This is a genomic window from Pseudomonas sp. CAU 1711 (genome assembly GCF_039888625.1).
In the GTDB taxonomy this organism is placed as follows: Bacteria; Pseudomonadota; Gammaproteobacteria; order Pseudomonadales; family Pseudomonadaceae; genus Aquipseudomonas.
The window spans coordinates 57195-111950 of the sequence record NZ_JBDQQT010000004.1 but is presented as its reverse complement, the minus strand read 5'-3'; the positions used below and the strand labels follow the sequence as shown (position 1 = coordinate 111950).

The window sequence follows — 54756 nt, the reverse complement described above, 5'->3', positions numbered from 1 at the left end:
TCGCGGCACTTCCGTGGCTAATGTGAGGTTGTAGACGAGGCGCGAAGGGCGCCGTCAAGGAGAGAGACATGCAACGCATTCGAGTGATGAGTTCGGCCCTGCTGTTGAGTCTGGGGTTGCTGTGCCAGGCGCAGGCCGCCGAGAGAACCGCCGTTTCCACCCTGTCGGCGGTCAACGATGGCAGCATTCAGGTGCCCATCTACAAGTCGCGGGTGCTGAGCACCCGGGTACCGGTGAAACGGGTGTCGGTCGGCAATCCGGATATTGCCGACATCCTGATCACCAGCCCCACCCAGCTGTACCTGCTGGGGCGCTCGCTGGGCAGCACCAATGTGTTGCTGTGGGATGGCGGCAACCGCTTGATCGACAGCCTGGACCTGGAGGTGGTGCACGACCTGGGCGGGCTCAAGAGCAAGCTCTATCAGTTGCTGCCGAACGAGAAGATCGAGGTGTTCAGCGCCCAGGGCTCGCTGGTACTGCGCGGCCAGGTCAGCAGTGCGGCGGCCATGGACTCGGCGATGAAGATCGCCAAGAGCTATGCCGCGCAGAGCGTCAGCGTCGCCCAGGGCGAAGGTAAGGAGGCCAAGGCCAAGGCGAGCGACTCGCTGGAGGTGGTCAATCTGCTCACCGTCGGCGGTGGCCAGCAGGTGATGCTCGAGGTCAAGGTGGCCGAGATGCAGCGCAATCTGGTCAAGCGCCTGGGCGTCAACTTCCTGGCCATTGGCGATGCGGGCAACTGGAGCCTCGGTAGCTTCAACGGCGGCAACAGCACGCTCGATGGCGGCCTGATCCGTGACAGCAAGGGTTTCCTGGCGCAGTTCGCCTCCGGCAGCTTCCTCTTCAACACGGTGTTGGAGGCGGCCAAGGACAACGGCTCGGCCAAGGTGCTGGCCGAGCCGACCCTGGTCACCCTGACCGGCCAGCAGGCCGAGTTCATCTCCGGTGGCGAGTTTCCGGTGCCGATCACCGAAGAGGACGGCATCACCATCGTGTTCAAGGAGTTCGGCGTCGGCGTGCGCTTCCTGCCGGTGGTGCTGGATGGCGACCGCATCAACCTCAACCTGAACGTGGAGGTCAGCGAGCTCTCCAACGCCAACGCCCTGGTGCTGGATACCGGCCTCGACACGCCGCTGGGCGATGGCGTCGGCCAGGTCATCCCCTCGCTGACCAAGCGCAGCGCGCAGTCCACGGTGGAGCTGGGCAATGGCCAGACCATCGCCATCGCCGGCCTGATCAACGAGAACACGCGCGACCTGGTCAGCCGCTTTCCCGGCCTGGGCGACATCGCGGTGATCGGCCATCTGTTCCGCAGCCAGGAGTTCATCAAGGGCGAGACCGAACTGGTGATCCTGGTGACCCCGCATATCGCCAAACCGGTGGATGCCAACCTGGTGCGCCTGCCGACCGAGCGTTTCGTCGAGCCGAGCGACAGGGACTTCTATCTGCTCGGCAAGACCAAGGGCGAGGGGCCGGACCGTGCCGTCCCGGTCAGCCTCGGCGTGACCGGCAGCAGCTTCGGCCATGATCTCAAGTGATGGAGGTGGACTCATGAAAGCGCTGATTGCGTTGTTCTCCCTGACCCTGTCGCTGGTCGGCTGCATGACCTACGACGAAGGCCGGGTCGGCCATCTGGGGCAGAGCGTTTACGCCACGAACTACGAACAGATCGCCGACAAGGAGCGTGCCGCCAACCCGGGCAGCGCACCCGCGGCGACCGGCACCGACGGCCCGGTGATCGAGCGCGCGCTGGATGGCTATCGCGGCAAGACCGGCGATGCCAACCAGGTCGGCCAGCCGATCCAGATCAACATCAACTAGAGGAGGCACATCATGAGTCCCCGCAAGCCGCACCGCCGCCAAGCGCTGCCGCTCAGTCAGCGGGGCGCGGCGATAGTGCTGATCGTCATAGCCCTGGCCGCCATCCTGATGATGTCGGCCCTGGCGCTGGATGGCGGGCACATGCTGGTCAACAAGACCCGCTTGCAGAACGCGGTGGATGCGGCGGCACTCAGTGGGGCCAAGACCCTGCAGGAGCAGTTGGGCGCCGCCGATGCCGAGTTCAATGCCCGCCAGGATGCCTTGCAGGCGCTGCTGCTCAATGCCGCGGCCAGTGGCAACGCCGAGTTGGCCGACGCCATCGACAACGCGGTCGGCAATTTCGCGGTGGTCGAGTTTTCCGACAGCATCTATGGGCTGTTTTCCTACCCAGGGCCGGCCAATGCCCGCTACGTGCGAGTCACGGTGCCGGACTTCCCGCTGACCGGCTTCTTCTGGGGTTTCGTACAGGCCATGAGCGACGGCGGCGATATGGACAAGGCGGTGGCCGCCGTGGCGACTGCCGGCCCCAGCCCGACGGCGAATCCGTGTGATATCGCACCGCTCATGGTCTGCGGCGACCCTAATCAATATGACCCGGAGAATGGCGTTTTCTGGGGCTATCGCTTTGGTGAAGTTGTAGTGCTCAAACGCGGGGCGGGCGATACCTCATGCGTCGGCCCTGGGAACTTTCAAGTTATTCGTCTGGATGGGCCCGGTGCGAATATTGTGCGCGCCGCAGCCTGTGGCGGAATAAACCATTGTTCAATGGTTGGCGATACTGTCGAAACACAACCGGGCAATCTTACTGGCCCCTTGGCGCAGGGGCTGAATACTAGGCTCAATATTTATAATGGGCCTGTGGATAGGGCGGAGTGCCTGCCAGATAAGGTCGTCAGTTTTAGCACGCCAAACATGACATATAACGACACGGCATCGCCTCCAAGGGTCGAGTTCCGGGGGCGGCCAGTAATGTCAAATAATGGGAACTTATATACGTCTAGCGAGCAACTTCTCGATTATAACGATTGGTTGGACAGTGTCGCCGGGTGTCCGTCCGGGTGTGTGTCCAATGGTGTTTTTGAAAGGCGAATGCTGAAAGTGGTGGTAGGGCAAAGCAGTGGGCAGGCTAATGGGCAGAGCCCAATTCCCGTGCTTGGCTTCGGCTGCTTCTTCTTGTTGCAGTCCGTAAATCAGCAGGGGAATACGTCGCAGATATATGGGCAGTTTGTCCGGGAGTGTGAGGGTGATGGTGTTCCCGGTCCCAACCCGGTGGACGATGTCGGGCCGCAGATCATCCAGCTGTATAAGACCTATATCAATGGCATCGCCATCCCCAGTGTGGATTCCTAGGAGAGCGCCATGACCCCCAAGCCCGGCAAGCAAACGCAACGCGGTGTAGCAATGGTCGAATTCGCCATCGCCCTGCCATTGCTGTTGCTGTTGCTGCTGGGCGTTGCCGAGTTCGGCCGCATGCTGTTCCACTACAACGGCCTGTTGCAGGCCAGCCGCGATGCCGCCCGCTACGCCGCCGGGCAGGCCTGGAACGCCACATTGGGCAGAATGGACCTGAACGCGAACCTGCAGAGCGAGACCCGCAATGTGGCGGTCTACGGCGTGCCTTCCGCATCGGCCGGTTTCGGCCCCGTGGTGCCGGGTCTGAGCACCGCCCATGTGAGCGTGCAGCAGTCGGTGACCGACAATCGCTATGTGCAGGTCAGCATCGCCTACCCCTTCCAGCCGGTCATCGGCGTGTTGCCCGCCTTCTACGGCGACGATATTCCCCTGAGCGTCACCCTGAACGCCTCTGTCGTGATGAGGGCGCTGTGATGAACAGGCGCATGCGTGGCATCTACGTGGTCGAGTTCGCCATCATCGGCCTGCTGCTGTTCATCCTGCTGTTCGGCGTGATCGAGATGGGACGCCTGTACTTCACGGTCAACACGCTGAGCGAAACGGTGCGGCGTGGCGCGCGGCTGGCGGCGGTATGCGACATCAGCGATCCGGTGATCCTGCGTCGGGCCATCTTCAACGCGGCCAGCGACAGCGGCGGCAGCGACCTGATCGCCAATCTGGAGACCGCCGATCTGAGCCTGATCTATCTGGACGGCAACGGCGCCGTGGTCCCTGCGCCCGGCGATACCACCGGCCCCAACGGCTTCCGCGCCATCCGCTATGTGCAGCTGCGCGTGGACAACTTCGCCTTTGACCTATTGATTCCCGTGCTCGGCACCCAGCTGACCCTGCCCAGTTTCCGCGCGACCCTGCCGCGCGAAAGCCTTGGCCGTCACGCCGAGGAGGGCATCACCCCGGAGATCACGCCATGTTGACAGCATCCGACACCAGCCGGCACGGCCCGCGGCTGCTGATCAGCAGCCGCGACACCCGTGCGCTCCACCGCCTGCAGGAAATCAGCCAGCGCATCCCTGGCCTGCAGGTGAACACTCGCCTGGTCAGCAATGGCCACACCGACCCGCTCTACGGCCTGGACGAGCTGCCGGACTTTCTGCTGCTGTGGGTCAGTCACCTGTGGCGCGAGGAATTGGCCGCGCTGCTTCAGCGCCCGGCCAACGAACGCCCGCCCTTGCTGGTCTGCGGCCCCCTGGACGAGCGCGAAGGCATGCGCATGGCCATGCAGGCGGGGGCACGCGATTTCCTGGCCGACGCCGTGGTCGAGGCGGAGCTGCTCGGTGCCTTGCAGCGCATGCTGCGCGAGAGCCATGTCGGCTCCGTTAGCGGCGGCAAGCTGGTGGCCGTGATGAATGCCAAGGGCGGCTCGGGCGCGACCATGCTGGCCTGCAACCTGGCCCACCAGCTCAGCGCCACCGGTGCCAGCACCCTGCTGCTGGACCTGGACCTGCAGTTCGGCAGCGTGGCCCACAGCCTGGACATAGCGCCAACCCACAGCCACGTGGAGGTGATGCAGCAGGTGGAGGGGCTGGACAGCGTGGCGCTGCGCGGCTTCTGCAGCCACTTCAGCCCGACCCTGCATGTGCTGGGTGGGCGCTCGGGCGATCTGTGCCTGACCCAGGACGTGCGCCTGGAGCAGCTCGAGGCGCTGCTGCAACTCGCCCGCGCCAGCTACGACTGGGTGGTGGTGGACCTGCCACGGCAGATCGACCATCTGACCGGCGTCACCCTGGAACAGGCCGACCACTGCTACATCCTGCTGCAGCAGAGCCTGAGCCATCTGAAGGACGCCAGCCGCCTGCTGCAGATACTGCGCAACGATCTGGGGGTACAGAGCAATCGCTTGCACATAGTGGTCAACCGCTACAGCAAGACGGCCCCCATCACCCTGCAGGACATAGACGACGCGCTGCGTTGCCCCGATCTGCAGAGATTGCCCAACGACTTCGCCGCCGTCAGCGAAAGCCAGAACAGCGGCGTGCCGCTGGAGCTGCACGCGCCACGCGCGCCCATCACTCAGGCCTTGCGCAACTTGAAGCAGGAGCTAGCGGGCAGCCAGCCCGGCGAGCAAGGGCTGTTCAAGCGAACCTTCAGCCGTCTGTTCCGGGGGTGAAGCATGCTCAGCGATTTCCGTAACCGTCTGCGTCAACAACAGCCTGGCAAGGCCAAGGATGGCGCGACTCAGGCCGAGCCGGACAAGCCGGTCGCGATGAGCTGGGAGATTTCCACGCCCGCCGAGGTCTACGAGACCCGCACCCAGCTCAACCCGGTGGAAAGCGAGTGGCGCGAGAAGATCTACCAGTTGCTGCTCAAGGTCATGGACCTGTCGTTGCTGGACACACTGGAGCCCGCCGAGGCGGCGCGGCAGATACGCGACATCTGCCAGCGCCTGTTGGACGAGCACTCGGCGCCGGTGTCGACCGGCAGCCGCCAGCTGATCATCAAGCAGATCGGCGACGAGGTGCTCGGCCTCGGCCCGCTGGAGCCGCTGCTGGCCGACCACAGCGTGTCGGATATCCTGGTCAACGGCCACGCCTCGGTCTACGTCGAGCGTTTCGGCAAGCTGCAGCGCACCGATGTGCGTTTTCGTGACGACCATCATTTGCTCAACATCATCGACCGCATCGTCTCCAGCCTGGGGCGGCGTATCGACGAATCCTCGCCGCTGGTCGACGCGCGCTTGAAGGACGGCTCGCGGGTCAACGCCATCATCCCGCCGCTGGCCATCGACGGGCCGACTCTGTCCATCCGTCGCTTCGCCGTCGACCTGCTCAATGCCGAAAGCCTGATCCAGATGGGCACCATTACTCCGGGCATCGCCCTGATGCTCAAGGCCATAGTGCGCGGGCGCCTGAACGTACTGGTGTCCGGCGGCACCGGCACCGGCAAGACCACCATGCTCAACGTGCTGTCCAGTTTCATTCCGGACAACGAGCGGATCGTCACCATCGAGGATTCCGCCGAGTTGCAGCTGCAGCAACCGCATGTGGTGCGCCTGGAGACCCGGCCGCCAAACATCGAGGGACGCGGCGAGGTGAATCAGCGCGAGCTGGTGCGCAACAGCCTGCGCATGCGCCCCGATCGCATCGTCATCGGCGAGGTACGCGGCGCCGAGGCGCTGGACATGCTGACGGCGATGAACACCGGCCACGACGGCTCGCTCACCACCATCCACGCCAACACGCCGCGCGATGCCCTCGGGCGCATCGAGAACATGGTGTCTATGACCGGCGCGACCTTTCCGATCAAGGCAATGCGCCAGCAGATCGCCTCGGCCATCGACCTGGTGATCCAGTTGGAGCGCCAGGAGGACGGCAAGCGGCGCCTGGTCAGCGTGCAGGAGATCAACGGCATGGAGGGCGAGATTATCACCATGACCGAAATCTTCGCCTTCGAGCGGCGCGGCATCGGCGAGCATGGCGAGGTGCTCGGTGAATACCGGCCCACCGGCATGGTTCCGGCCTTTCGCGATGTGCTGGCCAAGCGCGGCATCGAGCTGCCGCTCAACCTGTTCCGCCCGGACTGGATGGAGGCCCTGCAGTCATGAGCCAGATTCCCAGCGAGATGATCCTGGCCTTCCTCGGCATGGTGTTCGCCGCCGTGTTCCTGCTCAGCCAGGGAGTGGTGGTGCCCGTGTTCGGTGAGGCGGGCCGCATGCGCAAGCGTATCCGCTCGCGCCTGCACCTGCTGGAGGTGGCCAACCACCTGCCGAACATGCAGACGGTGCTGCGCCGCAAATACCTCAAGCGCCTGTCGCCGCTGGAGGCGGCGCTGGAGCAGTTGCCCTGGTGCGAGCATCTGGCGCAGATGATCGAGCAGGCCGGGCACTCCTATCGGGCTTACCGCGTGGTGCTGCTGGCGCTGCTGATGGCTGGCGCCGCGGCGCTTGCCACCTGGGTGGCGCTCAAGCTGTGGTGGGCCGCCCTGGCGCTGGCCCTGCTGGCCGGCTGCGTGCCCTTCGTCAAGATCGCCAGCGACCGCGCCAAGCGCTTCACCCGCTTCGAGGAGGGCCTGCCCGACGCCCTGGACGCAATGTGCCGGGCCCTGCGCGCCGGCCACCCGTTCAGCGAGACCCTGCGCCTGGTGGCCGAGGAGCACAAGGGCCCGGTGGCCCATGAGTTCGGCCTGACCTTCGCCGACATCAACTATGGCAACGACGTGCGCCGAGCCATGCTCGGCCTGCTGGAGCGCATGCCGAGCATGACGGTGATGATGCTGGTGACCAGCATCCTGATTCACCGCGAGAGCGGTGGCAACCTGACCGAGGTGCTGGAGCGCATCGCCAGCCTGATCCGCGGGCGTTTCCGCTTCCAGCGCAAGGTCAAGACGCTGTCGGCCGAGGGGCGCATGTCGGCCTGGGTACTGGTGGCCATTCCCTTCGTGCTGGCCGCCGGCATTGCCGCCACCACACCGGAATACATGCCGTTGCTGGTCAAGGACGAATTCGGCCAGAAGCTGGTGATGACAGCCTTTGGCACCATGCTGCTGGGCATCTTCTGGATTCGCCGAATCATCCGACTCGATGTATAGGAGGGACCATGGACTACCTGCTGGCACTGATCAACCGCGCGGTGGGCGATGAGGAACTGGCCCGGATGTTGTTCGTCGGCGGTATTTCCCTCAGCGTGGTGTTACTGGTGGCGACCCTGGTGATGTTGCTGTTCGGCCTGCAGGATCCCGTGCAGCGGCGCCTGGGCATGATCAAGCGCGGCCATGGGCATGGCGCCGATAGCTATGTGGCGCCCAGCAATCTGCAGTTGTTGCTGGAGCAGGTAGGGCAGCGCTTCGCCAGCGATGACACGCGCAGCCTTTCACCGACTCGCCAGTTGCTGACCCACGCGGGATATCGTTCCGCCTCCGCTCCTCAGATCTACTGGGCTATTCGCCTGCTGCTGCCGGCATCGCTATTGATCGCCGCGCTGCTGGCTTTACCTCTGCTGCCCAAGATCTCCTTGAACGTCGGCATCATGCTGGTTGCGGCGGCTGTGGGTGTCGGCTGGCTGATACCGGCGATCTATGTCGACAAGCGCAAGGAGGGGCGCATGCACCGCCTGCGCGTGGCTTTTCCCGATGCGCTGGATCTGATGGTGGTCTGCGTCGAGTCAGGCCTGTCTCTGCCGCAGGCGATGGAGCGGGTTGCCGAGGAGATGCTGGTCAGCCACCCCGAATTGGCCGAGGAGCTGGCCATGGTCAATGCCGAGATCCGTGCCGGGGTACCCAACACCCAGGCGCTCAAGCATCTGGCCGAGCGCACCGGTTTGGACGATGTACAGGGACTGGTCAGCCTGCTGGCGCAGAGCATCCGTTTCGGCACCAGCGTCGCCGATACCCTGCGTGTCTACGCGGAGGAGTTTCGCGACCGCCGTACCCAGGCGGCGGAGGAGCAGGCGGCCAAGGTCGGGACTAAGCTGATCTTTCCCTTGGTGCTCTGTCTCTGGCCCAGTTTCTTCCTCGTTGCAATAGGCCCCGTGATAGTCGGGATTCTCAGAACCTTCGGGAAGCTATGACATGAATAGGAATCTTACGCTGCTCGCCCTGGCACTGGTTCTGGTCGGTTGCCAGAGCACGCCTGCAGGGCCCGACCGCTCCATCTTCAGCGGTCGCAACTCGGTGCTCTACCAGGTGCAGGAGCAGGCCAGTTCGCCGCAACAGGCCATGCGCATGGCGGCCATCGCCTATCAGGGCGGGGCCCTGGATCAGGCGCTGTATCAGTACCTGCGCGCCATCGAGCTGGATCCGAACGAGTACGAGGCCATGGTCTGGGTCGGGCGCATTCACCGCGAGAGAGGCAATAACCATCTGGCCGAGCTGGCCTATGCCGACGTGCTGCAAAACCAGCCCGACAACCTGTCGGCCTTGACCGAAATGGGCCTGCTGCAGCTGGCCATGCAGCGCCCGGCGAGCGCCCGGGAACTGCTGGGCAAGGCCTTGGCGGTCGACCAGCGGCGCCAGGGCGGAGCCGACGAGGGTGGGGCGCCGAGGGTCGACGGCGAGTCGCCGCTCAGGCTTTACAATGGCCTCGGCGTATTGGCCGACCTGGCCAATGACTTCGACAAGGCCGCCAGTTTCTACCGCCTGGCCCAGCAGATAGAACCACGCTCGCCCGTGGTGGCGAACAGCCAGGCCTACTCCCTGTACCTGGCGGGCAAGTGGAGTGAGGCCGAGGCCCAGTATCGTCGCGGGCTGAGCTTCGATGGACGCTATGAGCCGCTATGGCGCAACTACGGCCTGCTGCTGGCGCGCATGGGGCGCTACGAGGAGGCCCTGTCCAGTTTCGAGCAGGTGGAGAGCCGCGCCGCCGCGAGCAACGATGTCGGCTATGTCTGCCTGATCCAAGGCCGGCTGGATGCGGCCGAGCAGTTCTTCCAGAGCGCCATCGATCAGTCGCCGGCGCACTTCGCAATGGCCTGGGAAAACCTGCAGCGGGTCAAGCAGATTCGTCGCTTGCGCCAGCACGGCGGCGCCCGGGATGGCGCCGAGGAAGCCGAGTCCTTCGCGGTAATGCCGAAGGAGGCGCTCAAGGTCACACCCTGAACGCCATGTTCCGTTAGGCGCCGTTGAGGCCGTCCAGCAGGGCCTTGGCCGGCACCAGCTTGATCGTCTTCTTCGCGGCGATCTGGATCGCCTTGCCGGTGGCCGGGTTGCGCCCGGTGCGCGCCGGACGCTCGCCGACCTTGAGCTTGCCGACCCCGGGCAGGCTGATCTCGCCGTCGTTCTCCAGCGCATCCGCGACTATCTCGCCCAACTGGTCGAGCAGGGCGCGCACATCGTTCTTCTGCAGGTCGCAGGCTTCGGCGAGGTCGGTGATCAGTTGATCCTTGGTAATGGCCATCTCGGGCTCCATTCTGGCTAAGGGATGCCCGCGGCGCGGGCGATTCGGCAGGCAAACTAGCACAACTCGCGAGAGCTGATGCGCCAGGAGCAATCACCAGGTTTTGCGCAGGCCGCGCCGATGGATACCGGGATCTGTCCGCGGGCAGGCTCAAGGCCAGTGGCTATGCTTAATTGCACGATAACGGCAGCGCATCCGCGGGAGGCCATCATGTTGCGTCTATTCGCCGACCTTGGTTTTCGCTGGAAGATCGCTCTACCGATTCTGCTGCTCGCCGTCCTGCTGGTGCTCATCGGTGGCCTCGGCATGCTGGGCACCAACCAGGCCGTCGACTCCAGCGTGCGCTTGACCAATCGCTACCTGCCGGCCATCAGTCTGCTGCTAAATGCCGATCGCGACCTTTACCAGGCCTTCGTCGCCGAACGCAGCATGCTCGGCGAGGCGGCCGGCGACCATGCGCAAGCGCTGAGGGCGGCGCATGCCGAAAATATCCAGCAGGCCTACGATCGCGTGCACAAGTACGCCGATATGCAACCGGGTAGGGAGGCGGCAGCCCTGGTGGCGGCTTTCGACCGCGGTTTCGCCCAGTGGAAGGTTACCTCCAGCAGGGTTGTCGAGCTGAGCGCCAGCGATCCGGAGGCCGCCTCGGCGCTGAGTTACGGGGCCAGCGAGACGCAGTTCGAGGCCATGCGTGACGCCATCGACAAGCTGGGCGAGTTGGAGGACCGCGAGGCCAACGCCGAAGGCACGGCGGCCATCGCCCAGGGCGAGAAACGCAGTTGGCAGCAGGGCGCGTTCATCGTGATCGGCCTGCTGATCTGCGCCGTGCTGGTCCTGGGTTTCCCGCTGCTGGTGACTCGTCCCTTGCACAACCTGCTGCACCGCATCGAGCAGATCGCCGAGGGCGACGGCGACCTGCGGGTGCGCCTGGAGGTGCTGTCGCGCGACGAACTGGGCAAGCTCAGCGATGCCTTCAATCGCTTCCTCGACAAATTGCAGCCGCTGATTCGCGAGGTCGGGCGGGTCACCGGCGAGGTCGAAACCTCGGCCGCGACCCTGGCCAACATGGCGGCGGCCAACGACCGCCTGATCAGCAGCGAGCACGCGGCGGTCGACCAGGTCAGCACGGCCGCCACCGAGATGAGCGCCGCCGTGCATGAGGTGGCGCGCAATGCGCAGAGCGCCGCCGACGCCGCGCGCAGTGCCGAGGCGCAGTCGCGCGAGGGTGCCCAGGTGGTGGGTGCCACCATTCACGCCATCCGCCAGTTGGCGCAGGAGGTGGAAAGCGCCTCCGGCACCATCCAGACCCTGGAGCAGGAGACGGCCAATATCGGTGCGGTACTGGCGGTGATCAAGGGCATCGCCGAGCAGACCAACCTGCTGGCGCTCAATGCCGCCATCGAGGCGGCTCGTGCCGGCGAGCAGGGCAGGGGCTTCGCCGTGGTGGCGGACGAGGTGCGTGCCCTGGCCGCGCGCACCCAGGACTCGACCAAGGACATCCAGCAGATGATCGAGCGCCTGCAGAGCGGCGTGCAGAACGCGGTCAAGGCCATGCATGCGGGCAGCGAGAGGGCTCGCGACAGCGTCGAGCGCGCCGCCGGCGTCGACGGTGCGCTGTCCGCCACCGGCGATTCGGTGTCGCGGATCAACGACATGGCGGCGCAGATCGCCACCGCCTGCGAGCAGCAGAGCAGCGTCACCGAGCAGATCGCCCACAACATCAGCGATATCCGCGACCTGTCCACCGAGGCGGCACAGACATCCGAGCAGAGCACCCAGGCCAGCGCCAGGCTCTCCGAGCTGTCCCATGGCCTGGCCCAACTGGTCGGCCGCTTCCGTGTGTGATGCGTCTAAGTGTTTGAAGCGGTTGTAACTTCTCGGTTTACCAGTACAATGGCGCGGCCCGTCGCTCGACGGGCTTCGTTATGGTGGCCCCACCGGTCCCCCCGCAACGATTACCCGTTAACCTGGTCAGGTCCGGAAGGAAGCAGCCATAGCGGGAACATCGTGTGCCGGGGTGTGGCTGGTGGGGCCGCCTCCATTCTGCCCCAGCCATTTACTCCAACCGTTCTCGCCCAAGCGCTTGGGCAAGGCGTCTCCGTGCCTGGTTAGAGCGTTTCCAGGCGCTGCTGCCGCTGGCACCGCGGTCCGCCCGGCCTATCGCAGAGACGAGGTGCTGGCGCCCGTGACGCCGTAGTGGGCAGGCGCGGGCTCTGCTAGCGAGGTTGTCGGCCTGAGCCGCCTTGGCGACGGTGCGGCGGCATGCCAAGCAGCCGTTAATCGGCAATACTCGTGGCATATGGAGACCACAGTGCATACGCCGATGCGCGGGCTGATTGTCACCAGCCTGGGTTTGGCCATGCTCCGAGCTAGCGAGTTTCTGCGGGAACGAGGCTGTCGATGAACACCATCCTGATCACCGGGGCCGCCTCCGGTATTGGCGCTGCCACCGCGCGTCTGTTCCACGCCCGGGGCTGGACGGTGGGGCTGCTGGATATCGATCACAGCGCGCTCGCCACCCTGGCCGCCGAGCTGGGCGGGGTATGGCACGCCGAACTCGACGTCACCGACGTCGGCGCCGTGCGCGAGGCGCTGCAGGACTTCTGCGCCCAGCACGGCGGGGCCCTGCGCCTGCTGTTCAACTCCGCCGGCCTGCTGCGTTTCGGCCACTTCGAGGAGATCGCGATGGAGGAGCACGCGCGTATCCTGCAGGTCAACCTGCTCGGCCTGCTGCAGGTCACCCACGCGGCCTTTCCGTACCTCAAGGGCACGCCGGGGGCCCAGGTGATCAACATGGGCTCGGCCTCGGGGCTCTATGGCACGCCGCACATGGCCAGCTATTCGGCCTCCAAGTTCGCCGTGCGTGGCCTGACCGAGGCGCTGGAGCTTGAATGGCGGCGCCACGGCATTCGGGTCGGCGACCTGATGCCGCCGTTCGTCCGCACGCCCATGGTCGCCCGGCAGAGCTTCGAGCCGCCGGTGCTGCGCCGCCTGGGCCTGCGCCTGAGCGCCGAGGATATCGCCGAGCAGGTGTGGCGGCAGGCGCTTCGGCCCAGGGTGCATCGCCCCATCCACTGGCTGTTCCGCCTGATGTACGGCCTCGGGCAGGTCTCGCCACCCTGGCTCTCGCGCCTGTCGATGGCCTGGCTTAGCCGGGACTAGTGGCCTGTCTGGCGATTACCACACCAGCATCGCTGCCATTCCCGGGCATGGCTCGAATGCGCGAAACTGACTGCACGGGCCATTAGCCGCCCGTCGCCAAGGGGGCGAGGCGGCGGCAGGGCGTCGAGTCAGGCGCTACCCTCAAAAAGAAGCGGCACCGGCCGGCATTCGTCTGGCCAGCCGCTCGCGGGCTTGCGCCTGCACATGACAGACCGGGCAGTTCCTGCCTGGTGCTCGGGCGGCACCGCTTGGTGTCGCAGGGCCGCCTAGCGTTGGCGGCTGCGGTCAATCCATCGCCTGAAGGAGGTCGTTTCATGAGCACAGCCTTCCAAGATGATGTCAGCAGTAACGTTCTGCGCCGCATGAAAGAAGGGGGCTTCGATTTCGCCCGGGTTCACCCCATCGAGTTCTACGCCATCTTCCCCGACGAAGCGCGCGCCAGACAGGCCGCCAGGCAGTTCCGCGGGGAGTCGCTGAACGCCCAGGTGCAGATCGGCGACGACGGCGCCTGGCACTTGCAGGTGAGCAAGGTGATGTATGCCACCCATGCCGGAATAGGCGATTTCGAGCAGGATCTGGAGGCGCTGGTGGTGCCCCTGGGTGGAGTGCTGGATGGCTGGGGCGTGACCCAGGAGGTGCACCTCGCCCCCTCACGCCTCTGAGATCGCTGCGCCAGCGTTCATTCCGAGGTGCGCTGGTGCAGGGCCTCGAGGTAGGCGATCACATCCGGGGCGCCGGCCAGGCGCAGCCCCTCGCCCAGGGCATTGGCCTCCTGCGAGTCTTTCGGCAGCAGCAGGAACTCCGGCGCATCCGGGTAGCGCAGCAGCGACAGGCGCGCATAGGGCAGGCCGTGATCCAGCAGCAGGCTCATGAAGGCCGGCTCGCTCCAGGCCTGCACCGGCATGGCCAGCATATGGTAGCGCCGGCGCAGCTCGGCCAGGCCGTCGCCACTCAGGTGGTAGCGGATCAGCTCTCCCGGCAGGGTCACTTCCAGGCCGCGCAGGCGGGCGTAGGCGATGGCGCAGGCGAAGCTTTCACCGTGCTGTTCGCCGGCCCAGAACAGGCGCTCCCCGTGCCAGCTGGCCTGGCGCAGCTCCACTGGCTCGGCGGCCAGGAAGCGCGGCATGGCGTGGCTGACGGTCTTGAGAAAGTCCTTGTAGCTGATGATGCGGGCGCAGCGCCCGAGCGGGCTGGCGGCCAGTTCCTCGAAGCTGCCCAGGCTGTCGTCCAGGCTGGGGGGCGGGCTGCACAGGCCGTCGATCAGGCGCAGGTCGAAGTTGTCCAGGTGCAGCTGCTCGCGCTCGACCACCGCCATCAACACGCTGCGGGCGGCGGCCTTGTCCTCCTGCACCGGGCCGGACAGGGCATCGCGCGGTAGGTCGACCAGGCGCTGCAATGGCGGCCCGGCGGCCCACCAGATGCTCTCGGCCGGCTGCGGCAAGGCGCGAAACGGCAGGCGCAGGTGGCGGGCGCGCTCGAAGATCAGACGCGGCCCACGACCGCTCAGCCCGAGGCGTTGGGCGAGGGCGGAAAGGCGCGAGGCAATGGTGGTGGATTCGGACAAGCGCATGACCCGAGGAAGGTTGCCTGGTACTACTGTGCCAGTGTGGCAGAGCCATCGGTTCGGCGCACTATCCAGGCGCCGAGATAGTGCCATGGCAGCCGAGCGCGCGGCCTCGCCTGTGGCAGAATAGGGGTCGTCATTTCGAGGATGCCTCCATGCCCAGCCTGGTGCTGGATATCGCCTTGCCCGCCGAACGCTTCCTGGCCGTGTACCAGGGGCGTGCCAATCGAGTGCTGCTGTACAGTCGCGATGGCCGTAAAGTCAGTCTACCGGCCCATCACCTGCGTCCTTTCCTGCGCCACGACGGCATACATGGCGTATTCGAGCTGGAGTTCAGTATGGCCGGGGAACTGCTCGACCTGCGCCAGCTGCAATAGCTCTTATTACTCCCTTGCCTCGCCTGAGGCTAGTGTCGACGGCTATAATCGCGCCCTGCATCCCACTGTCACCCTATCCGAGCCGATCCCCCATGTACGACCTGGCCCGCGCGCTGCTGTTCCGTCTCGCCCCCGAAACCTCCCACGAACTGTCCATCGACCTGATCGGCGCAGGGGGGCGCCTGGGACTCAACGGCCTGCTGTGCAAGGCGCCGGTCAAGCTGCCGGTGCGGGTGATGGGGCTGGAGTTCCCCAACCCGGTGGGGCTGGCCGCCGGCCTGGACAAGAACGGCGACGCCATCGACGGCTTCGCCCAGCTCGGCTTCGGTTTCGTCGAGATCGGCACCGTCACCCCGCGCCCGCAGCCGGGCAACCCCAAGCCGCGCCTGTTCCGCCTGCCGCAGGCCAATGCCATCATCAATCGCATGGGCTTCAACAACCAGGGCGTCGAGCACCTGCTGGCGCGGGTCCAGGCGGCGAAATACAAGGGCGTGCTGGGCATCAACATCGGCAAGAACTTCGACACTCCGGTCGAGCGCGCGGTGGACGACTACCTGATCGGCCTGGACAAGGTCTATGCCCACGCCAGCTACATCACTGTCAACGTCAGCTCGCCGAACACCCCCGGCCTGCGCAGCCTGCAGTTCGGCGACCAGCTCAAGCAGCTGCTCGCAGCCCTGAGCCAGCGCCAGCAGGAGCTGGCCACCCAGCACGGCAAGCGCGTGCCACTGGCGATCAAGATCGCCCCGGACATGAGCGACGAGGAGACCGTGCAGGTGGCCCAGGCGCTGGTCGAGACCGGCATGGACGCGGTGATCGCCACCAACACCACCCTCGGTCGCGAAGGCGTGGAGGGGCTGCCGTTCGGCAACGAGGCCGGCGGTCTGTCCGGTGCGCCGGTGCGCGACAAGAGCACCCACACCGTGCGGGTGCTGGCCGGCGAGCTCAAGGGGCGCCTGCCGATCATCGCCGTGGGTGGCATCACCGAGGGCAGCCATGCGGCGGAGAAGATCGCCGCCGGCGCCAGCCTGGTGCAGATCTATTCCGGTTTCATCTACAGGGGGCCGGCATTGATCCGCGAGGCGGTGGACGCCATCGCGGCTCTGCCGAAAGGGCAATAAAAAGGGCCCCTGAGGGGCCCTGGGCTCTCGCCCTGCCGTCCGGATGGGACGGCTTGGTGAAGTCGGTCAACCGACAGCGTGAAGTTCGTTGAGTCTGTGGATACCGGCGGCGCCGGTCAGGCCGTCCCAGTTATCGCCACGGCCCTCGCGCCAGCCATTGATCCAGGCTTGACGGGTGGTCGGGTGGGTGAAAGGACACATATCGCGGGATTTGCCATGAATGCCGTGCTGATAACCGCGCAAGAAAGCTCGTTCCAACGGATCACGCTTAAGTCTTCTCATCGGGTGTTGCCCTCACTGTTGACTGTTATGTCCCGTTGGTCCCTTGGTGGGACCGGGCAGAAAACTATCTGCCAGCGGGGCCCGTTGCCGGCGTGACGGGCCACCTGCCAGCACCATTGCGGTGCCGGCCTTGAGTTGATTTCTAACCAATGCGTTTCGGCCTGTGAATGATCGTTTTGTCATAAGAGCGTAACGCGAGAATGATGGGAGCCATAAGCCGGGCTCCCGAGGGGGAGCGAATCGAGAGTGAGGGGCGCGTCGTTGGCGAGTCCCGACGGTGAGCAGAGGCGATTTGCCAGTGCGAACCGATCTCGTCTGGCTCCTTGGCTATTCCGACGAAGGGTCGCGGTGCGACCATCAGTCGCCTATGGTGGCCGGCAGGCCGCCACAACCATTGGATACTCCATGTCTGACCGCTACGAACTGATCCTGACCTGTCCCAAGAGCCTGGAAGGCCTGTTGCTCGAAGAAGCCAGTGGCCTGGGGCTGGAGGAGGCCCGCGAGCAGACCGCCGCCGTGCGCGGTTTTGCCGAAATCGAAGTGGGCTATCGCCTGTGCCTCTGGTCGCGCCTGGCCAACCGCGTGCTGCTGGTGCTGCGCCGCTTCCCGGTGAGCAACGCCGAAGACCTCTATCAGGGCGTGCTGGCGGTGGACTGGGCCGAGCACCTGGACCCGGCCGGCACCCTGGCGGTGGAGTTCAGCGGCCACGGCGCCGGCATCGACAACACCCACTTCGGCGCGCTCAAGGTCAAGGACGCCATAGTCGACAAGCTGCGTACCCCGGCCGGCATCCGCCCGTCGATCGACAAGGTCGACCCGCACCTGCGCGTGCACTTGCGCCTGGATCGTGGCGAGGCGGTGCTGTCGCTGGACCTTTCCGGGCACAGCCTGCATCAGCGTGGCTATCGTCTGCAGCAGGGCGCCGCGCCGCTCAAGGAGAACCTGGCGGCGGCCATCCTGCTGCGCGCCGGCTGGCCGCGCATCGCCGCAGAGGGCGGCGCCCTGGCCGACCCCATGTGCGGCGTCGGCACCTTCCTGGTCGAGGCGGCCATGATGGCCACCGACATGGCGCCCAACCTCAAGCGCGAGCGCTGGGGCTTCTCCAGTTGGCTGGGCCATGTGCCGGCGATCTGGAAGAAGCTGCATGCCGAGGCCGAGCAGCGTGCCGCCGCCGGCCTGGCCAGGCCGCCGTTGTGGATTCGCGGCTACGAGGCCGACCCGCGGCTAATCCAGCCGGCGCGCAACAATATCGAACGGGCCGGCCTGGGCGAGTGGGTCAAGCTGTACCAGGGCGAGCTGGCCACCTTCGAGCCGCGCCCGGACAAGAACCAGACCGGCCTGATCGTCAGCAACCCGCCCTACGGCGAGCGCCTGGGCGACGAGGCGAGTCTGCTCTATCTCTACCAGAACCTCGGCGAGCGCCTGCGCCAGAGCTGCCTGAACTGGGAGGCGGCGGTGTTCACCGGCGCGCCCGAGCTGGGCAAGCGCATGGGCCTGCGCAGCCACAAGCAGTACGCCTTCTGGAACGGCGCGCTGCCGTGCAAGCTGCTGCTGTTCAAGGTGCTGCCGGAACAGTTCGTCACCGGCGACCGCCGCCAGACGGGCGAGGTGGGCGGCGCCGCCCCCGCGGCCAGCGAGCCGGCGCGCCTGTCCGAGGGTGGGCAGATGTTCGCCAACCGCCTGCAGAAGAACCTCAAGAGCCTGGGCAAGTGGGCGAAGAAGGCCGGCATCGAGTGCTACCGCCTGTACGACGCCGACATGCCCGAGTACGCCCTGGCCGTGGACCTGTACCGCGACTGGGTGCATGTGCAGGAATACGCGCCGCCGCGCTCCATCGACCCGGACAAGGCCCAGGCGCGCCTGCTCGATGCTCTGGCGGCCATTCCGGTGGCCCTGGGCATCTCGCCCGATCAAGTGGTGATCAAGCGCCGCGAGCGGCAGAGCGGCACCCGGCAGTACGAGCGGCAGGCCAGCCAGGGGCAGTTCATGGAAGTGACCGAGGGCGGCGCGCGCCTGCTGGTCAACCTCACCGACTACCTGGACACCGGCCTGTTCCTCGACCACCGCCCGCTGCGCCTGCGCATCCAGAAAGAGGCGGCCGGCAAGCGCTTCCTCAACCTGTTCTGCTACACCGCCACCGCCACCGTGCACGCGGCCAAGGGCGGCGCGCGCAGTACCACCAGCGTCGACCTGTCGAAGACCTATCTGGACTGGGCGCGGCGCAACCTGGCGCTCAACGGCTTCTCCGACAAGCAGAAACTGGAGCAGGCCAACGTCATGGAATGGCTGGAGAAGGATCGCGGCGAGTACGACCTGATCTTCATCGATCCGCCGACCTTCTCCAACTCCAAGCGCATGGAGGGGGTGTTCGACGTGCAGCGCGACCAGGTGCGCCTGCTCGACCTGGCCATGGCCCGCCTGGCCAGGGGCGGGGTGCTGTACTTCTCCAACAACTTCCGCAAGTTCCAGCTCGATCCGAGCCTGGAGGAGCGTTATGCGGTGGAGGAAATCAGCGCGCAGACCCTCGATCAGGACTTCGCCCGCAACCCGAAGATCCACCGCGCCTGGCGCCTGACCATCAAGACCTGACTCGCGCGCCTGCGCTGCGTGGCCAGGCAGATTCCCTCTCCCCGCCGGGGAGAGGGGAGGCAGCGGCATTACGCCATCAGGCGAGCGTTCCCGGCGCGCACTCAGCGCCGGTAGATATCCACCAGTATCTGGTCGAGGATCGCCGAGGCGCCCCAGGGGCGTGGGTCGTTGAGGATGGCCACCACCACCCAGTTCTGCCCCTTGGCCGTGCGGGTGAAGCCGGCGATGGCGCGCACGTTGTTCAGCGTGCCGGTCTTGATATGGGCCTGCCCCTGCATGGCGGTGTTCTTCAGGCGCTTGCGCATGGTGCCGTCCATGCCCACCAGCGGCATGGAGGCGATGAACTCGGGCGCGTAGGGACTGTGCCAGGCGGCCTGCAGCATGCCGGCCAGCTCGCGGGCGCTGACCCGTTCGGCGCGTGACAGGCCCGAGCCGTTCTCGACCACCAGGTGCGGCGCGGTGATGCCCTTCTTCGCCAGCCAGGCGCGAATCACCCGCTGCGCCGCCTTGGCGTCGTCGGCGTCGACGCGGTCGCGGAATTTGGCGCCCAGGCTGAGGAACAGCTGCTGCGCCATGGTGTTGTTGCTGTACTTGTTGATGTCGCGAATGATCTCCACCAGGTCCGGGGAGAAGGTCCGCGCCAGCAGCCTGGCGCCTTTCGGCACATCACCGACGCGGTCCCTGCCGAGGATGCTGCCCCCCAGCTCCTGCCAGATGGCGCGCACGGCACCGGCGGCGTAGCCGGGGTGGTCGAGCAGGGCCAGGTAGCTCTGCGCGCTGCAGCCCTCGGCCAGTTTGCCGGTCACCACCAGGGTGGTGCCGTCGTACTGGGTCACCGGGTTGTAGCGCACGTCCGGCCAGGAGGGGCACTTGGCGGCGCCGAGCGCCTTGACCTGGTTGTCGATGCGCACGTTGGTCAACGGCGGCTCCATCATCACGCTGACCTTGCCGCCTGCGGTGCGGGTGATCATGCGCACGGCCTTGAGGTTGACCAGCAGCGAGTCGGGGCCGACCAGGAAGGGCTTGTTGGGGTCACCACCATCGTCGTTGAAGGTGGGCAGTGTCGGGTGGCGAAAGTGGTTGCGATCCAGCACCAGGTCGCCGGTGATGCGCTGTACGCCGTTGGCACGCAGGTCGCGCATCATCAGCCAGAGCTTCTCCATGTTCAGCTTGGGATCGCCGCCGCCCTTGAGATAGAGATTGCCGTTGAGCACGCCGTCCTTCAGCGGGCCGTCGCCATAGAACTCGGTTTGCCACTGGTAGGTCGGACCGAGCAGCTCCAGGGCCGCGTAGGTGGTGACCAGCTTCATGGTCGAGGCCGGGTTCACCGACACGTCGGCGTTGTAGAGGATGCCGGTGCCGACTCCGTCCAGCGGCAGGGCCACGACCGAGAGGCTGTTGGCGGAGATCTTGTTGGCCTTGAGCGACTGCTGCACCTTGCTCGGCAACACGCTGCTGGTTTGCACGGCGAACACGGGCAGGGCGAGTGACAACAGCAGCGGGGCGAGGGCGATGGAGCGCGGAATTCTGATCATGGGGCAAGGTGGACACGGCTGGATGGATGACATGCATTATGCCCGAAGCACCGTTGCGGCAAGCGTTCGGACGAGTTTTTTCTGAGCGGACGGGCAGTCGCTGCCGCACTCTGCTAGAGTGCCGCCCGTTGCAATCAATGAGTACCTAGGAGTGTATATGGCCACCAACCGTTCCCGCCGCCTGCGCAAGAAACTGTGCGTCGACGAGTTCCAGGAGCTGGGCTGCGAACTGACCCTGAACCTGCGCGAGGGCCTGAGCGAGGCCGAGATCGACGATTTCGTCGATGCCTTCCTGGTCGAGGGCATCGACGGCAATGGCCTGGGTTATGTCGGCGGCGAGGACTATGGTTTCGTCTGCCTGGCCAAGCGTGGCTCGGTCAGCGAAGAGCAGCGCAGCCAGCTGGAAGCCTGGCTGAAAGGGCGCAAGGAGTTGAACGATTTCACCCTGAGCCCGCTGCTGGACGTCTGGTACCCGGAAAACCCGGTCAGCCCGAAGGCCTGAAGCCTGAAAACGAAAAAGCCCGGCCAGTGCCGGGCTTTTTTCTGCGCGCCGTTCAGCCGATCAGGCTGAGGAACTCGCTGCGGGTGGCGGCGTTCTCGCGGAATTCGCCGAGCATCACCGAAGTGACCATGGACGAGTTCTGCTTCTCCACCCCGCGCATCATCATGCACATGTGCTGCGCCTCGATCACCACGGCCACGCCCAGGGCACCGGTGACTTGCTGGATGGCCTCGGCGATCTGCCGGCTGAGGTTCTCCTGGATCTGCAGGCGACGGGCATACATGTCGACGATGCGCGCCACCTTGGACAGGCCGAGCACCTTGCCGCTGGGAATGTAGGCCACGTGCGCCTTGCCGATGAAGGGCAGCATGTGGTGTTCGCACAGCGAGTACAGCTCGATGTTCTTCACCAGCACCATCTCGCTGTTGTCGGAGCTGAACAGGGCGCCGTTGGTGACTTCCTCGAGGGTCTGCTGGTAGCCGCGGCAGAGGTACTGCATGGCCTTGGCGGCGCGTTTCGGGGTGTCGCGCAGGCCCTCGCGGGATACGTCCTCGCCAAGCTGGCCGAGAATCGCGGTGTATTGCTGTTCCAGGGACATGGGTCTTCCTGTGGGGTTGATGCTCAGGGCCGCAGGGTAGGGCGCGGACCGGTCGCTGGCAAGGGCGAAGTGCGCCGTCGACCTCCGCCATGACTGGCGGCCGGCTCCAGTGTAGGCGAGACCCCGCGCTGCGTGCTGTGGCTCGGCCGCGAGCAGCCCGCTCGTTCAGTACTCGTCGCGGCCTTCGAGCATGGTGCGCTTGAGCAGCACGTACACCGCGCCGCTGCCGCCATGCTTGGCGATGCAGGAGGTGAAGCCCAGCACCTGCGGGTGCTGGCGCAGCCAGGTGTTGACGTGGCTCTTGATCATCGGCCGCTTGCCGTCCATGCGCACGGCCTTGCCATGGGTCACGCGCACGCAGCGTACCTCCATGCGCGCGGCCTCGGCGAAGAAGTCCCAGAGGATTTCGCGGGCCTTCTCCACGTTCATGCCGTGCAGGTCCAGGCTACCTTCGAAGGGCACCTGACCGGCCTTGAGCTTGCGCATCTGGCCGTCCTGCACGCCGTCGCGAGCCCAGTAGAGTTCGTCCTCGGCGCCCACGTCGATGACGAACTGGTCGGAGAGGCCGTCCACTTTGACCTGGTCGGTCTTCACCGTTGCGGCCTGGCGCAGGGTATGGATGCGCTGGCGGTCGGCCTTGGGCTTGCCGGTATCGGCGCGATCGTGGCGGATCGGCTTGACCCCGCGTACGGCGGATTGGAACAGGGAAAAATCGTCGTCTTGCATCGTGACCTCCACGGTAGAGGCCAGTTTACCGGCTTCAGCCACGCTTTTTCAGCAGATGCGGCGACAGGCTCAGCTCGTCGCCATGGCGTCGGCGCAGGCGCCGGCGGCAGCGGCGCCAGACATTGATGCCGCCCCACAGCAGGAACAGGCCGCAGAGCAGCAGGGTGAGGGCGGCACCGACACTGTCGTTGAGCGGGCCGAGCGCCGGTGGCCGGCCGAGCAGGGTGGCGGCGCCAGCCATGCCGAGCAGCACGCCGAAGGCGGCGAACAACGCGGCCAGTGCGGCGAGAAAGCGCCAGCGCCACAGCCCCGGCCCCCGTGGGCGCAGGCGGCGGGCATCGAATCCTTGTTCGGGCAGCTTCATTCCGATCTTCCTCTTGGATTATCGGCGCTAAGACCGGCGCCTGCCGCCAGGGTTCCGGTCAGATCAGGGCGCGTGCCTGTGGCACCACCATGGCGTAGTTGTCGGCCAGGGCGGCCAGGGTCATGCGGTGCAGGTCGCGCGCCGGAATCAGGTCGTCCTGGTAGGGCAGGTCGCGGGTGGCGCAGGCGGCGTCGATCAGGGTGCAGCGGTAACCGTAATCCTTGGCGGCGCGCACCGTGGTGCTGACGCTGGAGTGGGTCATGAAACCGCAAATGATCAGGTCCAGATGGCCCCGTGCCTGCAGGCGCTCATGCAGGTCGGTGCCGGCGAAGGCATTGGGCAGGCGCTTCTCCACCAGCGGTTCGTCGGTCTGCGGCTCCAGCCCCTCGATGAAACGGCCGCGCGGGCCCTGGGGATCGAGCAGGCCGCCGGGAATGCCCAGGTGGCGCACATGCACGACGGGCGTGCCGAGGTTGCGCGCGGCATGCAGCAGCGTGGTGATTTCCGCTATGGCCGGTTCGATGTCGGGCAGGCGCAGGGCACCGCTGCGGTACTCCTCCTGGGCGTCGATGATCAGCAGGGTGGCCTTGCCCAAAGAGGCCGGGGAGTAACCGCGTCCGAGCAGCTGGAACAGGGTTTTCGGTTCGGACATGGATAGGCTCCTTGGCGGCGATGCGTCTATTCTGTGCTCCCCGCCGCGATCTGTGAACCTTTTGCTAGAATCGCGCATCGCTTTTCGAGGTCCCGACCGTGTCTTCATCCCGCCTGCGCACCGTGCGCGACCATATCCGCTGGGCCGTCAGCCGTTTCCACGAGGCCGGCCTGTTCTTCGGCCACGGCACCGACAATGCCTGGGACGACGCCCGCCAACTGGTGCTGGGCGCCCTGCACCTGCCGTTCGAGATCGCCGACGCTTACCTGGACTGCCGCCTGGAGGAGGACGAGCAGCGGCAGCTGCTGGAGCTGATCCGCCGCCGCGTCGAGGAGCGCGTGCCGACCGCCTACCTGATCGGCGAGGCCTGGTTCTGTGGCCTGCCGTTTCTGGTCGACGAGCGCGTACTGGTGCCGCGTTCGCCGATCGCCGAGCTGATCGCGCAACGTTTCGCGCCCTGGCTGCCGGCCGCACCCGCGCGCATCCTCGATCTGTGCACCGGCTCCGGCTGCATCGGCATCGCTTGCGCCTACGCCTTCCCCGAAGCCGAGGTGGTGCTGGGCGATCTGTCCTTCGAGGCGCTGGAAGTGGCCAACCAGAACATCGAGCGGCATGAGCTGGAGGAACGGGTCTACACGGTGCAGGGCGATGGTTTCGCCGGCCTGCCGGGGCAGCGCTTCGACCTGATCGTGTCCAATCCGCCCTATGTCGACGCCGAGGACTTCGCCGACATGCCGGCCGAGTACCACCACGAGCCGGAGTTGGGCCTGGCCTGCGGCGACGACGGCCTGGACCTGGTCCGGCGCATGCTGGCCGAGGCCGCCGACCACCTGAGCGAGAAGGGCCTGCTGATCGTCGAGGTGGGCAACAGCCAAGTGCATGTCGAGGCGCTGTACCCGGAGGTCGACTTCACCTGGCTGGAATTCGAGCAGGGCGGCCACGGCGTGTTCCTACTGGCCGCGGCGCAGTGTCGCGAGCATCAGCAGCTGTTCCGCTCGCGCCTGAGAGCTTGAAGCTGTAGCCCGGATGCAATCCGGGGACGGGGTCGCCTGCTTTCCCGGATTGCATCCGGGCTGCGGGCTGGTGTCGTAGGAGTACACCGAGGGTGGTGGGCTGCTCGCGGAGCGAGCGAGGCCACCCTACAGCCGTTAATCCCGCCGCTCAACGGGTAGCGATCCAGATCAGCAGCCCGGCCTGGAACAGCGCCAACGCCACCAGGCAGGCGATGGTGAAGCGCAGGCCGTTGTCGTCGCGCTTGTACTGGTCGATGCGCCGCTCCAGCTTGGTGATCCTGACCTCTTGCTCGTGCAGCTTCTGGTCGGCCTGCTGCAGCATGGCGGCGCAGTCGAGCAGGTCGATCGCCTGCACCTTGTCCTGGTTCCACTCGGGATTGAGCACGTTGACCCGGCTGGCGCCATAGCTGGCCTTGACCTGCGCCAGGTCCTGGTAGGCCACCTCGAAGCCCTGCATGCGCAGGAAATGGTCACGGCGCAGGCGGGCGTCCTCGCTGAGCACGTCCTTCACCGCCAGGGCGCCGCCCTCGACCGCGTAGTTACCCCAGCGCTGGCGCGCCCAGGCGATGCCCTGGGCCAGCAGGAAACGCCCCAGGCCACGGTTGACCGGCTCGATCTGCAGTCCCTGGTCCGCGCCGAAGCGTAGCTCGCGGCTGCGATGGTCGGCCCACACTTCGAGACGATTCTGCTCGCGGCGCAGGCGCTGGCCCGAAAGTTCCACGCTGAGCAGCAGCAGGCTCTGCTCGGTGCTGTGGCGTTCGGCGCGGCCGAGGCGGGCGAAACGTAGCGGACGCAGGCCGCTGCTGCGGTCGGCTGGCAGCGGTGCCAGGCGCAGCAGCTGGAAATGCTCGGCCTCCAACCCTTCCCAGGGGGGGGCTGTGGGGCCTGTTCTTCGGGTCGTTGGGCGTCGGTATCGCTCATTCGCGGCGTCCTTGGGCGTGCATACCGGCATTATCGGCAACTTTCCTCGCCACTGCAGGCTGGCCAACGGCCGCTTGCGCAGGGCTGCGTCCGTTTCGCAGGTGAACTGACCGGGCGCCGGGGGTATACTCGCCGACCTTCGTTCGAGGCAGAAAACGCGGAGCGCCCTGCATGTCCGGCAACACCTACGGCAAGCTGTTCACCGTCACCACCGCCGGCGAGAGCCATGGCCCGGCCCTGGTCGCCATAGTCGACGGTTGCCCGCCGGGCATCGAGCTGTCCCTGGAGGACCTGCAGCGCGACCTCGACCGTCGCAAGCCGGGCACCAGCCGCCACACCACCCAACGCCAGGAGGCCGACGAGGTCGAAATCCTCTCCGGGGTATTCGAGGGCAAGACCACCGGCTGTCCGATCGGCCTGCTGATCCGCAATACCGACCAGAAGTCCAAGGACTACTCGGCGATCAAGGACCTGTTCCGCCCGGCCCACGCCGACTACACCTACCACCACAAGTACGGCATCCGCGACTACCGTGGCGGCGGCCGCAGCTCGGCGCGCGAGACCGCCATGCGCGTGGCCGCCGGCGCCATCGCCAAGAAGGTGCTGGCCGCCCAGGGCATCGTCATCCGCGGCTATATGAGTCAGCTCGGTCCCATCGAGATTCCGTTCAAGACCTGGGACAGCGTCGAGCAGAACGCCTTCTTCAGCCCCGATCCCGACAAGGTGCCGGAGCTGGAGGCTTACATGGACCAGCTGCGCCGCGACCAGGATTCGGTGGGCGCCAAGATCACCGTGGTTGCCGAAGGTGTGATGCCGGGTCTGGGCGAGCCGATCTTCGACCGCCTGGATGCCGACCTGGCCCACGCGTTGATGAGCATCAACGCGGTCAAGGGCGTGGAGATCGGCGCCGGTTTCGCCAGCGTCGCCCAGCGCGGCACCGAGCACCGCGACGAGCTGACCCCGGAGGGCTTCCTCAGCAACAACGCAGGCGGCATCCTCGGCGGCATCTCCAGCGGCCAGCCGATCGTCGCCCATCTGGCGCTCAAGCCGACCTCCAGCATCACCACCCCGGGGCGCTCCATCGATGTCGCCGGTAATCCGGTGGAGGTCATCACCAAGGGTCGCCACGACCCCTGCGTCGGCATCCGCGCCACGCCCATCGCCGAGGCGATGATGGCCATAGTGCTGCTCGATCACCTGCTGCGCCACCGCGCGCAGAACGCCGATGTGCGCGTGGCAACGCCGGTGCTGGATCAGCTTTGAGCGACAGGCGACAAGCCACGAGCCGGAAGTGGGTATGCCGATGCTCGTGCTTGCCGCTTGAAGCTTGCCACTCATGACTGCATCTCTGCCGTACTGGCGGCTGTCCGCGTTCTATTTCTTCTACTTCGCCATGCTGGGCGCCACGGCGCCCTTCCTGCCGCTGTACTTCCAGCATCTGGGCTTCTCGCCGGCGCGCATCGGCGAGCTGGTGGCCATCCCCATGCTGATGCGCTGCCTGGCTCCCAACCTGTGGGGCTGGCTGGGCGATCGCAGCGGCCAGCGCCTGCGCATCGTGCGTTTCGGCGCGGTCTGCACCCTGGCCAGCTTCTGTCTGATCTTCGTCGACCAGAGCTACGCCTGGCTGGCTCTGGTGATGGCGCTGCATGCCTTCTTCTGGCACGCGGTGCTGCCGCAGTTCGAGGTGATCACCCTGGCCCATCTGCGGGAGCAGAGTGCGCGCTACTCGCAGCTGCGCCTGTGGGGCTCGATCGGTTTCATCGTCGCGGTGATCGGCCTGGGCGAGCTATTCCAGCGCCTCGGTCCCGGGCTGTTCCCGCTCGCCACGGCGCTGATCCTCGCCGGCATCCTCGCCGGCAGCCTGTGGGTGCCCAACGCGCTGCCGCAGGCGCGGGCCGGGCAGGGCGAGGAGGGCGGCTTCCTGGCTCAGCTGCGGCGGCCCGGCGTACCGGCCTTCTTCCTCTGCGTGTGCCTGATGCAGCTGTCGCATGGGCCTTACTACACCTTCCTCACCCTGCACCTGGAGGGCCTCGGTTACGCGCGCGGCTTCATCGGCCAGATGTGGGCGCTGGGCGTGGTGGCGGAGATCGTCCTGTTCCTGTTCATGGCCCGCGTGCTGGTGCGCTTCTCGCTGCGCCGGGTGCTGGCCGCCAGTTTCCTGCTGGCGGCGCTGCGTTGGTTGCTGCTGGGCAATCTGGCCGACAACCTGATGGTGCTGCTGTTCGCCCAGCTGTTGCACGCGGCCACCTTCGGCAGCTTCCATGCCGCCGCCATTCACTTCGTCCAGCGCAGCTTCGGCCCGGGCCAGCAGGGTCAGGGCCAGGCCCTGTACGCGGCCCTAGCCGGCACCGGAGGCGCCCTGGGCGCCCTGTATGCCGGCTATAGCTGGGCCGGTCTCGGTCCGGCCTGGACCTTCGCCATCGCCAGCTTGGTCGCCCTGCTGGCGGCCTTTATCATTGCCAGCCGCCTACCCGAAGAGCGGTAGCCCAGGAGAAGTCGATGAGCAGCCTGACCGTCTACCACCAGTCCAGCCCGCAAGTACCGGACAAGATGCTGACCCATGCGCAGGATATCGCCGCCACGCTGGCCGAGGTCGGCGCCGGGTTCGAGCGCTGGCCGGTCGATGCGTCGATCCAGCCGGGCCAGGACCGGAGCGAGGTGCTCGACGCCTTGCGCCCGCAGCTGGACGAGCTGATGAGCGGGCGTGGCTATAGCAGCGTCGAGCTGCTCAGCCAGAGCCGGGCGCGCTATCGGGACGAGCCGTCGACCGAAGGGCCCGAGGAGATGCGCAGCACCGCTGCGCAAGGGTATCTGCTGCTTGCCGGGCGTGGCTTGCTCAACCTGCATATCGGCGAGCGGGTATTTGCCGTGCTGTGCGAGAAGGGCGACCTGCTGTCGATCCCGGCCGGCACTCGCTATTGGTTCGATAGCGGCGAGTTTCCACATCTGCTCGCCCTGCAGATGGCCACGCGAGCGGCCGAGCCCACTGGCGATGAGATTGCCGGGCGCTTTCCGCGCCTGGATTGCTGAGTTCTGGGGCTACCGGCCTATGCCACCGAGCGCCGCTCGTTATCTGCTATGGCTCGACTGCGGAGCTGCAGCCTTGGCGGGCACTGCCGTCTTGCTGCTCGGCTCCTGGCTGAGCGAGCTCTATCGCGTGGCGCATGAGCTGCTGATGTTTGTCGGTGTAGTGAACCTGCTGTATGCCTGCTACTCCTTCTCGCTCGCCGTACGCGACAAGCGGCCGCGATCCCTGCTGTATGGGCTCGTCGGCGGCAACGCCCTGTGGGCGGTTATCTGCATGGCGATGGCTCTGCGGCTCTCGAACTCGGCATCGCTGTTCGCCCAAGCCTACCTCATGGGCGAGGCCTTGTTTGTTGGGGCCTTGGCTATGTGTGAGTGGCGCTGGCGTGAGCTGATACTCGTGCGTATCTGATCTCTGAAAGACCAGGCCGCCACTGTTCACTTGGCAACATCGCGCTCGGCCGACGGCACCGTGGCTGTTGTGCTCCCTCTCCCTCTGGGAGAGGGTCGGGGTGAGGGCCAGGCAATGAGTAGGCGATAGTCCCTCACCCCCAGCCCCTCTCCCGGCGGGAGAGGGGAGCGCGACATCGCTGCTGGCCAAGCCAGAAAAACGCCGCGACTCTGTAAAGAAATCGCGGCGTTATCTTAAGCGAACAGCAGGCGGCCTTTTCGTCAGTGCGCCTGCGGCGCGTCGTTGCGCTGGTGGCGGTAGACGCTGACGGCCTCGTACACCGCCTTGCGCAGGCGGTTGATGCCGCCGATCGGGCGGTGCTCGGGCAGGGCGTGCCAGGGGTTGAAGGACAGGTTGTCGCAGAACAGGTTCTGCTCGCGGCTATCGAAGTCCTGGGCCGGCACCTTGACGGTGGCCACGGTCACGAAGGGCGAGATGGCCTCGCTCCACTCCACGCTGGTGTCCTCGATGGGCATGTAGTGCTGCGGGTTCTGCCGCTGCACCTGCAGGGCGAAGCAGGCCGGCACCCGGTCCAGCGACAGCTGCTGGTAGAGGGCATTGCGCAGGAAGTTGGGCAGCTTGGTGTTCTGCTCCGGTAGCTGGTAGGGCGGGCAGCTCAGCGGGTCCGGCACCACCCGGTACTTGATGTTGTGCGGGCCGAGCTTGAACGGCGCGATGGAGTTGTAGGTGGCGGACACCGGGCTGTCCGGTGCCGGCGCCAGGGTCTTGAGGGCGATGAACAGGTGGCGGATCTCCCAGCTGCGCGGGTCCCAACTGGGGAAGAAGGCCAGCACCTTGTGGCCATCGGCCTGGGCGGCGAAGTTCTGCTTGTACTCGGCCACGTCGCGCACGAAGAACACCGAGTTGTTGAACATCACGAAGTCCTGGTCGCCGGCCGTGGCCTTGCTGCTGAGCAGCTTGTCGCCGGGCACGTCGAGCAGCTTGATGGCCATGCCGCGGGCGTCGCGGGCGCTGTCGAACTGCGGATAGGCGTTGCCGTTGGACAGGCGCATCCAGGCCTGCCAGCTCTTGCCCGGCTCGGCCAGCACGCCGTGGCGCAGTTCCGGGCTCAGATCAGGCAGCACCGTCATCTCCGCCTTCACGCAGCCATGGGCCTTGGCGTGGGCATCGCGCAGCACGCGGGTATTGTCGCGATGCTGTTCGACGATGCGGATGGCGTCCTCGATGATGGTCTGGGTCAGGGCCGCCTCGTCGGCGGGAATCTGCTCCTCGGCGGAGACCGGGCCGGAGAATTTCCAGGCGTAGTAGGCCTCGCCCGTGCCCCAGCCAACCAGGCCGACGAGCAGCAGAATCAGCAGCAGTTTGCCGAGCAGGCGGCCCAGCCAGAGCCAGAAGCGTTTGAGCATGGGGACTGTTCCTTAGTAGTTGTTCTGGCAGCTGGGGCCCGGGGTCCAGGGCCGGCTCTTGGTAGGCTTGAGCTGTTTCTCGAGGCGCTCGTCGCCCATGACCTTGAGATACTCGATCAGCGCGTAGCGCTCCTGGGGTTCCAGGTAGCGGCCGATCACCCCCTCGCTGCGACAGCCATCGCGGAACTCGTGGCCACGGTTGCCGTTGCCGGTGATCGAGGTGTCGTAGAGGAAGCCGCCCTCGAACTCCTCGGTGAGGAAGCCGGCGCGCTTGGGGTCGTACTCGAAGTTGCCGACCCAGAAGCGGGTGTCACGCTCGACCACCGGTGAGAGCAGCTGGAACAGGTTGGGCACCGAGCCGTTGTGCAGGAAGGGCGGGGTGGCCCAGATGCCGTGCAGCGGGCGGGCCTTGTAGCCACGCTTCTCCTGCACGCCGATGGCCAGGCCGTAGCCATCCATGCGCCAGCGCTCGCGCGGCTGGATGCCGGCGTCGCGGTAGGCGCGATCCTCCACGTAGGCAGTGACATAGGCCAGGCCCTTGGCGCTGGAGATGCTGGCGAAATCCACCTCGTCCAGGCTGGCGCCGAACAGCTTGACGTCCAGCTTGGCCAGTTCGTCCTTGTTCCAGGCCAGCTTGCGGATGTCGAAGCGGTGGTCGGCGATATTGTCGGCGGCGGTCGGGTCGGTGCCGATGATGCGGGTCGGCACGATGCGCAGGTGCCATTCGGGATCGCGCGCCGGTGCCAGGCGCTGATCACGCGGCACCGGGTCCGGGGCGTGGCAATAGGCGCAGTTCTCGGCGAACAGGGCGCGGCCCTGGCTGGCCAGCTCGATATCGACCTTGCCGAGAATATCTTCGGGCCAGGTAGGCGGCTTGAGCTGCTTGAGCGTCTCTTCCAGGGTGTAGAGATCGCGCAGGCGCACGCTGGAGGGGTAGCGCTGCTCGTGCATCAGCGGTTGGCCGCTCTCGTCGAACAGGTGCAGGGTGGCGCCGACACCCAGCGCCTCGCCGATATTGCGTGCCATCGGCTGCATGGCCGAACCGTTCCACTGCACCCAGTCGAACTTCCAGATGTCCCACACCTGTGGGTAGCTGACCGGCGCGTTGGCCACCCGGTAGTTGCTTGGGTCGATGGCGTCGCCGAACACGCTGTTGGCGATGCGGCCGAAGGCGTCGGTACGGCCGAAACCCTCCTCGGTGGGATAGAGGCCGCGGTGCCAGTCGTTCATCGCGGTGCCCAGCAGGCGGTCGAGCACCGCCTTGAAGTCTGCGCGCAGCTGGCTCTTGCCGCTGTCGTAGTCCTCGCCCAGCACCTCGTGGGCGAAGCGGTTAAACTTGAGCGGGTTGTAGTAGGTGAACAGCATGCTCATGCCCAGCGCCTGGCCGAAGCCGCCGCCGCGCAGGGTCGGCACGGTGGAGGCTAGCGAGTGCAGGGCGGCGCCGCCGTCGATGCGCACGGCCTGGCCCTTGTAGCGCAGCTCGCCGCTGTGGCAGGCCGCGCAGCTGATATCCAGGTACTGCACGCCGCTCTCGCCGTCCTGGTGGCGGGCGAAACCCACCGGCAGGTTGCCCGGGTTGAGTTCGCTGGCCTGCTGCTGGGGATCGGTGAGGAAGCCGAAACGCGCCAGATGGTCAGGCTCGGCGAACTTGGCGCGGGAGAAGGGCATCTCCAATGCGGTGAACCAGGCGTAGTGCAGGCCTTTCACCGTGGTGCCCTGGGGCGTGTAGTAGTAGGTCTGGCGCGCCTCATCGCTCCACTGGTCGAGGTAGTGGACCCGCTGCGGCTGGTCGAACTGCGGTAGATTGGGATTGGCGATGTAGTAGAGGACGACCGCCAGGGCACCGAGGGCGAGCAACAGGATCAGGAGCAGGGCACGGCGCAGGATTCGCATGACTTCAACATCCGTGTGGCGATTTTGTTATGGGGTACGTTTATGCCAATCCATCGGGGTATTGGCAAGTGGCCATAACACTTCGAGTGAGCCGTTGCGCCGAGCATGGCGCTGCGCGCTGAGTGGCGTCAGCAGCCCAGGCTGTCCGCCTCGCGATAGAGCTGCAGCATCTTGCGGGTGATGGTGTGCTGGATGTCTTCGCGCTCGAAGGACGACAGGCGAGTGAGGCGCTGTACCTGCAGGCGGTGCAGGTGGATGTAGGGCATCTTCTGGTCGAACTCGCGCAGGTCGCCTTTCATCAGGATCGGCAGGAATATATCGCCGATCTTCTTCTGGGTGCTGATGATCTGCGCCAGTGCCGGTTTGAACGACATGGTCTTGGGCGCCGGCCCGCCTTCTCGCATTTGCGTGGTGAGCAACAGCCCCGGCTTGCCCAGCACCACGCCGGGCAGCACGCATAGGCCGGTCTTGCGCACCGCCACCGACTCTATGCCGTGCAGGGTGTCGTGGAAGGCGTAAGGGTTGGGCAGTACCACCATCTTGCGCCCATAGTCGGTGGGGAAGTGCAGGTCGTAGTTGGTGTACAGCTGGCTGGTCGACTCCGAGTACACGCACAGGCGGTTCTCGAACAGCTTGATGAAGCGCTCTGCCAGTTCGCGCCGGGCGATGCTGTCCAGGTCCCAGATCAGGTCCTGGTTCTGCTGCTGTCCGAGGTTGACCTCTTGGTGCTCCATGCCGCTCATCTACACCTCACACGCGAAATTGCCCGAGTAGGCTGTTCAACTGGCCGGCCAACTGACCGAGGTGGCGGCTGGCCTCGCTGGACTGGTCCGCCGCCAGGGCGCTCTCGTGCGCCAGGCTGGCCGCCTGGGTGACATTGTGGTTGATATCGTCCACCACATGCGACTGTTCCAGCGTGGCACTGGCGATCGAAGCATTCAAGCCCGTCAGGTTCTTCAGCGACGCGGCGATCTGGCCGAGGCTCTCGCCGGCCTGGCGAGCCTGCTCGACGGTCAGCTGCGAGGCCTGGCTGCTGGCGTTGATGACTTTCACCGCGGCCGCCGAATTGCCCTGCAGGCGCTCGATCATACTCTGGATCTCGGCGGTGGACTGTTGCGTGCGCTGGGCCAGCATGCGCACCTCGTCGGCCACCACGGCGAAGCCGCGACCCTGCTCGCCGGCGCGCGCCGCCTCGATGGCGGCATTGAGCGCCAGCAGGTTGGTCTGTTCGGCGATCGAACGGATCACCTCCAGAACGCCGCCGATCTGGGTGCTTTCCTGGGCCAGGCTCTCGATCACCTGCACGGCCTGCTCGATGGTCGAGGAGAGCCGATCGATCTGGCGCAGGCTGCTGTCGATGTTCTGCTGCCCCTGCAGGGCCTGCTGTTCGGCCTGGCGCACCTCGCTGGCGGCGTGCTCGGCGTTCTTCGCCACGTCCTGCACGGCATAGGACACCTCGTTGATGGCGGTGGCCACCAGTTCCATCTGCTGCGACTGTTGCTGGCTGTGCTGCTGGGCATTGCCGGCGATATCTCCGAGCGATTGCGAGGCCTGGTTGAGGGTGCCGGCCGCCCGCAGCGACTGGCCGATCACGCCGCGCAGCTTGCCGGTGAAGGCGTTGAAGTGACCGCCGAGGGCCGTCAGCTCGTCGCGGCCATGGTTGTCCAGGCTGCGGGTCAGGTCGGCTTCGCCGCTGGCGATATTGGCCATGGCGCTGACCGCCGCGTGCAGCGGGTGGGCGATGCTGCGGGCGATCAGGATGACCAAGCCGGCCAGCAGCAGGGCGATCACCAGCAGTATGCCCAGGGCGCGCAGGGCCTGGCCGCGAAACTCGCTCTGCACGTCGTCGACGTAGATGCCGGAGCCGAGTATCCAGCCCCAGGGCTGGAACAGCTCGACATAGGAAATCTTCGGTACCGGCTCGTCCGATCCGGGCTTGGGCCAGCGGTAGTCGACCTGGCCGGAGCCCTGTTTCTTGACGATTGCGACCATCTCATTGAACAAAAACTTGCCGTCGGGGTCTTTGTTGCCGGAGAGATTCTGCCCTTCCAGCTTGGCATTGGTCGGGTGCATGACCATTGTCGGCGTCATGTCGTTGATCCAGAAGTAGTCGTCCTGGTCGTAGCGCAATCCGCGGATCAGCTCTTTTGCCTGTCGTTGTGCCTCCTCGCGAGCGAGGCCGGCGCCCTCCAGGGTGTGGAAGTGCCTGATGATGCCCATGGCGCTTTCCACCACATGGCGGGTCTTGAGCGCCTTGGCCTGGTAGAGGTCGGCGTGGGTCTGCTGCAGCAACAGCCCGGCCAGGGCCAGGAGCATGAGGATGGACGACAGCAGGATCAGCCACAGGCGACGGCTGATGGGCAGATTGCGCAGGCTGTGCATGCGGGTGGGCTCCCTTGTTCTTGTTTTGTGGCGGGCAGGCTATCGCTCAGTCTAGAGGCTGTGCCATTAGCCGTAGGTCAAGGCGGCGCCGCCTGGGCCCATCTGGTAGCATGCCCGCCGTTTTCCGCCTGTTCGATCGGGCTCAACCTGTTATCGGCCGCCTTCCAGCGGGGGCCAGCCAGAGGTATGCATGGATTTGTGGACGGCCCTGCAGGCAATGATTCTGGGCGTAATCGAGGGACTGACCGAGTTCCTGCCGATCTCCAGTACCGGGCACCAGATAGTCGCCGCCGATCTGCTCGGCTTCTCCGGCGAGCGGGCCATGGCCTTCAACATCATCATCCAGCTCGGCGCCATCCTGGCGGTGATGTGGGAATACCGACACAAGATCATCGACACCCTGTGCCAGGTACCGCATCAGCGCCAGGCCCAGCGCTTCACCGCCAATCTGCTGATCGCCTTCCTGCCGGCGGTGGTCATCGGCGTGATGTTCTCCGACTGGATCCACGAATACCTGTTCAACCCCATCACCGTGGCTGCGGCCCTGGTGGTGGGTGGGCTGGTGATGCTCTGGGCCGAGCGGCGCCAGCATGAGATCAGAGTCGAGGAGGTGGACGACATGAGCTGGAAGGAGGCGCTGAAGATCGGCTGCGCCCAGTGCCTGGCCATGATTCCCGGCACCTCGCGTTCGGCCTCCACCATCATCGGCGGCCTGCTGTTCGGCCTGTCGCGGCGCGCCGCCACCGAGTTTTCCTTCTTCCTGGCGATGCCGACCATGGTCGGCGCCGCGGCTTACTCCGGCTATCAGTACCGCGAGCTGTTCCAGCCCGGCGATCTGCCGGTGTTCGCCCTGGGTTTCGTGGTGTCCTTCATTTTCGCCATGATCGCGGTGCGCGGCCTGCTCAAGTTCATCGCCAACCACAGCTACGCGCTGTTCGCCTGGTATCGCATCGGCTTCGGCCTGCTGATCCTGGCCACCTGGCAGCTGCAGCTGATCGACTGGAGCAGCGCCCGGCCTCACTGATCCAGCAGCAGGCCGGCCTGACGGATTTTCGGCAGTTTGCGCACCACCAGTTGGTGGGCGCGGGTCAGCAGCTCGCGCAGCTCGGCGTCGCCCAGCGGGAAGGGCGCGTCCATGCTCACCCAGTGGGCGCGCGCCAGATAGGGTGCGGGGCGGATGCCCGGGCGGTCGACCATGCCGAGGAACAGCTCCGGCGCCACCTTGAAGGCCAGGCCCTCGCTGAGCAGGGCGAACATCTTGTTGCCGGCCACCGAGAACACCCGCACGCCACCCCACTTGTAGTCCTCGCGGGCGCCGGGCAGGTCTAGACAGAAGCGGGCGACCTGTTCCTCAGTCATGACTCGTTCACCTCCATATGCGTGCAAGCGGCTAACCTAGCAGAGTTTCACTCACATCCTGCAAGGAGCATGCGTCATGACACTCTCTCTGTATCAAGCCTCGGTTCCGGTATTCAGCCGCATGTTCGGCAATCTCGCGGCCATCCTCGACAAGGCCGAGGCTCATGCCCAGGCCAGGGGCATAGAGCCCGCCGTTCTGCTCAATGCCCGCCTGGCAGCGGACATGCATCCGCTGACCCGCCAGGTGCAGATCGCCAGCGATCTGATCAAGGGCTGCGCCGCGCGCCTGGCCGGCGTCGAGCCGCCGAGCTTCGCCGATACCGAGAGCAGCTTCGCCGAGCTCAAGGCGCGCATCGCCAAGACCCTCGACTTCATCGGCAGCGTCGACCCCAAGCTGATCGATGCCGGCGGCGAGCGCGAGATCGTGCTGAAGTTTCCCAACAGCGAGTTCAAGTTCGACGGCGCCAACTACCTGCTGTACTTCGTTCAGCCCAACTTCTATTTCCACATCACCACGGCGTACGCCATCCTGCGCCACAACGGCCTGGATATCGGCAAGATGGACTATATGGGCCGCTCCTGACACGCGCTCGCCAGTCATGGAGCCCCGCATCTGCGGGGCTCTTGCGTTGAGCCATCCGCGACAACCGACCGAGACACCCGGAGCAAAGCACTTTAATGTTGCTCGTGCGCTCGATTCGGCTGAGGAGGCCAAGGCATGGGCAAGCGAGATTGGGTGGTACACAGCCCCTCGCCGGGCAAGGTGGAGCGGATCGAGGCCTATTTCAGCGGGCACGGCTACGAGCCCCACCGGCATGACACCTACGCCATCGGTCGCACGTTGTCCGGGGTGCAGAGCTTTCGCTATCGCGGTGCCATGCGTCACAGCCTTCCCGGTGGTGCGCTGGTACTCCACCCGGACGAACTGCACGACGGGCAGGCCGGCACCGAAGAAGGCTTCCGCTACCGCATGCTCTACATCGATCCGGTGCTGATCCAGCAGGCGTTGGGTGGCAAGCCGCTGCCGTTCATCGCGGGCGGTCTGTCCGAGGACGCGCGCCTGCTCCGGGCGACCGAGTCCTTCATGCGGGCGATGGAGTGTTCTCTCGAATCGCTGGAAGAGGAAGACGCCATCCATGATCTGGCCCAGGCCCTAGCGACGGTGGCCGGGCAGCCTCGGGGCCGGCGCGCCTTCGACTATCCGGCTGCCGAACGGGCCCGGGCCTACATTCATGACATGCGCGGCGCGAGCATCACGATGGAGGAGCTGGAGCGGGTCAGTGGTCGGGAACGTTGCAGCCTGTCGCGGGACTTCCGCGCACTCTTCGGTACCAGTCCCTACCGCTATGTGACGATGCGCCGCCTGGATATCTGTCGTGAGCTGCTGCGCGCCGGCAGCAGCCTGGCCGATGCAGCCCTGGCGGCTGGCTTCTACGACCAGAGCCATATGACGCGCCACTTCGCGCGTGGCTTTGGCCTGTCTCCCGCGCGCTGGCTGGGACTGCTGCAGCCGCCCCTAGATTGCAGGATCGTACAAGAGGCGCGCCGCACCGATCGCTAGGCTGGTGGAAAGGTCAACGAGGAGCCCGCCATGTCCTGCCAGCACACCAGCCCGCAGCCGATCAACCTGCGCCAGAAATTCGCCCTGCTCACCGAGCGCTGGTCGCCTCGGGTGGTGGCCGAAATGAACGACTACCAGTTCAAGGTGGTTCGCCTGCAGGGAGACTTCGTCTGGCATTCCCACGCGGAAACGGACGAGGCCTTCCTGGTCCTGGAGGGCCAGCTGCATATTGACTTCAGGGATAGGCTAGTCACGCTCAACGCGGGCGAGCTGTTCGTCGTGCCGAGAGGTGTCGAGCACAAACCCTATGCCGAGCAGGAAGTGCTGCTGATGCTGATCGAGCCGCGCGGCGTGGCCAACACCGGCGATGCCGGCGGCGAGTACACCGCGCCGAACGATGTCTGGATATAGCCACAAATGACAGAGCCCCACACGGGCGGGGCTCCGCTTCGTCAGACGATCACACCCTGGCTGCGCAGGTAGTCGTCGTAGCTGCCGCTGAAGTCGGTCACGCCGTTTTCGCTCAGCTCGATGATGCGGGTGGCCAGGGAGGAGACGAACTCGCGGTCGTGGCTGACGAAGATCAGCGTGCCCGGGTAGTTCTCCAGCGCCAGGTTGAGCGCCTCGATGGACTCCATGTCGAGGTGGTTGGTCGGCTCGTCCATCACCAGCACGTTGGGCTTCTGGCAGGCCAGCTTGCCGAACAGCATGCGGCCCTGCTCGCCACCGGAGAGCACCTTGACCGATTTCTGGATCTCGTCGGAGGAGAACAGCATGCGGCCCAGGGCGGCGCGGATGTTCTGCTCGCCGGTGGTCCACTGGCCCATCCACTCGAACAGGGTCTCGTCGGCCTCGAAGTCGTGGGCGTGGTCCTGGGCGTAGTAGCCCACCTCGGCGCTGTCGGTCCATTTCACGCTGCCGGCGTCCGGCGCCATTTCGCCGACCAGGGTGCGCAGCAGGGTGGTCTTGCCGATGCCGTTGGGGCCGATGATGGCCACGCGCTCGCCGGCTTCGATCTGCACGCTGAAGTTGTTGAACAGCACCTTGTCGTCGAAGGCCTTGGAGATTTTCTCCAGGGTCACGGCCTGGCGGTGCAGCTTCTTGTTCTGGTCGAAGCGGATGAAGGGGCTGACGCGGCTGGACGGTTTGACCTCCTCCAGCTGGATCTTGTCGATCTGCTTGGCGCGGCTGGTGGCCTGCTTGGCCTTGGAAGCGTTGGCCGAGAAGCGGCTGACGAAGGTCTGCAGCTCGGCGATCTGCGCCTTCTTCTTGGCGTTGTCGGCCAGCAGGCGCTCGCGGGCCTGGGTCGAGGCGGTCATGTACTCGTCGTAGTTGCCCGGGAACAGGCGCAGCTCGCCGTAGTCCAGGTCGGCCATATGGGTGCAGACCGCGTTGAGGAAGTGACGGTCGTGGGAAATGATGATCATGGTGCTGTTGCGCTGCACCAGGATGTTTTCCAGCCAGCGGATGGTGTTGATATCCAGGTGGTTGGTCGGCTCGTCGAGCAGCAGCACTTCCGGGTCGGAGAACAGCGCCTGGGCCAGCAGCACGCGCAGCTTCCAGCCGGGGGCGACTTCGCTCATCGGGCCGAAATGCTGTTCCAGCGGAATCCCCAAGCCGAGCAGCAGCTCGCCGGCGCGCGACTCGGCGGTGTAGCCGTCCATTTCGGCGAACTCGCCTTCCAGCTCGCCCACCTTCATGCCGTCCTCTTCGCTCATCTCCGGCAGCGAGTAGATGCGGTCGCGCTCGGCCTTGACCTTCCACAGCTCCTCGTGGCCCATGATCACGGTGTCGATCACGCTGAACTCTTCGTAGGCGAACTGATCCTGGCGCAGCTTGCCCAGGCGCACGTTGGGTTCGAGCATCACCTGGCCGGCGGAAGGCTCCAGATCGCCGCCGAGGATTTTCATGAAGGTCGACTTGCCGCAGCCGTTGGCGCCGATCAGGCCGTAGCGATTGCCGTTGTTGAACTTGACGGAGACGTTCTCGAACAGCGGCTTGGCGCCGAACTGCATGGTGATGTTGGCTGTGGAGATCACTGCGGTATTCCTGAAAGACGGGCGCTTACGCGCAAAAGGGCGCGATTGTAGCGGTTTCCCGTCGTCAGGGCAGCCATGATCGGCCGACCGGAGCCTGCCCCGGCCGGCCGACGGCCTCAGTAGCGCAACCTGGCGCTCCAGTCGTCGTACTCGGCCGCCTGCTTCAGCTGCACGCGGAACTGCTCGGCCTCGGCGGCGTTGCTGGTCCACAGGTAGAGGTGGTCCTTCCAGCTGCCGGAGGGCCAGCGCAGCAGGTAGTAGTCGCTGCCGCGCACGGTGTCGCGGTCGAGCAGGCGTACCAGGTCGCCGTCCGCCAGGCAGCCGCTGGGCTTGTTCGGCAGCTCGATGCGCAGCCGGTTGGAGGAGTCGCCGGCCTTGGGGTAGTAGGCATAGTTGCCGCCGCCACCGCCCAGCCACCAGTTCAGCCAGTGGCCACGATGGCGCACCGACTCGATCTCCAGGTAATCGCCGCTGCGGATGCAGAAGCTCACCGGGTAGTGCCAGTTGCGCAGGCTGAACAGGCTCTCCGGCTCGCTGCCTTCACCGGTCACCCGCAGCCAGTCGGTGGCCTTGCTGGCGCTGGTGCGCAGGGTCTTGCCGTTGCTCTGGCTGCGCAGGGTCACCTGGCCGTAGCGGTTTTCCCTGGGCTTGGCGGCGCGGGTCGGGGTGCCGGCGTCGGCGCGGGTGAAGGCGGCCACCGGCGAGTGGTCGGAGTAGTCCTGGAACTGCCAGGTGGCGCCGGCCTGGGTCACGCTCCAGCGCGGCGACGGGGTGTCCAGCGCCTGGTTGTGCCAGTAGGGCGGCTGGCCGTGGTGGCGCGAGACGAAGATGTAGTCCAGGTACTCGGGCGTATGATTGGGGTACTGGTAGTTGGCGATGCCGTTGCGCCGGGTGTCGAAGGTGGTGTCGCTGCCGGCGTAGCTGTCCGGCGCGCGCACCTGCAGGCGTTCGAGCATGTCGCGATACTCGGCGCTGTCGCGGATCACGTTGAAGTCGCCGCCGATGAACAGCACCTGGTCCGCAGCTATGCCCTTGCCCTCGATGAAGGTGCGCATCTCGTCGAACTGGCTGGCGCGCACCGCCGTGCCCTTGCCGTCCGGGCAGCCGGTGTCGGCGGCCTGGGCGTGGTTGCCGATCACGTGCAGCGGCTGGCCGTTGCGGTCGAGGCGGGCGTAGACGAAGCCCTTGTTGGAGAAGTAGTCGGCGCCGCAGCCCTGGGCATAGACGTACTGCACCCGCTCGCGGATCGGCCAGCGGCTGACGATGGCCACGCCGCCGTCCTCCGGCGTGGTGTCGGAGTAGGCGCCCAGGGTGGCGTCCCAGCCGCTGCGCGAGCGACCGAGGATCGGCGTCTGGTGCGGGTACTCCGCCTTCAGGCCGTCGAGCAGGATGGCCGCGGCCGGATTGTCGAACAGCTCGTTGAGGATCACGGCGTCCTGGCCCTTCATGTAGTCGGCCTGGGCGATCAGCCGGGCGCGCTGCTCCTGGCCCCAGCCGGGCTTGATCGTGCTGGGCAGGAAGAACACGTTGTGGGCCAGCAGCTTGTACTGGTCGCTGGCGCTTGCCGATGCCGGCATGAGGAAGGGGAGTAGTGCGAGGGTGCAGCAGGCGAGCGGGGTGAACTTCATCCTGATAGCTCCTGGGTGGCCTTTACGGCCTCTTGTTGGTGGCATTCCCGATCTGGAATAGACCAGGCGCCCGAAGAATCCTGGAGCACTGTTACAGTTTTGCAAGTCGAGCATGTCCGCGCTGTGACAGAGCCATTGCACTAAGAGGACCGCTGGACTAGGCCAGAACCCTTATCGTAGGGGCTTCGCCCCGGTCGTCGAACAGGCTATAAGGCAGGCCGGTTTTTTCCGCTGGATTGCGCCTTGTTCGATCTCTCCGTTTATCTGGGCCTGTTTCTCTCCGCCTTCGGCGCCGCCAGCCTGCTGCCGCTGCAGTCGGAGGCGCTGCTGGTCGGCCTGCTGTTAGCTGGCGAGCAGCCATTGGCCGCGCTGCTGGCGGTGGCCAGTGTCGGCAACGTGCTGGGTTCGGTGCTGAACGCGGCGCTGGGGCGGGGTATCGAGCGCTTTCATGGGCGCCGCTGGTTCCCCGTGGGCGAACGGCAGCTGGAGCGGGCCCAGGCCACCTACAGGCGCTACGGGCGCTGGTCGCTGCTGCTGAGCTGGATGCCGCTCATCGGCGACCCGCTGACCCTGGTGGCGGGGGTGATGCGCGAGCCCTGGTGGAGCTTTCTGCTGCTGGTCGGCCTGGCCAAGACCTGCCGCTACCTGGCGCTGGCGGCCATCGCCCTGGGCTGGGCCGCACCCGGCTGGGCCTGATCCGCCTCACTCGCGATAGAACACCTGGATCAGGTGATAGCCGAACTCGGTCTTCACCGGGCCGTGCACTTCGCGCAGGGGTTTCTTGAAGATCACCTGGTCGACGGCGCGCACCATCTGCCCCGGGCGCACTTCGCCCAGGTCGCCGCCACGCTTGCCGGAGGGGCAGGTGGAGTACTTCTTCGCCAGCACGTCGAAGGCCTCGCCGGCGGCGAGGCGCTTCTTCAGGGCGGCCGCTTCGGCTTCGGTTTTCACCAGGATATGGCGGGCCATGGCCTTGGGCATGATGGATTCCTCATTCTGCGAGGCCGCTATTGTGCCAGCATTCCATGCGCCATCAGAATGGCGCCATTTTCCAGGCTTTGCTCGGGCGGAAACCCGCGCCGAGTTGGCCTAACTTGATAAGTCCACACAGATGGAAGCGCGCCCCATGGACCTCACCGCAATGCTGAAAATCCTGTCCAGCCAGGACGGGTCCGACCTCTATCTCTCCACCGGGGCGCCCCCCTGCGCCAAGTTCAACGGCGTGCTCAAGCCGCTCAGCCAGGAGGTGCTCAAGCCGGGCGACATCGCCGCCATCGCCAATGGCGTGATGGACGCGCAGCAGCGCGTCGAGTTCGAGAACGAGCTGGAGATGAACCTGGCCATCTCCGTGCCCAATGTCGGACGCTTCCGCATCAATATCTTCAAGCAGCGCAACGAAGTCTCGATAGTCGCGCGCAATATCAAGATGGAGATTCCCAAGTTCGAGGACCTCAAGCTGCCCGAGGTACTGCTCAAGACGGTGATGGAAAAGCGCGGTCTGGTGCTGTTCGTCGGCGGCACCGGCTCGGGCAAGTCCACCTCGCTGGCGGCGCTGATCGACTATCGCAACCGCAACAGCGGCGGTCACATCATCACCATCGAAGACCCGGTGGAATATGTGCACCGGCACAAGAAGTCGATCATCAACCAGCGCGAAGTGGGGGTGGACACCCGCAGCTTCCACGCCGCGCTGAAGAACACCCTGCGCCAGGCGCCGGACGTGATCCTGATCGGCGAGATCCGCGACCGCGAGACCATGGAACACGCCCTGGCCTTCGCCGACACCGGCCACCTGGCCATCTCCACGCTGCACGCCAACAACGCCAACCAGGCGCTGGACCGCATCATCAATTTCTTCCCCGAGGAGCGCCGCCCGCAGCTGCTCAACGATCTGGGCAACAACCTGCGCGCCTTCATCTCCCAGCGCCTGGTGAAGACCGTCGACGGCAAGCGCCGCGCCGCGGTGGAGGTGATGCTGGGCACGCCGACCGTGCGCGACCTGATCAAGCGCAACGAGTTCTCCGAGCTCAAGGAGATCATGGAGAAGTCCAAGAACCTCGGCATGCAGACCTTCGACCTGGCGCTGATCGACCTGGTACGCGAAGGCGCCATAGACGAGGAAGAGGCGCTGAAGAACGCCGACTCGGCCAACAACGTGCGCCTCAAGCTCAAGCTGTACAAGGACGACCCGGCGGCCCAGCAGGCCGCAGCGGCTCCCGCCGAAGAGGAAAAGCCGGCCAGCGCGCCAGCCAACTGGGCTATGGAGCTCAAGCTGGAGGAAATCGAGGAGGAAACGCCACCGGAGGACCCTGGCCGCTCGGGGGTCTAACGGGCGCGCGGCAGCTCCAGGTGGAAGCCGGTGAGGCCGGCGTTCGAGGTGCAGCCGATCCGCCCCTTGTGCGCCTCGATGATGGAACGGGTGATGGCCAGCCCGAGCCCCGCGTTGCTCGGGCCGCCCTCGCGCCGGGCGGGGTCGACCCGGTAGAAGCGGTCGAAGAGCTTGTCCAGATGCTCGGCGCCTATGCCGTCGCCCGGATTCTCGACGCTGAGCGCGATCGAGTCGCCTGCCTGGCCAATGGCAACCCCGATCGTCTCACCCGCCGGCGTGTAGCGCAGGGCGTTGGACAGCAGATTGGACAGCGCGCGCTCGAGCATCAGCCGGTCGCCCGTCACGCGCCCCTTGCCCGTGACGGCGAGCCGGATGTCGCGCTCCTCGGCCAGCAGGCGGTAGTAGTCGAACAGCCGGGCGACCAGCTCGGCCAGCTCCACCTCGGTCTGCTGCGGGACGATCAGGCCGTTGTCGGCCTTGGCCAGGAACAACATGTCGTCGATCATCCGCGCCATGCGTCTGAGGTCTTCCAGATTGGCCTGGAGGTTTTCCTCATAGGCGGCGATATCGCGCTTCCTGCTCAGCACCACCTCGGTGTGAGTCATCAGATTGCTGAGCGGGGTGCGCAGCTCGTGGGCGATGTCGGCGGAGAAGTTGGAGAGTCTGCGGAAGGCATCCTCCAGGCGGGCCAGCATGGCGTTGAAGGACAGCACCAGCTGTTGCAACTCCAGCGGCACGGGCTCCAGCGGGATGCGCTCCTGCAGCGAGCGGGCGGACATCGAGGCGGCCAGCGCTGTGACCTGGCGCAGGGGGCCGAGTCCGCCGCGCGCCACCATCCAGCCCAGCGCGGCGCTGACCAGGGCGCTGATTGTCAGGCCGATCCAGAACCAGCGCCGCAGCGTGTCGAAGAAGTGGGCGTGGGTGGTGACGTCGAGCATGAGCATCAGGGTCAGCGGCCTGGGCTGATCGGGCACGTCGATCTCGGCCGTTATGCCACGGTACAGGTGCCCGCCGTGCTGCCAGTCCCAGATCTCGCCATTTGCGGCCCGTCTGAAGGCCTCGGGAATCTCGGCGGTCTTGGGGGCGGAGAAGAGCACGCCGCCATCCGCGCCGAGGATGGTCGCCGCCAGGTCCTGATGCGCGCCCAGCAGGGCGCGCAGACGCGGCAGCTCCTCGGTGAGGCTGGCGTCGCCGCGGGCATCGTTGAGTATGTGCCGGGTCGATTCGAGCTTCTCGACCAGGGCCTGGCGATCCAGCATCTCGAAGTGGTGCTGGCTGAGCAGGTTGAAGCTCAGCCCCGCCACCACCAGCACGGCAATCACCGCGAACATGAACATCAGGCTCATGCGGGCGGTCAGCGAGAGGCGGGCAGGGCTCACTCCGGCGCATCCATCAGGTAGCCCATGCCGCGCACGGTGTGGATCAGCTTGAGTGGGAAGTCGTCGTCGATCTTCGCGCGCAGGCGGCGCACGGCGACTTCGATGACGTTGGTGTCGCTGTCGAAGTTCATGTCCCAGACCTGGGAGGCGATCAGCGACTTCGGCAGGACCTCGCCGCGCCGGCGCAGCAACAGCTCCAGCAGGGAGAACTCCTTGGCCGTCAGGTCGATGCGCCTGCCACCTCGGGTCGCGCGGCGCTTCAGCAGGTCGACCTCGAGATCGGCGATGCTCATGCGGGTCGGCGCGGGGGCGCCATTGCCCCGGCGCAGCAGCGTACGGACCCGGGCCAGCAGCTCGGCAAAGGCGAATGGCTTGATCAGGTAGTCGTCCGCGCCGAGTTCCAGGCCCTTGACCCGGTCCTCCACGCCGTCGCGGGCGGTGAGGAACAGCACCGGAACCTCCTGGCCCGCCGCACGCAGCCGGCGCAGCACCTCCCAGCCATCCAGCCCCGGCATCATCACGTCGAGAATCAGCAGGTCATAGGCCTCGCTGAGCGCCTGCTGAACGGCATCCGTGCCGCTCATCACCCGGTCGACGGTGAAGCCGGCCTCGCCAAGGCCCTGCTGCAGGTAGGCCCCGGTTTTGGGTTCGTCTTCGGCTACCAGTAGTTTCATGCGCGCGGATTCCTCAAATCCTGTGGGCTGGGAGTGTGCCGGCAAAGCAGACCACCGACCAGCGGCTTACGGAAATGTAATCCTGGCTTCAGGGCGGTGACAGGCTGGCCTGCCTAAGGTGGCCACGAGCCCGATGTCCGGGCCCGTCCAACCCACGAGGAATCCAAGATGAAATCGATCAAAGTGCTGTTCGTAATGGCCGCTCTCGGCGTCTCCGGCCTGGCCATGGCCGAAGGCGGTGCGGAGCGTACCCTGGCGCGCATGGAGCAGGCTCGCCAGGCGGCCATGCCGGCCCAGCAGCAGGCAGAGCGGGCTGCGGCCGACACCAAGCACGCCAACTGCTGAGTCAAGCTGACAGAAATGTAATCACTCAGGCGGCCGGGATATGGCAGCTTGTTACGGGTTCGCCGCGCAGAGGCCCGCCCTCTGCCGCAGGCGAGGAACGCCATACTCGATATCCCGGCTTATCTGACTGACTGGATACAAGGGCATGCATAGCAGAACCACTAGGCGAACCTTCGTCAAAGGCCTGGCCGCCACCGGCATTCTGGGTGGCCTGGGCCTGTGGCGCACGCCGGTCTGGGCGGTGACCAGCCCTGGCCAGGCCAATGTGCTGAGCGGCAGCGATTTCGATCTGTTCATCGGCGAGCTGCCGGTGAACATCACGGGCGCATCGCGAACGGCGATGGCCATCAATGGCTCCATTCCAGGGCCGATTCTGCGCTGGCGCGAGGGGGATACCGTGACCCTGCGCGTGCGCAACCGGCTGAAGGAGGACACCTCCATCCACTGGCACGGCATCATCCTGCCCGCCAACATGGATGGCGTGCCTGGCCTGAGCTTCCATGGCATCGCCCCCGACGGCCTGTACGAATACAGATTCAAGGTCCGACAGAACGGCACCTACTGGTACCACAGCCACTCCGGCCTGCAGGAGCAGGTCGGGGTCTACGGTGCCCTGGTGATCGATGCGAAGGAGCCCGAGCCCTTCGCCTACGACCGCGACTACGTCGTGCTGCTGAGCGACTGGACCGACGAGAATCCGGCCCGGGTCATGGCCAAGTTGAAGAAGCAATCGGACTACTACAACCGCCACAAGCGTACCGTCGGCGACTTCATCGACGACGTGAGCGAGATGGGCTGGTCCGCCGCGGTGGCCGATCGCAAGATGTGGGCCGAGATGAAGATGAGCCCCACCGACCTCGCCGACGTCAGCGGCTACACCTACACCTATCTGATGAACGGCCAGGCACCGGACGGCAACTGGACCGGCCTGTTCAAGCCGGGCGAGAAGATCCGCCTGCGCTTGATCAATGCCTCGGCCATGAGCTACTTCGATGTGCGCATCCCGGGCCTGAAGATGACGGTGGTGGCGGCCGACGGCCAGCATGTCGAGCCGGTCGGCGTCGATGAGCTGCGCATCGCCGTGGCGGAAACCTACGACGTCATAGTCGAGCCGGAAGGCGAGCAGGCCTATACCATCTTCGCCCAGTCCATGGACCGCAGCGGTTATGCCCGCGGCACCCTGGCGCTGCGCGAAGGCCTGAGCGCCCCCGTTCCGCCGTTAGACCCGCGTCCGCTGATCGCCATGAGCGACATGGGCATGGATCACGCCGGCATGGGCCACGGCGCCATGCAGGGCGACATGGCCGGCATGGATCACAGCCAGATGGCCGGGATGGACCATGGCGCCATGGATCACGGCCAGATGGCAGGCATGGGCGCGATGCAGACGCATCCGGCCTCCGAGACCAACAACCCGCTGGTCGACATGCAGACCATAATGCCGACGCCCAAGCTGGACGACCCGGGCATCGGCCTGCGCAATAACGGCCGCCGGGTCCTGACTTACGCGGATCTGCGCAGCACCTTCCCCGACCCGGATGGCCGCGAACCGAGCCGCACCATCGAGCTGCACCTCACCGGGCACATGGAGAAGTTCGCCTGGTCGTTCGACGGCATCAAGTTCTCCGATGCCGAGCCGCTGCGGCTGAAGTACGGCGAGCGCGTGCGCATCACCCTGGTCAACGACACCATGATGACCCACCCCATCCACCTGCACGGCATGTGGAGCGACCTGGAGGACGAGCACGGCAACTTCCTGGTGCGCAAGCACACCATCGACATGCCGCCGGGCTCCAAGCGCAGCTACCGCGTGACCGCCGACGCCCTGGGGCGCTGGGCCTACCATTGCCACCTGCTGCTGCACATGGAAATGGGCATGTTCCGTGAAGTGCGAGTGGACGAGTAAAGGAGAGATTCAATGAGCAATTTCCTGACACGAAACACTCTGCTCGGCGGTTTCGTCATGCTGAGCCTGCTGGGGGCCATGCACGCCTCTGCCTCGACGGCAGGCGAGGGTCACGATGAGCACGGCCGGCACGCGGCCGAGGCGCCCAAGGCGGCAGGTGACGGAGCAGCTCCCTTATCGCCGGACGGGGCTGCCCAGCCACGGCCGATGGATCATGACGCCATGAGCCATGAGGGCATGGACCACGCGCACATGACGAAAGGGCATGGCGGCGAAGCCGAGGCGGGTTCGAACCATGATCACTAGGCTCGCACGTCCCTCGCTCATTGCGCTGACGGTATCGCTGAGCGCGCTCGCTAGCGGTGTCGCCCTCGCTGCCGAGATGGATCATTCGGCCATGGGCCATGGCGCCATGCCGATGGATCACGGCCAGATGATCCATGGCGCCGCGCAGACCGAGACGGGCGCCATGGATCATGCTCAGATGGGGCATGGTCAGTCCATGGACCACAGCAAGATGGGCCACCGGATGGAGGGCATGGATTACGGCTCCATGGATCATTCCCAGATGAACCAGGGCCCTGCCGAAGCCCCGAGAACCACCAGCCGCACGCCCATCCCGGTGCTGACCGACGCCGATCGCGAGGCGGCGTTCCCGCCACTGCCGGGCCACCAAGTGCACGACAGCGCCATCAACAGCTTCTTCCTGCTCGATCAGCTCGAATACCAGGATGCCGATGAAGGCAGCGCCCTGGCCTGGGATGCCTCCGGCTGGGTGGGTGGCGACATCGACAGGTTCTGGTTCCGCTCCGAAGGCGAACGCAGCAACGGCGTCACCGAGGATGCCGAGTTGCAGCTTCTGTACGGGCGAGGCATCGGCCCCTGGTGGGATGTGGTCGCCGGCGTACGCCAGGACTTCAAGCCCGAATCGCCGCAGACCTGGGCGGCCTTCGGCGTACAGGGCATGGCGCTCTATGCCTTCGAGGTCGAGGCCACCGCCTTCGTCGGTGAGAACGGGCAGAGCGCGGCGCGCCTGGAGGGCGAGTACGACATTCTGCTGACCAACAGGCTGATTCTTCAGCCGACCGCCGAAGTGAATTTCTACGGCAAGAACGACCCGGCACGGGGCGTGGGCTCGGGGCTGGCCAACAGCGAACTGGGCCTGCGCCTGCGCTACGAAATCGTCCCCCAGTTCGCACCCTATATCGGCCTGACCTGGAGCCGCGCCTATGGCAACACCGCGGACTTGGCACGCGAGGAGGGCGGAGATGTCGAAGAGGCACGCTTCGTCGCCGGTATTCGGATGTGGTTCTGAAGGCCTGACATGAAAAGAACGATTGCAACCCTGGTGGCGGCGGGCGTGGCCGGTAGCGCCGCGCTACTGGCCGGCGCCTATGTCGGCCTGGTCAATGTCGGCGCCGACGACCCCCATTTCCCGGCCGTGCATGCCTTCCTGGCGATGGCGCGCGACCGCTCCATCGCGGTGCGCGCCAAGCACATCGAAGTGCCCAGGCTGGACGATGAGGCGCTGATCCGCGCCGGCGCGGGCAACTACGACGCCATGTGCGTCGGCTGCCATCTGGCACCCGGGGTGGCGCAGACCGAGCTGGGCCAGGCGCTATACCCGGCGCCGCCGAACCTCACCGAAACGGGCGTGGATGGCAACCCGGCGGCGGCCTTCTGGGTCATCAAGCACGGCATCAAGGCCACCGGCATGCCGGCCTGGGGCAAGAGCATGGCCGACGAGTACATCTGGGGCATGGTCGCCTTCCTCAACGAGCTGCCGCGGATGGACGTCGAGCGTTACCGGGCCCTGGTGGCCTCCAGCGCAGGCCATCGGCACGGCGGGGGCGAGAGCCCGATGCACAATCATGAAGGCCCGCATGGCGACGAGCAGCCGGGGCACCCTGGGACGGGTGACGTCCACCATGACTCGATGGCCGCCGAAGACCACCATGGCGGCGCTGCGGCCGATGCGGATGCTGCGCATAGCGCTCCCCAACAGGCGCCAAAGGCCGCCCCCACGCCCCATACCCACAGCGATGGCAAGCAACATGTCCATGAGAGTTAAGCCTCAAGGCTCGTGCCTGGCCGCCCTCGACTCCGCGCAGGCCGATGAGTCCACGACCATCGACATGCATCTGGCTGTTCGGGCGGCTCTAGCCCACTAACTCGATCAACCACACGAGGGCCAAAGGTCCGGTGCACAGCCAGGGCGCATCGCATTTTCGTTCAGCGCCGGTTCAGGATGGGTTCAGCAGCGGTTCAGGGCCGCGCCGGCAACATGTTCTCCGAGTCAAGCCACTCCCAACCACTCGGAGAAACCACCATGCAACACACTCTCAGCAAACTCGCCCTGGCCACCACCCTGAGCTGCGCCGCCGTGGCCGCCAACGCCGCCGACAATTTCGTCGGCCTGACCTGGGGCCAGACCGACAACAACATCCAGAAGTCCGGCGCGCTGAATCGCAACCTGGACAACCCCAAGCTGGACAAGGTGATCGACGGCACCGGCACCTGGGGCGTGCGCGCCGGCCAGGTGGAGCACAACGGTCGCTACTACCTGACCTATGAGAACCTTTCGGACACCTACCAGGGCTACAAGCACCGTCAGCAGAACCTGTTGGCCAGCTACGACGCCTTCGTGCCGCTGGGCGACAACGGCACCAAGCTGTTTGGCGGCGCCACCCTCGGCCTGGTCAAGCTGGAGCAGGAGTCCAGCGGATTCAAGCGCGACAGCGACATCGGCTACGCCGCCGGCCTGCAGGCGGGTATCCTGCAGGATCTGAACAAGAACGCGTCGATCGAAGCCGGCTACCGTTACCTGCGTAGCAACGCCAGCACCGAGATGGCTCCGCACGGTGGCGGCAAGCTCGGCTCGCTGGATTTGCACAGCAGCGGCCAGCTCTACCTCGGCGCCAACTACAAGTTCTGAGAACGAGGACAGAGGCCGGGCGTTAGCCCGGTCTCGCGCAGGAATAGACGCATGAAGATTCTGCTGGTCGAGGACGAGGCGCTGCTGCGCCATCACCTGCACACCCGCCTCGGCGAGCGCACCTTCGTGGTGGACGCGGTGGCCGATGCAGAGGAGGCACTGTATCGCGCCCGGGAGTTCAACCACGACATCGCCATAGTCGATCTCGGCCTGCCCGGCATGGGCGGGCTGGACCTGATCCGCCAGCTGCGCAGCCAGGGCCACGGCCTGCCGATCCTGATCCTCACCGCCCGCGGCAACTGGCAGGACAAGGTCGAGGGGCTGGCCGCCGGCGCCGACGATTACCTGGTCAAGCCGTTCCAGTTCGAGGAACTGGAGGCGCGCCTGCATGCCCTGCTGCGCCGCTCGGTCGGCCTGGTGCAATCGAGTGTCGAGGCCGGCCCGCTCAGGCTCGACCTCAACCGCAAACAGGCCCTGGTCGACGAGCAGGCGCTGGCGCTCACCGCCTTCGAGTACCGCATCCTCGAATACCTGATGCTGCACCCGCAGCAGGTGGTGTCCAAGGATCGCCTGATGGAGCAGCTGTACGAGGGCGACGACGAGCGCGACCCCAACGTCATCGAGGTGCTGGTCGGACGCCTGCGGCGCAAGCTGGAGAGCGCCTGCGCGCTCAAGCCGATCGACACGGTGCGCGGCCAGGGCTACCTGTTCACCGAGCGCTGCCGATGATCCGCTCGCTGCGGGTTCGCCTGATGCTCGGCGCCGCCACCCTCGCGGCACTGTTCATGCTGGCCCTGTTGCCGGTGCTGCAAGGCGCCTTTCGCAGCGCCCTGGAGGGCGTCATCGAGCAGCGCCTGGCGGCCGACGCCGCCACCCTGATCTCCGCCGCGCGCATCGAGAGCGGCCGCCTGAGCATGCCCGAACGCCTGCCGGACGAGGAGTTCAACCTGCTCGAATCCAAGCTGCTCGGCTTCATCTACGACCGCGACGGCACACTGCTCTGGCGCTCACCCTCCAGCGGCGACGAGCGTATCGACTACCGGCCCCGCTATGACGGCGAGGGCTACGATTTCACCCGCCTGCACGATGAGCGTGGCGTGGAGTTCTTCGTCTACGACCTGGAAGTGGATCTGCTACGCGGCCAGGCCGCCGCCTACAGCATCGTCACCATGCAGCCGGCCAGCGAATACCAGGCCATGCTCGACGGCCTCGGCCGCCAGCTCTGGCTATGGTTGGGCGGCGCGCTGCTGGTGTTGCTCGGCCTGCTGTGGCTGGGCCTGACCTGGGGCTTCGGCAGCCTGCGGGCCTTGAGTCGCGAACTGGACGAAGTGGAGGGCGGCAACCGCGATCACCTCAGCCGCGAGCATCCTCGCGAACTGCTGCGCCTGACCGACTCGCTGAATCGTCTGCTCGACGGCGAGCGGCGCCAGCGCGAGCGCTACCGCGATTCGCTCGGCGACCTGGCGCACAGTCTGAAGACGCCGCTGGCGGTGTTGCAGGGGGTCGGCGAGGCGCTGGCCGAACGGGAGCAGGCGCGCGTGTTGCAGAGCCAGGTGGAGCGCATGAGCCAGCAGGTGGACTACCAGTTGCAGCGCGCCAGCCTGCGCAAGAGCGGCCTGGTGCGCCACCGCGAGCCCTTGGCGCAGACCCTGGAGACCCTCTGCGGCGCGCTGGACAAGGTCTACCGCGACAAACGCGTGCGGGTGTGGCGCGACTTTCCCGCCGAGCTGTGCGTGCCCATGGAGCGCGGCGCGCTGTTCGAGCTGCTCGGCAACCTGCTGGAGAATGCCTACCGACTGTGCCTGGGGCAGATCCGCGTCGGCGCACGAGCGACGGCCGATGGCTGCGAGCTGCTGGTGGAGGACGACGGCCCCGGCATCCCCGTCGATCAGCGGGCGCGCATTCTCCAGCGCGGCGAACGGCTGGACAGCCAACATCCGGGGCAGGGCATAGGCACCGCCGTGGTGGTGGACATCCTCGACAGCTACGACGGTGAGTTGCAACTGGAGGACTCCGAGCTGGGCGGCGCCTGTTTCAGGATGAAGCTGCCGGGCTGACTAGCTGTGTGAACCCAATGCGCAGCAAATCAGGACGAGCTGAAGAGCCGCATGCGTTCGGAGTATTACGGCCCCAGCGGATTCCGTCTTGCTTCCGGCGCTGTGCAGCTATGGCCTGCCTGATTGCCGGAGCAATATAGCCAGCGTTACCTCGAACCGAAGCGCCAGGCTGCAGTAGACGCATGATTTCCCGCTCAATCCTCCGCCAGTAGGGCCGAATGGCGCGATGGTCTGCGGCGCCGCATCAGCCAATAGGCCGCCGGCACGACCAGCATGGACACCAGCGGCGCGCTGAGCATGCCGCCGACCATGGGCGCGGCGATGCGCTTCATCACCTCGGAGCCGGCACCGTCACCCCAGAGGATGGGCAGCAGGCCTGCAATGATCACCGCCACCGTCATCACCTTGGGCCGCACGCGCAGCACGGCGCCCTCGCGAATTGCCTCGCGCAGGGCCTCGGCGTCGCCCTGGCCGGCCTCCAGGCGCGCCTGCCAGGCGTTCTTCAGGTACAGCAGCATGATCACCCCGAACTCGGCCGAGACGCCGGCCAGGGCGATGAAGCCCACGCCGGTGGCGACCGATAGGTTGAAGCCGAAGCCGTACAGCAGCCAGATGCCGCCCGACAGGGCGAAGGGCAGGGTGGCCATGATCAGCAGGGCCTCGCCGAAGCGCGCGAAGATCAGATAGAGCAACACGAAGATGATCAGCAGGGTCGCCGGCACCACCCAGGCCAGGCGGGCATTGGCGCGCTCCAGGAACTCGAACTGCCCGGAGTAGGACAGCGTCATGCCGGCGTCCAGGCGCACCTGTTCGGCCACGCGCCGTTGCAGCTCGCGCACGGTCGAGGCCAGGTCGCGGCCACGCACATCGACATAGACCCAGCCGGCCAGCCGGCCATTCTCGCTGCGCAGCATCGGCGGCCCCTCGCTCAGGCCGATGCTGGCCACTGTACCCAGGGTGATCTGCTGGCCGGACGCGGTGAGGATCGGCAGGCGGCGCAGGGCCTCGGGGCTGTCGCGCCACTCCTTGGGATAGCGCAGGTTGATCGGGAAGCGGGCCAGCCCCTCGACCGTCTCGCCGACATTGCTGCCGCCGATGGCGCCCGACACCACCGCCTGAACGTCGGCGATGCTCAGGCCATAGCGCGCAGCGGCCAGGCGGTCGATCTGGATGTCCACATAGCGCCCGCCGGTGAGGCGTTCGGCCAGCGCCGAACTCACCCCGGGCACCTGCTTGGCCACGACCTCGACCTCGCGGCTGATGCGCTCGATGGTCGCCAGCGAGGTGCCGGCCACCTTCACGCCGATGGGGCTCTTGATCCCGGTGGCGAGCATGTCGATGCGGTTGCGGATCGGCGGCACCCAGATGTTGGACAGCCCCGGGACCCGCACCGCGCGGTCCAGCTCCTCGATGAGCTTGTCCGGCGTCATGCCCGGGCGCCACTGCTCGCGGGGCTTGAACTGCACGGTGGTCTCGAACATCTCCAGCGGCGCCGGGTCGGTGGCCGTTTCCGCGCGCCCGGCCTTGCCGAACACCCGCGCCACTTCCGGCACCCGCAGGATCATACGGTTGGTCTGCTGCAGCAACTGGCTGGCCTTGCTGGCCGGCAGGCCGGGCAGGGCGGAGGGCATGTACAGCAGGTCGCCCTCGTCCATGGGCGGCAGGAACTCGCCGCCGAGTCTGGTCAGCGGCCAGAGGCTGCCGAGCAAGACCAGCAGGGCCAGCGCCAGCGTGGCCCTCGGCCAGGCCAGCACCCATTCCAGCACCGGCCGGTAGGCCGCGATCAGCCAGCGGTTCAGCGGGTTCTGCCGCTCGCTGGGGATGTGCCCGCGAATCCAGTAGCCCATCAGCACCGGCACCAGGGTGACCGAGAGCCCGGCGGCGGCGGCCATGGCGTAGGTCTTGGTGAAGGCCAGCGGGCCGAACAGGCGCCCCTCCTGGGCCTCCAGGGTGAACACCGGGAG

56 protein-coding genes, 1 other RNA gene and 1 pseudogene (2 of these 58 running past the window's edge) are annotated in these 54756 nt (G+C 66.2%); 38 read left to right on the top strand and 20 right to left on the bottom strand.

Features of this window, described 5'->3' with window-relative positions:
* The 11 genes in view from cpaB to AAFN46_RS05655 are tightly spaced (at most 34 nt apart) and all read left to right on the top strand, a layout consistent with a single transcriptional unit that may run on beyond the window.
* Positions 1–34, top strand: the final stretch of a protein-coding gene (gene cpaB, locus AAFN46_RS05705; RefSeq protein ID WP_347807725.1) for a Flp pilus assembly protein CpaB. Its footprint begins 764 nt before the window's first position; the window shows 34 of its 798 coding nt (coding positions 765–798); its start codon lies beyond the left edge, outside the window; it ends in the stop codon at positions 32–34.
* A gap of 34 nt (positions 35–68) precedes the next feature.
* Positions 69–1535 (top strand): type II and III secretion system protein family protein, encoded by a 1467-nt coding sequence (locus AAFN46_RS05700; protein ID WP_347807724.1) that lies wholly within the window; start codon positions 69–71, stop codon positions 1533–1535.
* Positions 1536–1548: 13 nt separating this feature from the next.
* A complete protein-coding gene (locus AAFN46_RS05695; protein ID WP_347807723.1) occupies positions 1549–1818 on the top strand; it encodes a hypothetical protein in 270 nt (89 codons plus the stop codon).
* A gap of 12 nt (positions 1819–1830) precedes the next feature.
* Positions 1831–3168 carry a Tad domain-containing protein gene (locus AAFN46_RS05690; RefSeq protein ID WP_347807722.1) on the top strand — a complete coding sequence of 446 codons (1338 nt, stop codon included), beginning with the start codon at positions 1831–1833 and terminating at the stop codon, positions 3166–3168.
* Between the two features lie 9 nt (positions 3169–3177).
* Complete coding sequence (locus AAFN46_RS05685) at positions 3178–3645, top strand: TadE/TadG family type IV pilus assembly protein (RefSeq protein ID WP_347807721.1); 468 nt, start codon at positions 3178–3180, stop codon at positions 3643–3645.
* Entirely contained in the window at positions 3645–4145 is a 501-nt protein-coding gene (locus AAFN46_RS05680; protein WP_347807720.1) for a TadE/TadG family type IV pilus assembly protein, read from the top strand. Before AAFN46_RS05685 ends, AAFN46_RS05680 begins: the two co-directional genes overlap by 1 nt.
* Positions 4139–5338 (top strand): AAA family ATPase, encoded by a 1200-nt coding sequence (locus AAFN46_RS05675; protein ID WP_347807719.1) that lies wholly within the window; start codon positions 4139–4141, stop codon positions 5336–5338. Before AAFN46_RS05680 ends, AAFN46_RS05675 begins: the two co-directional genes overlap by 7 nt.
* A 3-nt stretch (positions 5339–5341) precedes the next feature.
* Entirely contained in the window at positions 5342–6772 is a 1431-nt protein-coding gene (locus AAFN46_RS05670; protein WP_347807718.1) for a CpaF family protein, read from the top strand.
* A complete protein-coding gene (locus AAFN46_RS05665; protein WP_347807717.1) occupies positions 6769–7755 on the top strand; it encodes a type II secretion system F family protein in 987 nt (328 codons plus the stop codon). Before AAFN46_RS05670 ends, AAFN46_RS05665 begins: the two co-directional genes overlap by 4 nt.
* 8 nt (positions 7756–7763) lie before the next feature.
* Entirely contained in the window at positions 7764–8732 is a 969-nt protein-coding gene (locus tag AAFN46_RS05660; RefSeq protein ID WP_347807716.1) for a type II secretion system F family protein, read from the top strand.
* A 1-nt stretch (position 8733) separates the two neighbouring features.
* Positions 8734–9759, top strand: coding sequence for a tetratricopeptide repeat protein (locus AAFN46_RS05655; RefSeq protein WP_347807715.1), 1026 nt, complete (start codon positions 8734–8736; stop codon positions 9757–9759).
* 13 nt (positions 9760–9772) lie between these two features.
* Here the strand turns inward: AAFN46_RS05655 and AAFN46_RS05650 are convergent, their stop codons facing one another.
* Entirely contained in the window at positions 9773–10069 is a 297-nt protein-coding gene (locus AAFN46_RS05650; RefSeq protein ID WP_347807714.1) for an HU family DNA-binding protein, read from the bottom strand.
* A gap of 198 nt (positions 10070–10267) precedes the next feature.
* On the opposite strand from AAFN46_RS05650, the gene AAFN46_RS05645 reads away from it, so the two are divergent.
* The 4 genes from AAFN46_RS05645 to AAFN46_RS05630 all read left to right on the top strand — a co-directional run bounded on the left by AAFN46_RS05645 (position 10268) and on the right by AAFN46_RS05630 (position 13881).
* Positions 10268–11902, top strand: coding sequence for a methyl-accepting chemotaxis protein (locus AAFN46_RS05645; RefSeq protein ID WP_347807713.1), 1635 nt, complete (start codon positions 10268–10270; stop codon positions 11900–11902).
* Positions 11903–11992: 90 nt separating this feature from the next.
* Positions 11993–12089: signal recognition particle sRNA small type (gene ffs / locus AAFN46_RS05640), an RNA gene on the top strand.
* A gap of 368 nt (positions 12090–12457) precedes the next feature.
* Complete coding sequence (locus AAFN46_RS05635; RefSeq protein WP_347807712.1) at positions 12458–13219, top strand: SDR family oxidoreductase; 762 nt, start codon at positions 12458–12460, stop codon at positions 13217–13219.
* A gap of 314 nt (positions 13220–13533) precedes the next feature.
* A complete protein-coding gene (locus AAFN46_RS05630; protein WP_347807711.1) occupies positions 13534–13881 on the top strand; it encodes a ribonuclease E inhibitor RraB in 348 nt (115 codons plus the stop codon).
* Positions 13882–13898: 17 nt separating this feature from the next.
* Here AAFN46_RS05630 and AAFN46_RS05625 read toward each other — a convergent pair whose 3' ends face one another.
* On the bottom strand, positions 13899–14789 hold the full coding sequence (locus tag AAFN46_RS05625) for a DUF6685 family protein (RefSeq protein ID WP_347807710.1): 891 nt from the start codon (positions 14787–14789) through the stop codon (positions 13899–13901).
* A gap of 149 nt (positions 14790–14938) precedes the next feature.
* Between AAFN46_RS05625 and AAFN46_RS05620 the strand changes: the two genes are divergently transcribed.
* Positions 14939–15160, top strand: a complete 222-nt coding sequence (locus AAFN46_RS05620) for a DUF2835 domain-containing protein (RefSeq protein ID WP_347807709.1) — start codon at positions 14939–14941, stop codon at positions 15158–15160.
* A gap of 92 nt (positions 15161–15252) precedes the next feature.
* The gene (locus AAFN46_RS05615; RefSeq protein ID WP_347807708.1) at positions 15253–16281 is read left to right on the top strand and encodes a quinone-dependent dihydroorotate dehydrogenase; all 1029 of its coding nucleotides are present in this window, start codon (positions 15253–15255) and stop codon (positions 16279–16281) included.
* A 66-nt stretch (positions 16282–16347) separates the two neighbouring features.
* Here the strand turns inward: AAFN46_RS05615 and rmf are convergent, their stop codons facing one another.
* Complete coding sequence (gene rmf / locus AAFN46_RS05610; protein WP_043307847.1) at positions 16348–16563, bottom strand: ribosome modulation factor; 216 nt, start codon at positions 16561–16563, stop codon at positions 16348–16350.
* Positions 16564–16968: 405 nt separating this feature from the next.
* On the opposite strand from rmf, the gene rlmKL reads away from it, so the two are divergent.
* Positions 16969–19152 (top strand): bifunctional 23S rRNA (guanine(2069)-N(7))-methyltransferase RlmK/23S rRNA (guanine(2445)-N(2))-methyltransferase RlmL, encoded by a 2184-nt coding sequence (gene rlmKL, locus AAFN46_RS05605; protein ID WP_347807707.1) that lies wholly within the window; start codon positions 16969–16971, stop codon positions 19150–19152.
* Between the two features lie 101 nt (positions 19153–19253).
* Here rlmKL and dacB read toward each other — a convergent pair whose 3' ends face one another.
* The gene (gene dacB, locus AAFN46_RS05600) at positions 19254–20687 is read right to left on the bottom strand and encodes a D-alanyl-D-alanine carboxypeptidase/D-alanyl-D-alanine-endopeptidase (RefSeq protein WP_347807706.1); all 1434 of its coding nucleotides are present in this window, start codon (positions 20685–20687) and stop codon (positions 19254–19256) included.
* 157 nt (positions 20688–20844) lie between these two features.
* Between dacB and AAFN46_RS05595 the strand changes: the two genes are divergently transcribed.
* Positions 20845–21189, top strand: a complete 345-nt coding sequence (locus AAFN46_RS05595; protein WP_347807705.1) for a 50S ribosome-binding protein YggL — start codon at positions 20845–20847, stop codon at positions 21187–21189.
* A gap of 52 nt (positions 21190–21241) precedes the next feature.
* Here the strand turns inward: AAFN46_RS05595 and folE are convergent, their stop codons facing one another.
* The 4 genes from folE to AAFN46_RS05575 all read right to left on the bottom strand — a co-directional run bounded on the left by folE (position 21242) and on the right by AAFN46_RS05575 (position 23529).
* Entirely contained in the window at positions 21242–21787 is a 546-nt protein-coding gene (gene folE, locus AAFN46_RS05590) for a GTP cyclohydrolase I FolE (RefSeq protein WP_347807704.1), read from the bottom strand.
* A 165-nt stretch (positions 21788–21952) separates the two neighbouring features.
* On the bottom strand, positions 21953–22513 hold the full coding sequence (locus AAFN46_RS05585) for a Smr/MutS family protein (protein WP_347807703.1): 561 nt from the start codon (positions 22511–22513) through the stop codon (positions 21953–21955).
* A gap of 34 nt (positions 22514–22547) precedes the next feature.
* Complete coding sequence (locus AAFN46_RS05580) at positions 22548–22877, bottom strand: hypothetical protein (protein WP_347807702.1); 330 nt, start codon at positions 22875–22877, stop codon at positions 22548–22550.
* Between the two features lie 58 nt (positions 22878–22935).
* Positions 22936–23529 (bottom strand): cysteine hydrolase family protein, encoded by a 594-nt coding sequence (locus tag AAFN46_RS05575; RefSeq protein ID WP_347807701.1) that lies wholly within the window; start codon positions 23527–23529, stop codon positions 22936–22938.
* A gap of 98 nt (positions 23530–23627) precedes the next feature.
* Between AAFN46_RS05575 and prmB the strand changes: the two genes are divergently transcribed.
* The gene (gene prmB / locus AAFN46_RS05570; protein ID WP_347807700.1) at positions 23628–24542 is read left to right on the top strand and encodes a 50S ribosomal protein L3 N(5)-glutamine methyltransferase; all 915 of its coding nucleotides are present in this window, start codon (positions 23628–23630) and stop codon (positions 24540–24542) included.
* Positions 24543–24690: 148 nt separating this feature from the next.
* Here prmB and AAFN46_RS05565 read toward each other — a convergent pair.
* Positions 24691–25463: pseudogene (locus AAFN46_RS05565) on the bottom strand (hypothetical protein).
* A 171-nt stretch (positions 25464–25634) separates the two neighbouring features.
* On the opposite strand from AAFN46_RS05565, the gene aroC reads away from it, so the two are divergent.
* The 4 genes from aroC to AAFN46_RS05545 all read left to right on the top strand — a co-directional run bounded on the left by aroC (position 25635) and on the right by AAFN46_RS05545 (position 28899).
* Positions 25635–26726 (top strand): chorismate synthase, encoded by a 1092-nt coding sequence (gene aroC / locus AAFN46_RS05560; protein WP_347807699.1) that lies wholly within the window; start codon positions 25635–25637, stop codon positions 26724–26726.
* Positions 26727–26799: 73 nt separating this feature from the next.
* Positions 26800–27948, top strand: a complete 1149-nt coding sequence (locus AAFN46_RS05555) for an MFS transporter (RefSeq protein ID WP_347807698.1) — start codon at positions 26800–26802, stop codon at positions 27946–27948.
* 14 nt (positions 27949–27962) lie between these two features.
* A complete protein-coding gene (locus AAFN46_RS05550; protein ID WP_347807697.1) occupies positions 27963–28493 on the top strand; it encodes an acireductone dioxygenase in 531 nt (176 codons plus the stop codon).
* Entirely contained in the window at positions 28456–28899 is a 444-nt protein-coding gene (locus AAFN46_RS05545) for a hypothetical protein (RefSeq protein WP_347807907.1), read from the top strand. Before AAFN46_RS05550 ends, AAFN46_RS05545 begins: the two co-directional genes overlap by 38 nt.
* Before the next feature lie 260 nt (positions 28900–29159).
* Here AAFN46_RS05545 and AAFN46_RS05540 read toward each other — a convergent pair whose 3' ends face one another.
* The 4 genes from AAFN46_RS05540 to AAFN46_RS05525 all read right to left on the bottom strand — a co-directional run bounded on the left by AAFN46_RS05540 (position 29160) and on the right by AAFN46_RS05525 (position 34580).
* Positions 29160–30305, bottom strand: a complete 1146-nt coding sequence (locus AAFN46_RS05540; protein ID WP_347807696.1) for a catalase family protein — start codon at positions 30303–30305, stop codon at positions 29160–29162.
* A gap of 12 nt (positions 30306–30317) precedes the next feature.
* Positions 30318–32198: a di-heme-cytochrome C peroxidase gene (locus AAFN46_RS05535; RefSeq protein WP_347807695.1), complete on the bottom strand. Its 1881-nt coding sequence runs from the start codon at positions 32196–32198 to the stop codon at positions 30318–30320.
* A 128-nt stretch (positions 32199–32326) separates the two neighbouring features.
* Positions 32327–32932 carry a hypothetical protein gene (locus AAFN46_RS05530; protein ID WP_347807694.1) on the bottom strand — a complete coding sequence of 202 codons (606 nt, stop codon included), beginning with the start codon at positions 32930–32932 and terminating at the stop codon, positions 32327–32329.
* Between the two features lie 16 nt (positions 32933–32948).
* Positions 32949–34580 (bottom strand): methyl-accepting chemotaxis protein, encoded by a 1632-nt coding sequence (locus AAFN46_RS05525; RefSeq protein ID WP_347807693.1) that lies wholly within the window; start codon positions 34578–34580, stop codon positions 32949–32951.
* Positions 34581–34770: 190 nt separating this feature from the next.
* Between AAFN46_RS05525 and AAFN46_RS05520 the strand changes: the two genes are divergently transcribed.
* Positions 34771–35604 carry an undecaprenyl-diphosphate phosphatase gene (locus AAFN46_RS05520; protein ID WP_347807692.1) on the top strand — a complete coding sequence of 278 codons (834 nt, stop codon included), beginning with the start codon at positions 34771–34773 and terminating at the stop codon, positions 35602–35604.
* Here the strand turns inward: AAFN46_RS05520 and AAFN46_RS05515 are convergent.
* Positions 35598–35939, bottom strand: coding sequence for an MmcQ/YjbR family DNA-binding protein (locus tag AAFN46_RS05515; protein ID WP_347807691.1), 342 nt, complete (start codon positions 35937–35939; stop codon positions 35598–35600). The two genes, AAFN46_RS05520 and AAFN46_RS05515, sit on opposite strands and share 7 nt — an antisense overlap.
* A 76-nt stretch (positions 35940–36015) precedes the next feature.
* On the opposite strand from AAFN46_RS05515, the gene AAFN46_RS05510 reads away from it, so the two are divergent.
* The 3 genes from AAFN46_RS05510 (at position 36016) to AAFN46_RS05500 (ending at position 37911) form a co-directional block, all read left to right on the top strand.
* Positions 36016–36522, top strand: a complete 507-nt coding sequence (locus tag AAFN46_RS05510) for a DUF1993 domain-containing protein (protein ID WP_347807690.1) — start codon at positions 36016–36018, stop codon at positions 36520–36522.
* Between the two features lie 135 nt (positions 36523–36657).
* Entirely contained in the window at positions 36658–37500 is an 843-nt protein-coding gene (locus AAFN46_RS05505) for an AraC family transcriptional regulator (protein WP_347807689.1), read from the top strand.
* Positions 37501–37530: 30 nt separating this feature from the next.
* Complete coding sequence (locus AAFN46_RS05500; RefSeq protein ID WP_347807688.1) at positions 37531–37911, top strand: cupin domain-containing protein; 381 nt, start codon at positions 37531–37533, stop codon at positions 37909–37911.
* Positions 37912–37952: 41 nt separating this feature from the next.
* Here the strand turns inward: AAFN46_RS05500 and AAFN46_RS05495 are convergent, their stop codons facing one another.
* Positions 37953–39539 carry an ABC-F family ATPase gene (locus tag AAFN46_RS05495; protein ID WP_347807687.1) on the bottom strand — a complete coding sequence of 529 codons (1587 nt, stop codon included), beginning with the start codon at positions 39537–39539 and terminating at the stop codon, positions 37953–37955.
* Positions 39540–39655: 116 nt separating this feature from the next.
* Positions 39656–41167, bottom strand: coding sequence for a sphingomyelin phosphodiesterase (gene sph, locus AAFN46_RS05490; protein ID WP_347807686.1), 1512 nt, complete (start codon positions 41165–41167; stop codon positions 39656–39658).
* 243 nt (positions 41168–41410) lie between these two features.
* Here sph and AAFN46_RS05485 point away from each other — a divergent pair, with 243 nt between their 5' ends.
* Complete coding sequence (locus AAFN46_RS05485; protein ID WP_347807685.1) at positions 41411–41863, top strand: YqaA family protein; 453 nt, start codon at positions 41411–41413, stop codon at positions 41861–41863.
* Positions 41864–41869: 6 nt separating this feature from the next.
* Here the strand turns inward: AAFN46_RS05485 and AAFN46_RS05480 are convergent, their stop codons facing one another.
* Positions 41870–42148 carry a peptidylprolyl isomerase gene (locus AAFN46_RS05480; RefSeq protein WP_347807684.1) on the bottom strand — a complete coding sequence of 93 codons (279 nt, stop codon included), beginning with the start codon at positions 42146–42148 and terminating at the stop codon, positions 41870–41872.
* A gap of 145 nt (positions 42149–42293) precedes the next feature.
* Between AAFN46_RS05480 and AAFN46_RS05475 the strand changes: the two genes are divergently transcribed.
* A complete protein-coding gene (locus AAFN46_RS05475) occupies positions 42294–43496 on the top strand; it encodes a PilT/PilU family type 4a pilus ATPase (protein WP_347807683.1) in 1203 nt (400 codons plus the stop codon).
* On the opposite strand, the gene AAFN46_RS05470 is transcribed toward AAFN46_RS05475, so the two are convergent.
* A complete protein-coding gene (locus AAFN46_RS05470; RefSeq protein WP_347807682.1) occupies positions 43493–44875 on the bottom strand; it encodes a heavy metal sensor histidine kinase in 1383 nt (460 codons plus the stop codon). The two genes, AAFN46_RS05475 and AAFN46_RS05470, sit on opposite strands and share 4 nt — an antisense overlap.
* Positions 44872–45549 (bottom strand): heavy metal response regulator transcription factor, encoded by a 678-nt coding sequence (locus AAFN46_RS05465; RefSeq protein WP_347807681.1) that lies wholly within the window; start codon positions 45547–45549, stop codon positions 44872–44874. Before AAFN46_RS05465 ends, AAFN46_RS05470 begins: the two co-directional genes overlap by 4 nt.
* A gap of 168 nt (positions 45550–45717) precedes the next feature.
* Here AAFN46_RS05465 and AAFN46_RS05460 point away from each other — a divergent pair, with 168 nt between their 5' ends.
* From AAFN46_RS05460 to AAFN46_RS05425, 8 genes are all read left to right on the top strand, one after another.
* Complete coding sequence (locus AAFN46_RS05460; protein ID WP_347807680.1) at positions 45718–45894, top strand: co-regulatory protein PtrA N-terminal domain-containing protein; 177 nt, start codon at positions 45718–45720, stop codon at positions 45892–45894.
* Positions 45895–46039: 145 nt separating this feature from the next.
* Positions 46040–47800 carry a copper resistance system multicopper oxidase gene (locus AAFN46_RS05455; RefSeq protein WP_347807679.1) on the top strand — a complete coding sequence of 587 codons (1761 nt, stop codon included), beginning with the start codon at positions 46040–46042 and terminating at the stop codon, positions 47798–47800.
* A gap of 12 nt (positions 47801–47812) precedes the next feature.
* Positions 47813–48106, top strand: coding sequence for a hypothetical protein (locus tag AAFN46_RS05450; RefSeq protein ID WP_347807678.1), 294 nt, complete (start codon positions 47813–47815; stop codon positions 48104–48106).
* Between the two features lie 76 nt (positions 48107–48182).
* Positions 48183–49115, top strand: coding sequence for a copper resistance protein B (locus AAFN46_RS05445; protein ID WP_347807901.1), 933 nt, complete (start codon positions 48183–48185; stop codon positions 49113–49115).
* Between the two features lie 9 nt (positions 49116–49124).
* Entirely contained in the window at positions 49125–49871 is a 747-nt protein-coding gene (locus AAFN46_RS05440) for a cytochrome c (RefSeq protein ID WP_347807677.1), read from the top strand.
* A 258-nt stretch (positions 49872–50129) separates the two neighbouring features.
* Positions 50130–50735, top strand: coding sequence for a hypothetical protein (locus tag AAFN46_RS05435; protein ID WP_347807676.1), 606 nt, complete (start codon positions 50130–50132; stop codon positions 50733–50735).
* Between the two features lie 51 nt (positions 50736–50786).
* The gene (locus AAFN46_RS05430) at positions 50787–51464 is read left to right on the top strand and encodes a response regulator (protein WP_347807675.1); all 678 of its coding nucleotides are present in this window, start codon (positions 50787–50789) and stop codon (positions 51462–51464) included.
* Entirely contained in the window at positions 51461–52792 is a 1332-nt protein-coding gene (locus tag AAFN46_RS05425; protein WP_347807674.1) for an ATP-binding protein, read from the top strand. The genes AAFN46_RS05430 and AAFN46_RS05425 overlap by 4 nt, the downstream gene beginning before the upstream one ends.
* Positions 52793–52986: 194 nt before the next feature.
* On the opposite strand, the gene AAFN46_RS05420 is transcribed toward AAFN46_RS05425, so the two are convergent.
* Positions 52987–54756 carry the 3' portion of an efflux RND transporter permease subunit gene (locus AAFN46_RS05420; RefSeq protein ID WP_347807673.1) on the bottom strand. It continues 1383 nt past the right edge of the window, so 1770 of the gene's 3153 nt are visible here — the last part of the coding sequence; the start codon falls outside the window, past its right edge; it ends in the stop codon at positions 52987–52989.

Coding starts and splice junctions, on each gene's coding strand:
- rlmKL (WP_347807707.1), top strand. CDS start 16,969: ATGTCTGACCGCTACGAACTGATCCTGACCTGTCCCAAGAGCCTGGAA.
- AAFN46_RS05535 (WP_347807695.1), bottom strand. CDS start 32,198: ATGCGAATCCTGCGCCGTGCCCTGCTCCTGATCCTGTTGCTCGCCCTC.
- dacB (WP_347807706.1), bottom strand. CDS start 20,687: ATGATCAGAATTCCGCGCTCCATCGCCCTCGCCCCGCTGCTGTTGTCA.
- AAFN46_RS05695 (WP_347807723.1), top strand. CDS start 1,549: ATGAAAGCGCTGATTGCGTTGTTCTCCCTGACCCTGTCGCTGGTCGGC.
- AAFN46_RS05435 (WP_347807676.1), top strand. CDS start 50,130: ATGCAACACACTCTCAGCAAACTCGCCCTGGCCACCACCCTGAGCTGC.
- AAFN46_RS05660 (WP_347807716.1), top strand. CDS start 7,764: ATGGACTACCTGCTGGCACTGATCAACCGCGCGGTGGGCGATGAGGAA.
- AAFN46_RS05480 (WP_347807684.1), bottom strand. CDS start 42,148: ATGCCCAAGGCCATGGCCCGCCATATCCTGGTGAAAACCGAAGCCGAA.
- AAFN46_RS05465 (WP_347807681.1), bottom strand. CDS start 45,549: ATGAAACTACTGGTAGCCGAAGACGAACCCAAAACCGGGGCCTACCTG.
- AAFN46_RS05585 (WP_347807703.1), bottom strand. CDS start 22,513: ATGCAAGACGACGATTTTTCCCTGTTCCAATCCGCCGTACGCGGGGTC.
- AAFN46_RS05630 (WP_347807711.1), top strand. CDS start 13,534: ATGAGCACAGCCTTCCAAGATGATGTCAGCAGTAACGTTCTGCGCCGC.
- AAFN46_RS05520 (WP_347807692.1), top strand. CDS start 34,771: ATGGATTTGTGGACGGCCCTGCAGGCAATGATTCTGGGCGTAATCGAG.
- AAFN46_RS05575 (WP_347807701.1), bottom strand. CDS start 23,529: ATGTCCGAACCGAAAACCCTGTTCCAGCTGCTCGGACGCGGTTACTCC.
- AAFN46_RS05540 (WP_347807696.1), bottom strand. CDS start 30,305: ATGCTCAAACGCTTCTGGCTCTGGCTGGGCCGCCTGCTCGGCAAACTG.
- folE (WP_347807704.1), bottom strand. CDS start 21,787: ATGTCCCTGGAACAGCAATACACCGCGATTCTCGGCCAGCTTGGCGAG.
- AAFN46_RS05655 (WP_347807715.1), top strand. CDS start 8,734: ATGAATAGGAATCTTACGCTGCTCGCCCTGGCACTGGTTCTGGTCGGT.
- AAFN46_RS05525 (WP_347807693.1), bottom strand. CDS start 34,580: ATGCACAGCCTGCGCAATCTGCCCATCAGCCGTCGCCTGTGGCTGATC.
- AAFN46_RS05505 (WP_347807689.1), top strand. CDS start 36,658: ATGGGCAAGCGAGATTGGGTGGTACACAGCCCCTCGCCGGGCAAGGTG.
- AAFN46_RS05500 (WP_347807688.1), top strand. CDS start 37,531: ATGTCCTGCCAGCACACCAGCCCGCAGCCGATCAACCTGCGCCAGAAA.
- AAFN46_RS05675 (WP_347807719.1), top strand. CDS start 4,139: ATGTTGACAGCATCCGACACCAGCCGGCACGGCCCGCGGCTGCTGATC.
- AAFN46_RS05635 (WP_347807712.1), top strand. CDS start 12,458: ATGAACACCATCCTGATCACCGGGGCCGCCTCCGGTATTGGCGCTGCC.
- AAFN46_RS05665 (WP_347807717.1), top strand. CDS start 6,769: ATGAGCCAGATTCCCAGCGAGATGATCCTGGCCTTCCTCGGCATGGTG.
- AAFN46_RS05580 (WP_347807702.1), bottom strand. CDS start 22,877: ATGAAGCTGCCCGAACAAGGATTCGATGCCCGCCGCCTGCGCCCACGG.
- aroC (WP_347807699.1), top strand. CDS start 25,635: ATGTCCGGCAACACCTACGGCAAGCTGTTCACCGTCACCACCGCCGGC.
- AAFN46_RS05460 (WP_347807680.1), top strand. CDS start 45,718: ATGAAATCGATCAAAGTGCTGTTCGTAATGGCCGCTCTCGGCGTCTCC.
- AAFN46_RS05620 (WP_347807709.1), top strand. CDS start 14,939: ATGCCCAGCCTGGTGCTGGATATCGCCTTGCCCGCCGAACGCTTCCTG.
- AAFN46_RS05440 (WP_347807677.1), top strand. CDS start 49,125: ATGAAAAGAACGATTGCAACCCTGGTGGCGGCGGGCGTGGCCGGTAGC.
- sph (WP_347807686.1), bottom strand. CDS start 41,167: ATGAAGTTCACCCCGCTCGCCTGCTGCACCCTCGCACTACTCCCCTTC.
- AAFN46_RS05510 (WP_347807690.1), top strand. CDS start 36,016: ATGACACTCTCTCTGTATCAAGCCTCGGTTCCGGTATTCAGCCGCATG.
- AAFN46_RS05690 (WP_347807722.1), top strand. CDS start 1,831: ATGAGTCCCCGCAAGCCGCACCGCCGCCAAGCGCTGCCGCTCAGTCAG.
- AAFN46_RS05700 (WP_347807724.1), top strand. CDS start 69: ATGCAACGCATTCGAGTGATGAGTTCGGCCCTGCTGTTGAGTCTGGGG.
- AAFN46_RS05530 (WP_347807694.1), bottom strand. CDS start 32,932: ATGGAGCACCAAGAGGTCAACCTCGGACAGCAGCAGAACCAGGACCTG.
- AAFN46_RS05595 (WP_347807705.1), top strand. CDS start 20,845: ATGGCCACCAACCGTTCCCGCCGCCTGCGCAAGAAACTGTGCGTCGAC.
- AAFN46_RS05680 (WP_347807720.1), top strand. CDS start 3,645: ATGAACAGGCGCATGCGTGGCATCTACGTGGTCGAGTTCGCCATCATC.
- rmf (WP_043307847.1), bottom strand. CDS start 16,563: ATGAGAAGACTTAAGCGTGATCCGTTGGAACGAGCTTTCTTGCGCGGT.
- AAFN46_RS05425 (WP_347807674.1), top strand. CDS start 51,461: ATGATCCGCTCGCTGCGGGTTCGCCTGATGCTCGGCGCCGCCACCCTC.
- AAFN46_RS05545 (WP_347807907.1), top strand. CDS start 28,456: ATGAGATTGCCGGGCGCTTTCCGCGCCTGGATTGCTGAGTTCTGGGGC.
- AAFN46_RS05515 (WP_347807691.1), bottom strand. CDS start 35,939: ATGACTGAGGAACAGGTCGCCCGCTTCTGTCTAGACCTGCCCGGCGCC.
- AAFN46_RS05650 (WP_347807714.1), bottom strand. CDS start 10,069: ATGGAGCCCGAGATGGCCATTACCAAGGATCAACTGATCACCGACCTC.
- AAFN46_RS05625 (WP_347807710.1), bottom strand. CDS start 14,789: ATGCGCTTGTCCGAATCCACCACCATTGCCTCGCGCCTTTCCGCCCTC.
- AAFN46_RS05450 (WP_347807678.1), top strand. CDS start 47,813: ATGAGCAATTTCCTGACACGAAACACTCTGCTCGGCGGTTTCGTCATG.
- AAFN46_RS05645 (WP_347807713.1), top strand. CDS start 10,268: ATGTTGCGTCTATTCGCCGACCTTGGTTTTCGCTGGAAGATCGCTCTA.
- AAFN46_RS05550 (WP_347807697.1), top strand. CDS start 27,963: ATGAGCAGCCTGACCGTCTACCACCAGTCCAGCCCGCAAGTACCGGAC.
- AAFN46_RS05445 (WP_347807901.1), top strand. CDS start 48,183: ATGGATCATTCGGCCATGGGCCATGGCGCCATGCCGATGGATCACGGC.
- AAFN46_RS05615 (WP_347807708.1), top strand. CDS start 15,253: ATGTACGACCTGGCCCGCGCGCTGCTGTTCCGTCTCGCCCCCGAAACC.
- AAFN46_RS05455 (WP_347807679.1), top strand. CDS start 46,040: ATGCATAGCAGAACCACTAGGCGAACCTTCGTCAAAGGCCTGGCCGCC.
- AAFN46_RS05670 (WP_347807718.1), top strand. CDS start 5,342: ATGCTCAGCGATTTCCGTAACCGTCTGCGTCAACAACAGCCTGGCAAG.
- AAFN46_RS05555 (WP_347807698.1), top strand. CDS start 26,800: ATGACTGCATCTCTGCCGTACTGGCGGCTGTCCGCGTTCTATTTCTTC.
- AAFN46_RS05685 (WP_347807721.1), top strand. CDS start 3,178: ATGACCCCCAAGCCCGGCAAGCAAACGCAACGCGGTGTAGCAATGGTC.
- AAFN46_RS05475 (WP_347807683.1), top strand. CDS start 42,294: ATGGACCTCACCGCAATGCTGAAAATCCTGTCCAGCCAGGACGGGTCC.
- AAFN46_RS05430 (WP_347807675.1), top strand. CDS start 50,787: ATGAAGATTCTGCTGGTCGAGGACGAGGCGCTGCTGCGCCATCACCTG.